46 protein-coding genes and 2 pseudogenes (2 of these 48 running past the window's edge) are annotated in these 57671 nt (G+C 68.8%); 25 read left to right on the top strand and 23 right to left on the bottom strand.

Translation table 11 applies throughout. The features are described from left to right. From D892_RS49380 to D892_RS46640, 3 genes are all read right to left on the bottom strand, one after another. Positions 1-918, bottom strand: partial view of a DUF1707 domain-containing protein gene (locus D892_RS49380; RefSeq protein WP_198036891.1) — the 5' portion only. The gene continues 159 nt to the left of window position 1, outside the view; only the first 918 of its 1077 coding nucleotides appear in the window; its start codon is at positions 916-918; its stop codon lies off the left edge, out of view. A gap of 208 nt (positions 919-1126) precedes the next feature. Further along, complete coding sequence (locus D892_RS0113380) at positions 1127-1786, bottom strand: endonuclease (RefSeq protein ID WP_024801718.1); 660 nt, start codon at positions 1784-1786, stop codon at positions 1127-1129. Between the two features lie 129 nt (positions 1787-1915). After that, positions 1916-2065 (bottom strand): hypothetical protein, encoded by a 150-nt coding sequence (locus D892_RS46640; protein ID WP_156959500.1) that lies wholly within the window; start codon positions 2063-2065, stop codon positions 1916-1918. Here D892_RS46640 and D892_RS0113370 point away from each other — a divergent pair. After that, the gene (locus D892_RS0113370) at positions 2064-3221 is read left to right on the top strand and encodes a zinc-binding dehydrogenase (protein WP_024801717.1); all 1158 of its coding nucleotides are present in this window, start codon (positions 2064-2066) and stop codon (positions 3219-3221) included. The genes D892_RS46640 and D892_RS0113370 overlap by 2 nt on opposite strands. Before the next feature lie 156 nt (positions 3222-3377). Here D892_RS0113370 and D892_RS48495 read toward each other — a convergent pair. Then, positions 3378-3521 (bottom strand): annotated as a pseudogene (locus tag D892_RS48495) (IniB N-terminal domain-containing protein); the annotation flags it as partial. Positions 3522-3946: 425 nt separating this feature from the next. Between D892_RS48495 and D892_RS0113360 the strand changes: the two are divergent. From D892_RS0113360 to D892_RS0113340, 5 genes are all read left to right on the top strand, one after another. Then, the gene (locus D892_RS0113360) at positions 3947-6796 is read left to right on the top strand and encodes a LuxR C-terminal-related transcriptional regulator (RefSeq protein ID WP_024801716.1); all 2850 of its coding nucleotides are present in this window, start codon (positions 3947-3949) and stop codon (positions 6794-6796) included. A 53-nt stretch (positions 6797-6849) separates the two neighbouring features. Beyond that, entirely contained in the window at positions 6850-8001 is a 1152-nt protein-coding gene (locus D892_RS0113355) for a hypothetical protein (RefSeq protein ID WP_024801715.1), read from the top strand. A 168-nt stretch (positions 8002-8169) separates the two neighbouring features. Continuing rightward, complete coding sequence (locus tag D892_RS0113350) at positions 8170-9537, top strand: S1 family peptidase (RefSeq protein ID WP_024801714.1); 1368 nt, start codon at positions 8170-8172, stop codon at positions 9535-9537. A 123-nt stretch (positions 9538-9660) separates the two neighbouring features. Beyond that, positions 9661-11004, top strand: a complete 1344-nt coding sequence (locus D892_RS0113345) for a S1 family peptidase (protein WP_024801713.1) — start codon at positions 9661-9663, stop codon at positions 11002-11004. Between the two features lie 192 nt (positions 11005-11196). After that, entirely contained in the window at positions 11197-12048 is an 852-nt protein-coding gene (locus tag D892_RS0113340; protein ID WP_024801712.1) for an NRDE family protein, read from the top strand. A 182-nt stretch (positions 12049-12230) separates the two neighbouring features. Here the strand turns inward: D892_RS0113340 and D892_RS41105 are convergent, their stop codons facing one another. Then, a complete protein-coding gene (locus tag D892_RS41105) occupies positions 12231-13106 on the bottom strand; it encodes a hypothetical protein (protein WP_198036890.1) in 876 nt (291 codons plus the stop codon). 337 nt (positions 13107-13443) lie between these two features. Then, a complete protein-coding gene (locus D892_RS0113330) occupies positions 13444-14295 on the bottom strand; it encodes a hypothetical protein (RefSeq protein ID WP_024801710.1) in 852 nt (283 codons plus the stop codon). A gap of 462 nt (positions 14296-14757) precedes the next feature. On the opposite strand from D892_RS0113330, the gene D892_RS0113325 reads away from it, so the two are divergent. Both D892_RS0113325 and D892_RS41100 read left to right on the top strand, forming a co-directional pair. Beyond that, positions 14758-17928 (top strand): (Fe-S)-binding protein, encoded by a 3171-nt coding sequence (locus D892_RS0113325; RefSeq protein ID WP_024801709.1) that lies wholly within the window; start codon positions 14758-14760, stop codon positions 17926-17928. A 933-nt stretch (positions 17929-18861) separates the two neighbouring features. Continuing rightward, positions 18862-19569 (top strand): lytic polysaccharide monooxygenase auxiliary activity family 9 protein, encoded by a 708-nt coding sequence (locus tag D892_RS41100; RefSeq protein ID WP_232236078.1) that lies wholly within the window; start codon positions 18862-18864, stop codon positions 19567-19569. A gap of 239 nt (positions 19570-19808) precedes the next feature. Here D892_RS41100 and D892_RS0113315 read toward each other — a convergent pair whose 3' ends face one another. Then, complete coding sequence (locus D892_RS0113315; RefSeq protein WP_024801707.1) at positions 19809-20258, bottom strand: hypothetical protein; 450 nt, start codon at positions 20256-20258, stop codon at positions 19809-19811. A gap of 256 nt (positions 20259-20514) precedes the next feature. Between D892_RS0113315 and D892_RS0113310 the strand changes: the two genes are divergently transcribed. From D892_RS0113310 to D892_RS41095, 3 genes and pseudogenes are all read left to right on the top strand, one after another. Further along, positions 20515-21852 carry a DNA-binding transcriptional regulator gene (locus D892_RS0113310; RefSeq protein ID WP_084161057.1) on the top strand — a complete coding sequence of 446 codons (1338 nt, stop codon included), beginning with the start codon at positions 20515-20517 and terminating at the stop codon, positions 21850-21852. A 47-nt stretch (positions 21853-21899) separates the two neighbouring features. Beyond that, on the top strand, positions 21900-23159 hold the full coding sequence (locus D892_RS0113305; RefSeq protein WP_024801705.1) for a pyridoxal phosphate-dependent aminotransferase: 1260 nt from the start codon (positions 21900-21902) through the stop codon (positions 23157-23159). 382 nt (positions 23160-23541) lie between these two features. Then, positions 23542-24807 (top strand): annotated as a pseudogene (locus D892_RS41095) (YibE/F family protein); the annotation flags it as partial. A 627-nt stretch (positions 24808-25434) separates the two neighbouring features. Here D892_RS41095 and D892_RS0113295 read toward each other — a convergent pair. From D892_RS0113295 to D892_RS0113285, 3 genes are all read right to left on the bottom strand, one after another. Further along, positions 25435-26796 (bottom strand): Hsp70 family protein, encoded by a 1362-nt coding sequence (locus D892_RS0113295; RefSeq protein WP_063629959.1) that lies wholly within the window; start codon positions 26794-26796, stop codon positions 25435-25437. A 201-nt stretch (positions 26797-26997) separates the two neighbouring features. Next, a complete protein-coding gene (locus tag D892_RS0113290) occupies positions 26998-28320 on the bottom strand; it encodes a UDP-glucose/GDP-mannose dehydrogenase family protein (protein WP_024801702.1) in 1323 nt (440 codons plus the stop codon). Positions 28321-28457: 137 nt separating this feature from the next. Continuing rightward, on the bottom strand, positions 28458-28970 hold the full coding sequence (locus tag D892_RS0113285) for a DUF3291 domain-containing protein (RefSeq protein WP_024801701.1): 513 nt from the start codon (positions 28968-28970) through the stop codon (positions 28458-28460). A gap of 117 nt (positions 28971-29087) precedes the next feature. On the opposite strand from D892_RS0113285, the gene D892_RS0113280 reads away from it, so the two are divergent. From D892_RS0113280 to D892_RS0113260, 5 genes are all read left to right on the top strand, one after another. Beyond that, positions 29088-29621 (top strand): YdcF family protein, encoded by a 534-nt coding sequence (locus tag D892_RS0113280; protein WP_036568814.1) that lies wholly within the window; start codon positions 29088-29090, stop codon positions 29619-29621. Positions 29622-29753: 132 nt separating this feature from the next. Next, positions 29754-31397: a cytosine permease gene (locus D892_RS0113275; protein WP_036567009.1), complete on the top strand. Its 1644-nt coding sequence runs from the start codon at positions 29754-29756 to the stop codon at positions 31395-31397. Positions 31398-31719: 322 nt separating this feature from the next. Beyond that, positions 31720-33081, top strand: a complete 1362-nt coding sequence (locus D892_RS0113270) for an SRPBCC family protein (protein ID WP_024801698.1) — start codon at positions 31720-31722, stop codon at positions 33079-33081. Positions 33082-33100: 19 nt separating this feature from the next. After that, positions 33101-33565, top strand: coding sequence for a hypothetical protein (locus D892_RS0113265; protein ID WP_024801697.1), 465 nt, complete (start codon positions 33101-33103; stop codon positions 33563-33565). Continuing rightward, positions 33562-34863, top strand: a complete 1302-nt coding sequence (locus tag D892_RS0113260) for a cytochrome P450 (protein ID WP_024801696.1) — start codon at positions 33562-33564, stop codon at positions 34861-34863. Before D892_RS0113265 ends, D892_RS0113260 begins: the two co-directional genes overlap by 4 nt. Positions 34864-34978: 115 nt before the next feature. Here the strand turns inward: D892_RS0113260 and D892_RS0113250 are convergent, their stop codons facing one another. Then, complete coding sequence (locus tag D892_RS0113250; protein WP_024801695.1) at positions 34979-35629, bottom strand: TetR/AcrR family transcriptional regulator; 651 nt, start codon at positions 35627-35629, stop codon at positions 34979-34981. A gap of 146 nt (positions 35630-35775) precedes the next feature. Between D892_RS0113250 and D892_RS0113245 the strand changes: the two genes are divergently transcribed. Next, the gene (locus tag D892_RS0113245) at positions 35776-36300 is read left to right on the top strand and encodes a hypothetical protein (protein WP_024801694.1); all 525 of its coding nucleotides are present in this window, start codon (positions 35776-35778) and stop codon (positions 36298-36300) included. Positions 36301-36306: 6 nt separating this feature from the next. After that, entirely contained in the window at positions 36307-37548 is a 1242-nt protein-coding gene (locus tag D892_RS0113240) for a cytochrome P450 (protein WP_024801693.1), read from the top strand. 36 nt (positions 37549-37584) lie between these two features. Here D892_RS0113240 and D892_RS0113235 read toward each other — a convergent pair whose 3' ends face one another. Beyond that, positions 37585-38232, bottom strand: coding sequence for a TetR/AcrR family transcriptional regulator (locus tag D892_RS0113235; RefSeq protein ID WP_024801692.1), 648 nt, complete (start codon positions 38230-38232; stop codon positions 37585-37587). Positions 38233-38341: 109 nt separating this feature from the next. Between D892_RS0113235 and D892_RS0113230 the strand changes: the two genes are divergently transcribed. The 3 genes from D892_RS0113230 to D892_RS0113220 all read left to right on the top strand — a co-directional run bounded on the left by D892_RS0113230 (position 38342) and on the right by D892_RS0113220 (position 41218). Then, the gene (locus D892_RS0113230) at positions 38342-39397 is read left to right on the top strand and encodes a medium chain dehydrogenase/reductase family protein (protein ID WP_024801691.1); all 1056 of its coding nucleotides are present in this window, start codon (positions 38342-38344) and stop codon (positions 39395-39397) included. Between the two features lie 778 nt (positions 39398-40175). Beyond that, the gene (locus D892_RS0113225; RefSeq protein WP_024801690.1) at positions 40176-40760 is read left to right on the top strand and encodes a hypothetical protein; all 585 of its coding nucleotides are present in this window, start codon (positions 40176-40178) and stop codon (positions 40758-40760) included. Between the two features lie 47 nt (positions 40761-40807). Beyond that, positions 40808-41218 (top strand): Dabb family protein, encoded by a 411-nt coding sequence (locus D892_RS0113220; protein ID WP_024801689.1) that lies wholly within the window; start codon positions 40808-40810, stop codon positions 41216-41218. A gap of 104 nt (positions 41219-41322) precedes the next feature. On the opposite strand, the gene D892_RS0113215 is transcribed toward D892_RS0113220, so the two are convergent. The 3 genes from D892_RS0113215 to dcd form a co-directional block, all read right to left on the bottom strand. Further along, complete coding sequence (locus tag D892_RS0113215; protein ID WP_156959499.1) at positions 41323-42285, bottom strand: hypothetical protein; 963 nt, start codon at positions 42283-42285, stop codon at positions 41323-41325. A gap of 432 nt (positions 42286-42717) precedes the next feature. Beyond that, complete coding sequence (locus D892_RS49160; protein ID WP_255360220.1) at positions 42718-42846, bottom strand: hypothetical protein; 129 nt, start codon at positions 42844-42846, stop codon at positions 42718-42720. 133 nt (positions 42847-42979) lie between these two features. After that, positions 42980-43558, bottom strand: a complete 579-nt coding sequence (gene dcd / locus D892_RS0113205; protein WP_024801687.1) for a dCTP deaminase — start codon at positions 43556-43558, stop codon at positions 42980-42982. 236 nt (positions 43559-43794) lie between these two features. Here dcd and sigK point away from each other — a divergent pair, with 236 nt between their 5' ends. Further along, positions 43795-44469, top strand: coding sequence for an ECF RNA polymerase sigma factor SigK (gene sigK, locus D892_RS0113200; protein ID WP_024801686.1), 675 nt, complete (start codon positions 43795-43797; stop codon positions 44467-44469). Continuing rightward, the gene (locus tag D892_RS0113195; protein WP_024801685.1) at positions 44462-45202 is read left to right on the top strand and encodes an anti-sigma factor domain-containing protein; all 741 of its coding nucleotides are present in this window, start codon (positions 44462-44464) and stop codon (positions 45200-45202) included. Before sigK ends, D892_RS0113195 begins: the two co-directional genes overlap by 8 nt. 125 nt (positions 45203-45327) lie before the next feature. On the opposite strand, the gene D892_RS0113190 is transcribed toward D892_RS0113195, so the two are convergent. After that, the gene (locus D892_RS0113190; protein ID WP_024801684.1) at positions 45328-46410 is read right to left on the bottom strand and encodes a DUF4185 domain-containing protein; all 1083 of its coding nucleotides are present in this window, start codon (positions 46408-46410) and stop codon (positions 45328-45330) included. Between the two features lie 189 nt (positions 46411-46599). Further along, positions 46600-48426 carry an acyl-CoA dehydrogenase gene (locus D892_RS0113185; RefSeq protein ID WP_024801683.1) on the bottom strand — a complete coding sequence of 609 codons (1827 nt, stop codon included), beginning with the start codon at positions 48424-48426 and terminating at the stop codon, positions 46600-46602. A gap of 192 nt (positions 48427-48618) precedes the next feature. On the opposite strand from D892_RS0113185, the gene D892_RS0113180 reads away from it, so the two are divergent. Further along, on the top strand, positions 48619-49224 hold the full coding sequence (locus D892_RS0113180) for an alpha/beta family hydrolase (RefSeq protein ID WP_024801682.1): 606 nt from the start codon (positions 48619-48621) through the stop codon (positions 49222-49224). A gap of 20 nt (positions 49225-49244) precedes the next feature. Here D892_RS0113180 and D892_RS0113175 read toward each other — a convergent pair whose 3' ends face one another. The 4 genes from D892_RS0113175 to D892_RS0113160 form a co-directional block, all read right to left on the bottom strand. Then, positions 49245-49955: a bifunctional 2-polyprenyl-6-hydroxyphenol methylase/3-demethylubiquinol 3-O-methyltransferase UbiG gene (locus tag D892_RS0113175; RefSeq protein WP_024801681.1), complete on the bottom strand. Its 711-nt coding sequence runs from the start codon at positions 49953-49955 to the stop codon at positions 49245-49247. 28 nt (positions 49956-49983) lie between these two features. Beyond that, on the bottom strand, positions 49984-51090 hold the full coding sequence (locus tag D892_RS0113170) for a DUF4185 domain-containing protein (protein WP_024801680.1): 1107 nt from the start codon (positions 51088-51090) through the stop codon (positions 49984-49986). A 181-nt stretch (positions 51091-51271) separates the two neighbouring features. After that, positions 51272-52033 (bottom strand): crotonase/enoyl-CoA hydratase family protein, encoded by a 762-nt coding sequence (locus tag D892_RS0113165; protein WP_024801679.1) that lies wholly within the window; start codon positions 52031-52033, stop codon positions 51272-51274. Between the two features lie 45 nt (positions 52034-52078). Beyond that, positions 52079-52864: an alpha/beta fold hydrolase gene (locus tag D892_RS0113160; protein WP_036567008.1), complete on the bottom strand. Its 786-nt coding sequence runs from the start codon at positions 52862-52864 to the stop codon at positions 52079-52081. Positions 52865-53056: 192 nt separating this feature from the next. On the opposite strand from D892_RS0113160, the gene D892_RS0113155 reads away from it, so the two are divergent. Beyond that, positions 53057-53377, top strand: a complete 321-nt coding sequence (locus D892_RS0113155) for a hypothetical protein (protein ID WP_024801677.1) — start codon at positions 53057-53059, stop codon at positions 53375-53377. Between the two features lie 411 nt (positions 53378-53788). Here the strand turns inward: D892_RS0113155 and D892_RS0113145 are convergent, their stop codons facing one another. Next, positions 53789-56185 (bottom strand): acetyl-CoA acetyltransferase, encoded by a 2397-nt coding sequence (locus D892_RS0113145; RefSeq protein WP_024801676.1) that lies wholly within the window; start codon positions 56183-56185, stop codon positions 53789-53791. A gap of 69 nt (positions 56186-56254) precedes the next feature. Next, positions 56255-57671, bottom strand: the 3' portion of a protein-coding gene (locus D892_RS0113140) for a DUF3556 domain-containing protein (protein WP_024801675.1). It continues 302 nt past the right edge of the window; 1417 of the gene's 1719 nt are visible here — the last part of the coding sequence; the start codon falls outside the window, past its right edge — the gene reads right to left on this strand; it ends in the stop codon at positions 56255-56257.

Here is a 57671-nt window from a genome sequence, read left to right as displayed (position 1 = left end):
CCGCAGCAGCCCCGGCGCCTCGGCCAGCAGCCTGCCGAGCACCGCCGGGTCCACCGCGGCGAGGTCGAAGGTCGCGGTGCCGACCGGGCGCGTGGTCGGATCGCCGCTCGGCATGAAACCACCCCGGTAGTCCCAGCGGACCACCCGATTCGGCTGACCCGCCGGGGCCGCCTCCACCAGGGCGTAACCCGGGAACAGGGTCAGTTCGTCGACGACGGTGCCGCCGAACTTCGCCCGGTACCGCTCCCGGACCAGCGCGAAGCCGTCGGCGGTGGTGAGTTCGGGCATCGGCACCACCAGCGGCTGGACCTGCGCGGGCTCCGCGCCGAGCGCGACGTCCGGCGTGGCCGCCGATCGATGCGTTGCCGAGAAGCCCGCGACCGCGGCGCACACCACAACCACGGCCGCACCGGCCGCGAACCAGCCCCGCCGCGACCGCGGACGCCGCGGTTCGGCGGGCGCGCCGACCGGACGTTGCAGGTCGCCGGTCAGGTCGGCCAGATCGCCCAGAGTCTTTGCCGCCCCGGCCAATTCGGTCAGGGTGCGATGGTCGTCCACGGACAGCTGACCGTCGCCGAGCGCGGCGTCCAGGATCACGCACGCGGCCGCGCGGTCCTCGTCCCGGGCCCGGACCCCGGCCGGATACTCACCGCGGTGCCGGGTCCGGAGCGACTCCGGCCGCGGCAGCCCGAGATCGGCGGACCCCGGCGACGCTTGCAGGTCGGCCACCAGGGAATGCAACTGCGCCAGCGTCTCCGCGGCCGCGGCGCGGCCGGACCGATCGTGATACTCGTCGGCGCCGAGCTGACCCTCCTCATAGGCGATATCCAGCCGGGCACGCGTATTCACCCGGTCGACATCGCGGGCTCGAATTCGTCCCGCCGAGTACCCCGACGATCCGGACGATTTCGACACCACACCCGGATAGTAATACGCGCAGCGCACAGCGGATCACGCCGTGTCGCACAGCCGCGCCAGGCCACCGGCCGCGTCCCGGATCAGCGGCCGTGACATACCCCGCCGACGACCACCGCGCCACTGGTCATCGAGGCGGCACCGACGCGTTCGGCGGCCGCCCCGCGTACCGGGCCACAGTCCTGTCGGCAGCCCGGTCCGCATCGACGGCTCAGTGCGTGGCCGCGGCGACCTCGTCGGCCAGGTCCGGGTCGAGGCTGATCCGCACCAGGGCCGCGGCCAGCTCGGCGTCGTGGCCTCGGGAGCCGAGGCGATCGAGAGCCTTCGGGTCGGTGGGCAGGTGCAGCTTCTCGGCGCCCTTACGGGCGCGCTCGTCGAAGTGCGGGCGCACCCAGGTCCAGACGTCCTGGACCTCCCGCAGGAAGATGTCGGCGCCGACCGGGCCGATGCCGTTGAACTGTTTCAGCAGTTCGGCGAGGCGGCTCGGATCGTGATCGGCTTCCTCGGCCAGCTTGCGCAGGTCGCCGTGGTATTTGTCCAGCAGCAGCGACGCGTTGACGCCGAGCCGGGTGGCCGTGGACTCGTCGTAGCGCTTGTAGTGGGCGCGGCCGAGAGCATCGACCAGCTCCTGCCAGTCGGCATCGGCGACCTTGCGCGGAGTGGTGTAGCCGGAGCGGATCAACTCCTTCGCCGCCGCCACCGCGATCTCCGCCGAGATCCGCGTGCTCAGCAGCTTGGCCAGCATGAGCAACTGGAACAGCGGGGCGGGCTGATCCGCCAGCTTGATCCCGGCCTCGGAGGCATAGCTGGTCCCCGCGCGTTCGAGCAGCGCACGCACGACGTCGCCATTGTCGCCATCGCCTCGACTCATCTGATCGCCTCGACTCATCTCATTGCCTCGACTCATCTCGCACCGCCTTTCGACAGCTTCGCCGTACCTGGACGACAGATTCGTCGTACCCCGAGCGGCGCGAGCTACACGGAGACCGCACCGCCGCGATCAGCCGACATCTCCCGCACCGAGCGCCGACACCACGTCCGGCATCAGCACGACGGGCCGGACGCCCGCGTGAAACCGGGTGGACGCGGAGCGTTCGGCCGCGCCGAAGTTCCGGACGCGCGGCCGTGGCCAGGGGTATCGTGCGGGCATGAAGGCGGTGGTCTGTTCCGGGGGCGAGCTCGAGGTCGCCGACGTCGCGGCGCCGCGGCCGGGGCGCGGGCAGTTGGTGATCGATGTGCGGCGGTGCGGGATCTGCGGCTCCGACCTGCACGCCCGGGTGCACTGCGACGAACTCGCGGACCTGGCCGCGGCCACGGGGTACGGCAACTTCATGCGGTCGGAGCAGCGGGTCGTGCTCGGGCACGAATTCTGCGGGGAGGTAGCCGAATACGGGCCGGGATGCCGCAAGCGGTGGCGGGGCGGCACGCCCGTGGTGGCGCTGCCGGTCCTGCGCCACGGGCGGCAACCGGAGCTGACGGGTCTGTCGGCGGCGGCGCCCGGCGGGTACGCCGAACAGGTCGTGGTGCAGGAGTCGATGACCTTCCCGGTGCCGAACGGGTTGCCGGCCGAGCACGCCGCGCTCACCGAGCCGATGGCGGTGGCCTGGCACGCGGTACGAAAAGGCCGGATCGGCAAGCGGCAGAACGCGTTCGTGATCGGCTGCGGCCCGATCGGGCTCGCGGTGATCAGCCTGCTGCGGGCCGCCGGGGTGACATCGATTGTGGCCAGTGATCTCTCGCCGCGCCGCCGGGAACTCGCCGCCCGGTGCGGCGCCGACGTCGTCGTCGATCCCGCCGCCGCATCACCGTGGGACGCCGCGCCGCGCAAGAGCCGCGTCACCGGCGCGGCCGACCTGCTGAATCTGGGCTTCGACGCGATGGAACGGCTGCGGCGGCTGCCGAACCTACCGTGGTGGTACCTGTTCCGGCTGGCGCACACACTGAACGCGGCGCCGGGCGGGCCGGTGATCTTCGAATGCGTCGGCGTTCCCGGGATCATCGATCAGATCGTCGCGGCCGCCCCGCCGATGTCTCGCGTCGTGGTGGTCGGCGTCTGCATGGAGGCCGATCGGATCCATCCGGCCATGGCGGTCAACAAGGAGATCGAACTGCGCTTCGCCTTCGGTTACGACCCGGGCGAGTTCCGCGACACCCTGCACATGATCGCCGACGGCAAGATCGACCCCGCCCCGCTGATCACCGGCACGGTCGGCCTGGACGGCGTGCGCGACGCCTTCGCCGCGCTCGGCGACCCGGAGGAGCACGCCAAGATCCTCATCGATCCCGCCGGTACCGGCGGGATCTGATACGCCGAACAGCCGCGAGACATCGATGCGCGACCAGACGGTCGCCGCGCGGAACGTGGCCGGCGCGGCATCCTCCTCGGCGTTGTCCCCGGGACTCGCGGCGAGGAGCGCCCCGAGCCTCCACCCGTCGGTGAACTGCGTGGATTCGGCCACCACCGGCACCAGGGCGGCGACATCCTCCTGGGTCACCGCCAGGCCCGCCGCAGCCAGCGCCCGGGCCGGATCGGCGCAGTACGCCGCGGCGACCTCGTCATCGCGCAGCAGGCCCAGGACGAACTCGGCAATCGCGTTGGGGCTCATCACCATCTCCGGAATCGGCGGGCCTCGCGGTCCGCGGCGGTCGGGTTGCCTGCACGCTAGGAACCCGACCGGAACGCCGTAACGGGGCGAAACCCCCTCCTCTCCACCGCGGCGACGATGGGGAGACGACCGAATTAGGGGAAATTCCCGCAGTTGCGACAAGACGAGTAACGACGAACCCCCAGCAACCGACAGCCCCGTTAGGTCGAGGACAACCGTGCGAACCGGTGCCGACACCGACCTACACGTTCCACCTCGCGTTTCGAACGACAGGGGTTCTCGCATGACTCAGAGCCTGACGCTCGGCACCACCGTCGGGTCGTCCGACGCGATCGCTGTGCCGATGCCGGGTGGACCGGATTCCACTCTCCACCTCACGGACAGCGCGCCGACCGGGCGTCCCGGCACAGAGATGGTCGGGTTCGGTGGCGACTGAAACAGCGATCGCGTACGAATCGCTGCCGGGAATTCGGGAATTGTTCCGTGAGCTGGATTCGGCAGGTCCGGATCCGCTCGTCCAGCTGATCCGGGGCCGCTCCGGGACGGGGAAGTCGACGCTGCTGGCGGCGATCCGGAGCAGGCTGCGCGGGCGCGGCATCGGCACGTCCGGCGGCGTCATCGGCACGTTCGACAGCATCGCGGAGAGCGCCGATCCACGGTCGCCGCTGATCGTCGACGACGCGCACACCCTGCCCCCGGACGAGCTGGCGAAGCTCTGCGCGGCCGTCGAATCCGGTTGCCGCACAGTGATTATCGCCACCCAGCCGCGGCCGCACGTGCCGGCCCTGCGTGCCCTCACCGACGCGGTGGCGCGACACGGCCGGGTCATCGAACAGCGGCCGCTGGGCGTGACCGATATCGCCCCGTTCGCGCGGGAACTGGGCATGATGGTGCCGCGGCCCGTCGCACAGCACATCCACGAGCGCACCGCCGGCATCCACGGCGGCGTGCTGGCCGCGCTGTCGGCGGCCTCCACCACCCGCCTGGACGCGGGCTTCGAGGCGGTCGATGCGGCCGTGACGACGTGGGCGCGGGCCCTGCTCGACGACACCGGGCACGACCTGCTGGACGCGTTCGTCATCGCGGCCACCGGCGCCGGCCTGGACCCCACCGAGCTCACCGAGGTGCTGGACACGACCGACGCCGCCGCCGTCGACCTCATCGATCGAGCCCGCGCGAGCGCCCTGGTGACCGACGCCGACCTGCTGCTCGCCCCGGCGGTGGCCCCGCTGCGCACGCTGGTGGGCGATCGCCGCTTCCTGATGGTGCTGCGGCGGCTGCTGCAATCCCGGCTGGCCGCCGGTCTGCTGCGCGACAACACCGCGCTGCTGCTGGCCGAGTCCGGCGTGCGCGATCCGAGACTGGCCGAATTCCTGTGCGCCGCAGCCGAAAAGGCGGGCGGCGACGCCGTCCGCTACTACCGCGCGGCCGCCGCCGGCGGCACCGGGACGGGATGGCAGCCGGCACCGGCGATGACGGTCCGCTGGGCCGAGGCCGCCGCCCGGCTCGGCGACGGCGACCGGGCCCTGCGCCTGACCGAACCGATCCTGGCCGCCGCCGACAGCCCGGTGCCCGAGCTGGCCGCGGCCGTGCGCGTCTGTGCCGGCGTGTGGACCCGGCGCGGCCTGGTGTCCCGGGCCGCCCAGCTGTATTCGTGGCTCGGCCCGCATCGCGTCGGCGCGGACTGGGCCGTCGGGGCCACCGTGTTCTACCTGGCCGGCGATGTGGAGTCGGCCGCCGCGATGTCCGCGTCGGCGGCGCTGTGGCCCCCGACCGAGACCACCACGCGCGCGAGCGTGATCTCCTCCGCCCTGGCCCGATCCCTCGGCCTCCCGGACCACACGAAGTCCGGCGCGAACGGGTCCCGATCGCCGTCCGCACCGGACGGATCGGCCGCCCACGGCACCGGCGATCCGGCAGCAGTCCGCGATCCGGCGGCACTGCGCGACTCAGCGGCACTGCACGATTCAGCGGCAGTGCGCACCGAGCCCGACGAACTCCCCGTCGCGGACCCGGCGGCACCGGCGTCCGGCGACGATTTCACGCCGGTCCGCACCCCGTCCGAACCGGTTGTCCCCGAACGTAATTCGGTCCTGTCGGCGGCCTCGGAACTGATCCGGGCGTCCCGCGCCGATATCGCGGTGGCCGGCGCCGATCGCTTCCTGCCGTGCGCCGCGGTATCGATCGCCACGCTGCTGTGCCTGAGCATGGGCGAACCGCGCCGCGCCGCCGACGCCCTGCGCTCCTCGGCGCCCCGCCCGGAACCGTCCGGGGCAACGCGCATCACCGCACCGAACCGCGCACCGGCCCAGGCCCACGACCCGCACCTGCTGGTGCTGTCGGCGTGGACCTCGATGCTCGGCGGCGACGAGCAGTCGGCCGCGCAGATCGTCGCGGCGCTGGATTTCGACGCGCTCCCCGTTCGCGACCGGTTGCTCGCGCACGGCGTCCGGGTCGGGCTGGCCCGGCGCGGCGGCGACCGGTCCGCGCTGACGCCGGCCTGGCAGGCGGCCTACCCGCTGTTCGACGAGGTAGGCGCCGACCTGCTGACGCTGCTGCCGATCGGCGAGCTGTGGCTGGCCGGAATCAGGCTGCGCGACGAGAGCCGGGTGACGCCGCTGGTGGATGCCGCCCGAACGCTGCTGCACCGCCTGGGCGATCCACCGGCCTGGGCGAACGCCTTCCACTGGTACGCGGTCCAGGCGGCGATCGCGCGCGAGAGCCCCGACGAATTACTGCTTCCCGCACAGCGATTACGGGCGGCGGCGCGGACCGGCGATGCGCACGCCGCGGCGCTGGCCGACGCGGGACGCACCTGGGTGCTGATCCTGCGCGGCCGGGTCGCCCCGGATGAGGTGTCCGCCGCGGTGCGCCGCCTGGCCGGTATCGGCATGGTCTGGGACGCCGCCCGGCTGGCCGGCGAGGCGGCGCTGGCCATCGACGATTCGGACGCCGCCACCGCCCTGCTGAAGCTGGCCCGCACCATTCGCACCGAGGCCCGGCCGCTCGAACTGCCGATCCGTCCGCCCGAACCCGCACACGCCCCTCGGCCCGATCCGGCGGCCGGCAGCGACATCCTCAGCGAACGCGAACGCGAGGTCGCCGAACTGGTCCTTCTCGGGCTCACCTATCGGGAAATCGGCGCTCGGCTGTACATCTCGGCGAAGACGGTGGAGCATCATGTCGCGCGGATCCGGCGTCGGATCGGAGCCGGGTCGCGCTCGGAGTTATTGTCGATGCTCCGCGCCATGGGCCACGGCTCGCTGCTCGTGTGATACCTCTCGGTGCGGGAGCGGCGCACCGAGACACCGAAGCGAGGTAGAAGAGGATGGCCACAGGGGTCGGCCTGCGCATCGCGGATGACGAGTGCATCGCGGCGGTCGTCGCCGACACCGGTGAGCCGGACAGCGACACGCCCGAACCCCACTTCATCGTCCGCGAGTCGGTCCTGCACATGTCCGACGACGGCGATGCCGCACTGGGCGGCGCCCCGCCCTCGGGCCACTCCCATTCGATCACCGGATTCTTCGCGGCGGTCGGCGACCCGTCCGGCATCTCGGTCGACGACGGCCCGGCCTACCGCGCCGAGGACCTGGTCGCGACCGCGCTGTTCTGCCTGATCAACCTGGCCGCCGACCATCTCGCCGGCCCCGCCGAGTTCTACGCCGCGCACCCGGCGGACTGGCCGGCCGAGCAGGTGAGCGCCCTGCGCGACGCCCTCGACTACCTCGGCCTGCGTTCGGTGGCGCTGGTCGGCGAGGACGAACTGGCCGACGGGTCCGACGGTCGCGGCTACGCCCGGCACGCCGCGAACGCCGCACTGGCGGCCGTGCTCGCCACCCCGGCCGGCGCCACCCCGCCGGATCCCAGCCACACCGAGAACGCGCTGATCGTCACTGACGTCCTGCCCGCCCTGCCGACCAGCGAACCGACGGCGCAGGCCTACTCCGAGGCGATGCCGGTGGCCTACTCGACGGCCGCGGCCGCGGTCACGCCGGCCGCCGAACCGGCGACCCCCACCACGGTCGCGCCCACCCCGGTGCCGGCCCCCGAACCCGCCCGCGCCCGGCGCACGCCGCTGCTGATCGCCGCGGCCGCCGTGCTCGGCCTGATATTCGGCGGCGTCATCGTGGCGCTGATGCTGCGCGACGACGAGGCCACACCGGCCCCACCGCTACCCAACGCGCGATCCGAACCGGCACCGACGTCCGCCGCTCCGCCGCCGGCGCCGGTCTTCGTGGCCCCGGAACCGACGATCGTCGAACCGGAACCCGTACCCGACACCGAGATTCCCGAAACGACTCCCCCGCCGCCCCCGGCCACCACCGCGGCGCCGCCGCCTCCGCCGCCGTCGTCGACCACCACGACGCCGCGCCGGACACCACGGACCACGCCCCGCCGGACCCCCACGACCGTCGTTCCCTACCTGCCGTTCCCGGAGTGGTTGCCGACTCCGTCGATGGGCTACGGGATTCCGTGATCATTTCGTAGCGAATTCGGCGCATTTGTGCCCTAAAGTGAAGCGCTGACCCGAGTCACCCGGTCTCCGACCGGGCGGCCGGTATGCTGCCGAACGAGGGCCGTTGCCGCACAACGGTTTAACGCCCACTGATTCACCTGGCACAACGGTGCCTGACGAAGGGACTTCATGCGCAAGTTGCCGGCGCGGCGCGCCACGGTCAAAGCTGCCGCGATCGCGTTCGTCTCGACCGTCCTCGTTACGCCCTGGCTGGGTTCGGCGCCCGCGCTGGCCGACCCGGCTCCGGATACCGTGCAGCTCAACGCCGATCAACTGCCGCCGCAGATGGCCGAGGCCATCACCCGCGACCTGAAGATGAGCCCGGCCGAATACCTCGACCGCGCCGCCCGCGCCCAGCAGCTGCGCGACTACGCGCGCGAATTCCGTTCCGAGCGCCCCGACGAATTCGCCGGCGCCTGGATGAATCCCGACGGCAAGCCGATCATGGCGGTCACCTCGCCGGAAGCCGCGAACGCCGTCACCTCCGCCGGCTACCAGACCCGCCTGGCGCCGATCTCCGCGAACAACCTGGAGACCTCCCTCGACCAGCTCATCGGCTGGATCAACGGCCTGCCGCGCGAGATCGCCACGGCCATCAACTCGGTCGCCGTCGACGCCCTGAACAACCAGCTGGTGCTCAACGTCGCCAACACCCCGGCCGGCCACCTGCTGAACCTGCCGACGCTGATCGCCAACATCAAGGTGGTGCTGTCCCCCAACGGCGGCGGACCGGTCGAGCGCCGGCCGATGGGCGGCGACACCTACATCAGCGCGGCGACCGCGCTCGACGACGCCGAATTGAAGACCGTGGACGTCTGCTCGTTCGGCTTCAACAGCACCGACGCCGCCGGCAACGCGTTGAATATCAGTGCGGGACATTGCGATCCGAACCTGGACAAGGGCGACGGCAAGGCCGACGTGTACCTGCCCGACGTGCGCAACCTCAAGGCCAGCCCGAAGCTCGGCACGTTCGTGCGCGCCAATGTCGGCGGCAACAGCGGCCTGGACTACTCGGTGATCCAGCTGAGCGATCAGGCGGTCCGGGCCGGCATGGACCAGCCGTCGGTGCGCGGCGCCAACGGCACCACCCTCAACCTGACCGGCACCGCCGAACCGGTGGTGGGCGCGCCGATCTGCAAGTCCGGCCAATCCTCCACGTTCACCTGCGGTTTCGTCGTCGCCGACCGGGTCGAGACGCAGTTGTTCACCGCAGAGGGCGAATCCAAGACCGTCCGCGGCTTCGCCAGCTCGGCCTGCACACTGGGCGGCGACAGCGGCGGCGCGATCGTGTCCGGCACGCTGGCCCTCGGGATCACCAGCGGATCGAATGCGGCCGACGCACCGAACTGCGGCGAGGCCAACGTCGGGCTCGCCGGCTACGGCGGCACCGCGACGCTCGGCATTCCGATCCGAGCGATCCTCGACGACATCAACGCCGACTCCGGCGGCGGAGTCGGCTCCGGAATCTCGGTGCGCACCCGCCCGAATGCCGGGTGAACGCCGCCACCCCGAATCCACCTGTCGCGTAACACCCGGACGCCGTGGGGGTATGTCCGGGTGACCGCGAAACCGACCCAGAGATGAGTAGGCATAACCGTCGTGAACCCATATAGTCGGCACATGCTCCTGCCACGCACCCGCCCGTCGTCGTCCGCCGTGGGACGAAATCCGCGTACCCGTCTCCGCAAGGCCGCCGTCGTAGCCTCGGCGGCCGCCCTGGTCCTGGGACCGATGGCGGCGACGGCCTCCGCGGAGCCGGCCCCGGCGCCGAACCTGCCGGCCGATCTGGCCACGGCCGTAGCCCGGGATCTGAAGATCTCCCCCGACGAGTACCTGCACCGCGCCGATGTCGCGCAGCAGGTCGGCACGTTCGCCACCACCGCGCAGCGGCAGTTCCCCCAGGCCTTCGCGGGAGCCTGGCTGGACGACGCCGGCAAGGGTGTGGTGGCGCTGGCACCGGGGCAGGGCTCCGACGCCGCCCGCACGGCCGCGCAGGATGCCGGCTTCCAGGTCAAGGACGTGGCCAAGAGCGAGACGGTGCTGCGCGGCGAGAAGAACGCCTTCCAGCAGTGGCTGTCGACCCAGCCGGAGCCGGTCGCCGCGGCGGTGCGCGGCGTGGTCGTCGACACGGTCAACAACAGCATCGCGGTGCGGGTGGACAAGCCCGGCCTGCCGCTGCCCGGCTTCGTCGACCCGGCGCACGTGATCGTGATGGCCGCGCCGCCGGTGGGCCCCGAGCAGTCCGAGACGGCGGCCACCCCGATCGCCGGCGAGCAGGGCCCCGGCCCGTACGCGGCCGGTGACGGCTACGCGTCGGTCGCGGGCCGGATGAAGCTGGTCTGCTCGTCCGGGTTCAACGGCACGGACCGCAACGACAACGTCGTGAACATCACCGCCGGCCACTGCGACCCGAATATCCCGGCGGCCGGTACCGCCAACGCACCGGGCATGTTCGAGCTGCTGCCGGGCAACAAGACCGGCGCGCAGCTGGGCACGTTCGAGAAGTCGGTACTCGGTGCGCAGGACTACTCGATCGTGTCGATCAACGACGATGCGCGGGATCGGTTCTCCAACAACACGGTTCGCGTCCCGGGCCAGGCCCCGATCGCGATCACCGGCGTGGCGGCCCCGGTGGTCGGCGCCCCGGTCTGCAAGTCGGGTTCGCGCACCGGCTTCTCCTGCGGCGTGGTGAACGCCGTCGACCAGACGGTGGACGTCGACGAGCGTCAGCTCACCCAGGCGTTCTCGGCCAACATCTGCGCCCTGCCGGGTGACAGCGGCGGCCCGATCGTGACGGGCACCCAGGCGCTCGGCATCTCCAGCGCCTCCTCGGTGGCCGACTTCCCGATCTGCGAGATCCCGAACCTGATCGGCGCCCTGACCGGCGACGCCCCCCAGTTGTTCGCGCAGCCGTTGACCACGGTGCTGTCCGACAACCCGGGCCTGCGGGTGCGCACCAGCTGAACCCCGGAGTCAGCGGCGAGGGGCCGGCGGCGATCATGCCGCCGGCCCCTCGTGCGTTTCGCGGAGGATCGGCCCGTGGTCGCCCGGGCCGGGGCGGCGGCCGCACTGTAGGCCCACTGTCCGGTGAAACGGCGGTCGACCGGCAGCGAAGGGCAGTATCTCGGCGCGTGCCCGGTCGGGCATCCTGGATACATGTGTCTGATTCTGGTGGGCTGGCGGGCCCACCCGGAGTACCGGTTGATCGTGGCCGCCAACCGGGACGAGTTCTACACGCGGCCAACCGAATCCATGCGGGTGTGGCCCGAGGTTCCGGGACTGCTGGCGGGGCGGGATCTGGGCGCCCGCAATGCGGTCCCGAGCACCTGGCTGGGGCTGATGCGGCCGCAGCACCGGTTCGCCGCGGTCACCAACGTGCGCGGGCCGGCCGAGGGGCGCATCGACGCCCGCTCGCGGGGTGCGCTGCTGATGGACTACCTGCGCGGCGAGGTGGGCCCGGAGAAGTTCGTCCGCGGCGTCGCTGCCGCGGCGGACGACTACAACGGTTACAACCTGGTGGTATCCGACCTGGAAACGCTGTGGTGGCACAGCAATCGCAGCGCCCACACGCCGCACGAACTGGTACCGGGCCTGCACGGCCTGTCCAACGGCGCGCTGCTCGGCTCGGCGGCGGCCGGACCGGACGGCATCCCCGCGGTCGTGCACACCGACAACGGCGCCGCGGCATGGCCGAAGGTCCGCGACGGACTCACGGCCCTGCATGCGGCGATCGACGCGAATCCGGGCGATCCAGCGGGCTATTTCGACGTCCTGGCCGACCGCACGACCGCGCCCGATGACGAGCTGCCGCACACGGGCCTGCCACACCGCCGCGAACGGGCCGTCTCGGCCCGTTTCGTCGCCGACACGATGCACGGAACGCGGTGCAGCACAGTGCTACTGGTCCGGGAGGACGGCGCCTACACGGTGGCCGAGCGATCGTTCGGCCGACGCGGCCACCCCCAGGGCGAGGTGTCGTTCACCGGCAGCCTGAAACTACCCACCTGAACCTGAACCGCCGCCACAACCGGCGCACCGGTGTTACCCCAGCCCGGACAACACAAAGCACCGCCACCGGCTTACCTGTACTCGGGAAAGCCGGTGGCGGAGTTGGTGGTCGGTGATCTTCGGGCGCGACCCTGCCGTTGTTCGGCAACGGGCCGGGGTTCCGGTCCGGTTCAGCGAGACGGTCAGCTCGGCTGGACCTCGCCCGCGGCCGGAGCGACCGGTGCGGGGGCGGGCGCCGGTGCCGGGGCAGGTGCCGGAGCCGGCGGCTTGACGTTCGGCGAACCCTGGAGATCCGTCCACGGCGTCGTGCCGGGCGCTGCCTGCAACGTGTTGAGCATCTCGACACCGGCGGTGGTCACCGTCGGGCCGCTGCCGATGGCCGCACCGACGAGCCCGAGACCGGCCGCACCCACGACGGCTCCTGCGACGGTGCCGACGAGGGCACCGACGACGAGCCCGGGGATGCAAGCGGTGACGGCATCGGCCACGCAACCGACCGCCGCACCGGTCGCCAGGCCGAGCACGGCACCGACCCCGATGCCCAGCACGCCACCGATGACGGCGCCGATCACGGTGCCACCACCGGCACCGAGGCTGAGCTTGGTCGCGAAGTCGTTGATCGCGCGCTGATTCTCGAGATCCGACGCGATCGGCTGGACGACCGCGGTCAGCGGACGGCTGGTGTCGAGACCGGCAGGCTTCTCCGGCGTCAGCTCCAGGACGGTGTTGTCTTCCTTCACCGCCGCCGCGACCGGGACCGGCATCCCGGACAGGCGGAAGCTCAAGGGCATCTCCAGCGCGACATGGCCCGTCTGGTTCTTCACCTCGAGCACCTGCTGCCGCTGGTCGGGCGTGGCGCCCGGCTTGTCGACCAGCTCGAAGGTTCCTCCCTTGAGCTTGGTGACAACCGTCTTGTCCACCACCTGGCTGGCGTAGTCGATGTACTCGGCATCGGGTTGGGCGGGCGCCGGTGCGGGATCCCCGTACGCGGTGCCCGCGGCTACGGTCATCGCACCGATGACCAGCGCGCCGGCCGCAGTGACTGCGCGGAACTTCATTCGGTCTTCCATTCCCTCATCAGGTCGCACCGCACACCGCCGTCTCACGAACGCGCTCCGACAGTGCACGAACCACGTGAGGGTGTGCAAAGTGCACACGACGACGCGAGCCTAGTCGAACCCGGGCCGGAATGAGATCTTTAGTTCGCAGTCGATGGCGTTCGTCACGCAGTGGCAACACCGGCACGATTGCCCGAGCGAGACTCGGCTCGAACGACTACGGGAGGACCGCCTCGAATGTCGACGAGCGGATCCGGTCCCTCTCGCCCGAGAGGAGCCGGATCACCCACCGCGAATTCTGTTCGTCTACCGCGAAACTCAGTTCGGCTTACGAAATTCAGTTCGGCTGCTGCGGCGCGGCCGGCTGTTGCTGGGCGGCCGGCTGTTGCGGCATCGGCTGCTGCTGGACCACCTGCTGTTGCTCAATGGCCGAGTCGGTCCACTTGGTGGTGCCGGCCGGCGCCTGCAGCGTACTGACCAGATCGGTGCCCGCGAGCACCAGCGTCGGTCCGCCGACCACGACGGTCCCGAGAATTCCGCCGATGGTCGCGCCGGTCGGCAGGCCGACGAGACATCCGACGATCACCCCGAGCAGTCCGAGCGCGCAGCCGACGACCGCGCCGATGGCGGTGCCGACGAAACCGCCGATGGCGGTCGAGAGCCCGAAGTAGGTGGAGAAATCACCCAGCGCCCGCTGATTCTCGATCGGGGACGCCACCGGCTTGGCGACGGGCTTCACGTTCAGGGGCTGATCGGCCGGCAGTCCCGCGGGCCGCTCCGGCGTGACGACCAAGGTCTTGGCGTCGTCCCGCAATTCCGACCGCACCGGAATCGCCTGATCGGCTATCCGGTATTCCAGCGGAAAGCTCAGAACCGCATTGCCCTTACCGTCCTTCAAGGTCACCATGGTCGGCGACTCGGGCTTACCGGAGATATCGGCCGGCGCACCGCCGCTTTCCGTCGGTAGGCCGGAGATTTCGGAGGCCGAAGGCGAAACCGGATCGGCCTTGGTCAGCTCGAAGGTCCCTCCGTCACCCAGCCGGGCGACGACCGCCTTGTCCTCCTGTTTGACCGAGTACCCGATGGTCTGCTCGGTCGATGCCGCGGGTTCGGCGTGGGCGGTACCAAACCCGACGGTCAGGGCGCCGATGGCCAGGGCGCCCACCGCAGTAGTGCTGCGGAAATTCATTCGGTTATCCAATCCATATTCAAGTGTCGCTGCGCACCTCCACACCGCGAGAGCCCACGCATCCCTCAAGTCGCCACTAGGTCCGAGCGACCTGCGAGAGACCCTCCCCGAGCGGCGCGAAGAAAGCACAGCAGGCAGGACGAAGTGAGCCTAGTTCAACGACCGACCAGAAGCGAGATCCGTTTTCCGCCAGTCGAACTAAGCCTGTCCTGCGTAAATGGACCGGAATGACCCGGTTATACGGTGTTATCCGAATCGCATCGTCACAAAACCGTAAGGCCAGTGATTTGGGACACATCACGGCCCGGTCCAGGCCCGGCCGAATCGGCTCACCCACCGGCGCGGCGTGCAGGATGGACAGCTAAGTTACCGGCGGGTAACTTAACTGAAGTTAGGATGCGTGCAACGCCGACGGCAACAGCCCTGCCGCCGGTGCTCGTTGAACCGAAGGAAGGTCGCGACATGAATGCCCTGACAGTGACGCTGGGCGTGATAGGAGTGTCGTTCAGCCTGGTGGCTTGGGCGTCATTCTTCGGCGGGGTCGGCAAGATGGTCCGCGCCATCATGATCGGACAACCCGCCCCGGACCGCTGGCGGCCGTTCTTCCCGCGCCTGAAGCAGATGCTCGTCGAGTTCCTGGCGCATACGCGGATGAACAAGTTCCGCACCGTCGGCTGGGCGCACTGGCTGGTGATGATCGGCTTCCTCGGCGGGTTCATCCTGTATTTCGAGGCGTACCCGCAGACTTTCGATCCCGAGTTCCATTGGCCGATCTTCGGCGACTGGGGGATCTACCACCTGTGGGACGAACTGCTCGGCATCGGCACCATCATCGGCATCCTGGTGCTGATCGTGATCCGCCAGCTCAACCACCCGCGGGTGCCGCAGCGGCTGTCGCGGTTCAGCGGCTCGAAGTTCGGCCCGGCGTACACGATCGAGCTGATCGTGCTGATCGAGGGCCTCGGCATGACGATGGTCAAGGCCGGCAAGATCGCCACCTACGGGCACGCAACCATGTGGAGCGACTTCTTCACCATGCAGGTCGCCAAGTTGCTGCCGTCCAGCGTCGCGATGGTGTCGGTGTTCGCGTTCGTCAAGATGGTCTCGGGCAGCACGTTCCTGCTGCTGGTCGGCCGCAATATCAACTGGGGTGTCGCGTGGCACCGGTTCGCGGCGTTCTTCAACATCTACTTCAAGCGCGAGGACGACGGCGGCGTCGCCCTGGGTGCGGCGAAGCCGATGACGTCCAAGGGTCAGCCGCTGGTCGACATGGAGGCGATCGACCCGGACGAGGACACGCTCGGCGTCGGCAAGGTGGAGGAGTTCTCCTGGAAGGGATGGCTGGACTTCACCACCTGCACCGAATGCGGCCGCTGCCAGAGCCAGTGCCCGGCATGGAATACCGGTAAGCCGCTGTCGCCGAAGCTGCTGATCATGTCGCTGCGCGACCACGGCGTGGCGAAGGCGCCGTACCTGCTGGCCGGTGGCCGGAAGGATATGGGCGGCGACGAGATCGGCCTGGTGGACGGCGAGGGCAAGCCGAGCGAGTCGGCGCTGGCGAAGATTTCGGAGGCGGCGAAGGCCGAGGCGGAGCGCCCGCTGGTGGGCGGCGAGGACGTCGGCGGCATTATCGATCCGGAGGTGCTGTGGTCGTGCACCACCTGCGGTGCGTGCGTGGAGCAGTGCCCGGTGGATATCGAGCACGTCGACCACATCATCGATATGCGCCGCTACCAGGTGCTGATCGAGTCGGAGTTCCCCTCCGAGCTGGCCGGCCTGTTCAAGAATCTGGAGAACAAGGGCAACCCCTGGGGCCAGAACGCCAAGGACCGGCTGAACTGGATGTCGGAGCTGGACTTCGACATTCCGGTGTACGGACAGGACGCCGAATCCTTCGAGGGCTACGAATACCTGTTCTGGGTGGGCTGCGCGGGCGCGTACGAGGACCGCGCGAAGAAGACCACCAAGGCCGTCGCCGAACTGCTGGCCACCGCCGGCGTGAAGTTCATGGTGCTGGGTCAGGACGAGACCTGCACCGGCGATTCGGCGCGGCGCGCGGGCAACGAATTCCTGTTCCAGCAATTGGCCATGCAGAACATCGAGACGCTGAACTCGGTGTTCGAGGGTGTCGAGGATGCGAAGAAGAAGATCGTCGTCACCTGCGCGCACTGCTTCAACGCGCTGAACAACGAGTACCCGCAGGTGGGCGGCGACTACGAGGTCGTGCACCACACCCAGCTGCTGAATCGCCTGGTGCGGCAGAAGAAGCTGGTCCAGGTGAAGCCGGTGTCGGAGAAGGTCACCTACCACGACCCGTGTTATCTGGGGCGGCACAACAAGATCTACAACGCGCCGCGGGAGCTGATGGGCGCCTCCGGTGCGAAGGTCACCGAAATGCCGCGGCACGGTGAGCGTTCCATGTGCTGCGGCGCCGGCGGTGCCCGCATGTGGATGGAGGAGCAGCTCGGCAAGCGCGTCAACCTGGACCGCACCGACGAGGCACTGTCGGCCCTCGGCGGCGGCAATGAACCGTCGATGATCGCCACCGGCTGCCCGTTCTGCCGCGTGATGCTCACCGACGGCGTCACCGCCCGCAAGGATTCCGGTGAGGTCGGCCAGGGCGTCGAGGTCGTCGACGTGGCGCAGCTGATGCTCCAGTCGATCGACCGGGTCGAGCCGGGCGCGCTGTCGGAGAACCTGAAGGTGGTCCAGGAGCCGAAGAAGGCGCCGGAACCCGTTGAGCCGGAACCCGTTTCGGAGGTCGAACCCGCGGCCGAGGCAGCCGAGGCGGCCGAGACCAAGGCCGCGCCCGCAGGTAAGGGCCTGGCCATGAAGGGCGGCGGCAAGGCGCCCGGCGGTGGCGGATTGGCGATGAAGGGCGCCGCGAAGGCACCCGGAGCCAAGGCGCCCGCGGCCGAGGAATCCGGCGATGCTCCCGCCGCGCCCGCGAAGGGCCTGGGCATGAAGGGCGGGGCGAAAGCACCCGGCGGCAAGGGTCTCGCGATGAAGGGTGCGGCAAAAGCACCCGGAGCCAAGGCCGCTCCGGAGACGACCCCGGACGAGGCATCCGCGGAGACTCCTTCGGCTCCTACCGCCAAGCCCGGCGGGCTCGCGATGAAAGGCGCCGCGAAGGCGCCCGGGGCGAAGGCACCGGGCGCGAAAGCGCCTGCCGCCGAGCCCGATTCGGAGGAGAAGCCGGCCTCGGCTCCCACGGCCAAGCCCGGCGGGCTGGCCATGAAGGGCGCCGCCAAGGCACCCGGCAGCAAGGGGGCCAAGGCACCCGGGCCGAAGCCCGCGGCGGCGGACGAGCCCGCGACCACGGCGGAAACCCCGGCCGAACAAGCCGATTCGGGTGCGACCGAGACCAAGCCGACGGTGGCGCCGAAGGGACTCGCTATGAAGTCCGGGTTCAAACGCCCCGGACCGAAGGCACCCGGCGCACCGAAGCCGGCACCGGCCGAGCCCGCCTCCGAACCGGCCGCCGAATCCGCACCGGAAACCGAGCCGGAACAGCCTGCGGCCGAGGAAGGTTCGGCGGACAAGGGCAACGGCACGGCGGCGCAGCCGCCGACCGCCAAGCCCGGCGGCCTCGGTTTCAAGTCCGGCGCCAAGGCGCCCGGCCGCAAGAGCTGATACCGCGGCAGCCCGTCATCCCGGTGCGCTTGTGGCCGGAGTCCACACGCACCGGTGACGGGGCCCGGCGAGAGCATGCCGGGATGCCACCGCCCGGCCTATAAGCGACTGCCCGGGTTCTACGTCCCTCGACTGGGCGTAGGACCCGGGCAGAAGTTCATCGGCGACCTCATCACGCGGATCCCAGCGTGAGCGCCACCGGTAGCCCGACCGTGGCTCAGCGCATGGTCGGGTGGGCCTGCGCGAAGGTCCGTCGGTTGTCCTCGAGGTCCTCCGCGACGTAGACGGACAGGCACAGGGGCTGTCGAGTTCGTGGACGATCGTCGCCCGGTCCGCCACGGCATTGCGGAAGTGCTCGTCCGCATCGCCCACGTACACCCGGGCCATGTGGTTCGGCGGGGGGTCGGATCGCTCGCCGTCCAGCTTGCCGATCCTGCACCCCACGACACAGCCCGCACCGGGAGCTCGAACCGGCCGGCGTCCCGGCCCCCGGCAGGCACGCCGAAGAATCCCGCGGCCGGGACGCCGAAGAAGTGAGCAACTGTAGCTTTGAACAAGATATACCCCGCTGCACAGATTTGTTTCATGTCCATCAGACAACTACGGAGATCCGTGGCGGAACGCGTGTCCCATATTTGCCGACCAGCAAACGATATCGACGCAACGAGGACTGCAGCAATCCACTCTCAGTTATCCACAGGAGCTATTTCCGCAGCTAGTTGAGGCAGTCTTGAGTCAGACAGCGGCCCATCTGTGACTTGCGCCCTAGTTGGAGTTTGACTGAACGATTGCCGAGATCTAGGTTTCTCCCTGCCTAGGTTTTAAAGCAAAACTTTCACCGAAAACCGGTCCGGAACCATCACGGCGCTATCACGTATCAATCACGGGCGGCGCGCCGGTCGCGCTGCCCGAAATCCCCCACAAGGAGCATCAGTGAGCAGAAGAATGCTGTCCCTCGTCGGTGCGGCCGCCGGAATCGCGCCGATCATCGTCGCCGTCCTCCCCGCCGCGGCCGCGAGCGCGCACGGCTACGTCTCCTCGCCACCGAGCCGTCAGGCCCAGTGCGCCGCCGGCACGGTGTCCTGCGGTGACATCAGCTACGAACCGCAGAGCGTGGAGGGCCCGCAGGGCCTGAAGAGCTGCGGCGCCGACAAGTACCCCGAACTGGACGACGACTCCAAGGGCTGGAAGGTCACCGACGTCGGCAACAAGGTCGATTTCACCTGGGCCAACACGGCCCAGCACAAGACCGCCAACTGGGAGTACTACATCGGCGACACCCAGGTGGCGAAGGTGGACGGCAAGAACGAGATGCCGGGCGACACCGTCACCCACAGCATCGATCTCAGCAAGTTCACCGGCAAGCAGAAGCTGCTCGCCGTCTGGAACATCGGCGACACCTCGAACGCCTTCTACTCCTGTGTCGACCTGAACGTCGGCGGCGGCGAGGGCTCCGGCACCACGGCGCCGACCACATCGTCCCAGCCGAGTTCGTCCCAGCCGGCCACCAGCGCCCCGGCGACCACCACCCCCGGCGGCTCGACCTCCTCGCAGCCGACGTCCTCACAACCGACGTCCGCGCAGCCGGCCCAGCCCACGACGAGCGCTCCGGCGACGTCGACCCCGTCCGGTGCCAACTGAGTCGGGAGGGCACCGGATCACGGGCCGGACCCCCTCGGCCGGGCCCGTAGGCAGCAGGCATGAACGATTCGGCGGCATGATTCCGGCTGCCGAACGGACGACCGGCTGCCGATGAGAAGCGAATTCGGCTGCGGCACTGGCTCCGCAGCCGAATTCGTTCATCCCCATACCCCAGGTCCGCCCCGTCGACTGCCAAGTGGGGCGGACCCGGGTGCGGGATGGCGAGGACCGGTCTGCGGTCAGTCCTCGCCCCCGCCTCCCACCGCCAGAGCCGTCGTGATGACCACCGACAAGGGTGGGAGTGCGCTGTCGCGGCTCGGCGGGCGGACCCAGTGGCACCCTTCTCGGGTCCAGCGGCCGAGACCGGTCGGCAACATCACGGCGCTTCCGACGGCGGGAATTCCGATGTCCAGGCGGTTGAGCACGTCCAGCACCTGGGTGCCGGGGCGGCTGTCGGGAACCACCAGGAAACTCCAGCGGATCTGCCGGGCCAGCATCGGTCCGGCCAGGTCCTGCTCGGCGAGGGAGCCCCGGACCCGTTCGGCCCGGACCGTGGGCAGGTGCACGATGCCGATGCGGCTGGTGATCGGAAGCATCACGAAGCCGCCGCGCTCGTAGACCGGCAGGTCGTACTCGTGCCGATAGAACGCCACCCAATCCTCGACGGTCCTGAGTTTCTCCACGTTCACGGCGAGCTCCCTCGATCCTTTCCCAGGATCCCGCCCCCCGCGACGAATCTGAAACGCCCGCACACCCTCCTTGCGCTGCCCTTCCGCTGCCCCTGCCGGAAATGCCGGGAAAAGGGTTGATACCAGCTCGGTTTCGGCTGTGGCCGTGATCACCACACGCTCGTATTCTGGGTTACGGAGTTCGTGCGGAAGGGATGACATCGTGGTCCGGCACTGGTCAGGTAAGGAGGCCCGCGCCCTTCGCGATGCCAAGCGGATGAGTATTCGGGAGTTCGCGGCGCATCTCGGCGTGCACGAACGTCTGGTGTCGAAATGGGAGGCGGGGGGCCTCCGGGTGCACCCCCGTCCGGTCAATCAGGCCGCGCTGGACACATCCCTGGCCAGGTCCGACGAGGTAGTGCGGGCACGGTTCGCGGCGTTGATCGATCAGCCGTTGATCGATCGAACCGAACCTGATTTCGAAGTGCGCCTGGATAATTCGGCGCCTGCCAACTATTCGAGCGACGCGGAACTTTTGGCACTGGTCGACACCGGTGCGATGAGAAGTGATGTGTTGGCCGAGATTTCGGAGAGGGATCTGATCATGGCGGCTGCCCATGAAGCTAGCGAGCACGCCGGTCGGGCCGAGACCACCAATGTGGGTGCCACCGCTCTGGAGCAACTCGACGCCGATGTCTCGCGCATTGCCAATGATTACGTCCACGTACCTCCGGTTCCGATGATGGTGGAAATGCTGCGGGTGCGCAGACGGGTTTATCGGCTCCTGGAGGGACAGCAGAAGCCCTCGGACACAACGCATCTGTACCTACTGGCCGGTATGTTGTCGGGGCTGCTGGCCAACGCCAGCACCGACCTCGGCTATCACGACGCCGCCGGCGAACAGGCAAGGGCCGCCTGGGCCTACGCGGAACTGTGCGAGCACAACGGCTTGCGCGCCTGGACCCGCGGCATGCAGGCGCTGATCGAATACGGCGCGCAACGGCCGCGACGCGGGGTGGTGCTGGCGCAGAACGGCCAGCAATACGCCGAATCGGTGACGGCCCGGGTTCGGCTGCACAACATCGAGGCCCGCATCTGGGCGAAACTGGGCAGCCCCACCGATACCGAGCGCTGCATCGGCAACGCCGACACCGCCCGCGACGGCTCCACCACCGACAACCTGCACGACGAGGTCGGCGGCGTCTTCGGATTCAACGAGCCGAAGAGCCAGTACTACGCCGGCGCCACGTATATCCACCTGGGGCAGGCCGAGCCGGCGCTGCGCGCGACCCAGCGCGCCATCGAGCTGTATACGACCGGCCCCGAGGAGCGGCGCTCCTACGGCGCGGAGTCGCTGGCCCGCGTGGACAACGCCACGGCGCACCTGATCAACGGCAGCCTCGACGGCGCCGCCGACGCGCTGCACCCGGTGCTGACACTGTCCGAGGACAAGCGCATCGCCCAGCTGGAGGAGCGGCTGAGCGGGGTGCGCCGGCGCATCGCCGGCCCGGAGTTCCGCGATGCGGTCGAGGCCCGCCAGCTGGACGAACGCATCGAGGAGTTCTGCGGGGCCGGCGTCGTGCGCGGAATGATCCCGGTGAATTCGACATCCTGAGCCGTGTGTTCCGGCATGCGAATAACGGCTTGCCGGCGACTGGCACCATAGGACGGGTGAGCCCTACCAGTCATTCCCCGCATCAGCCCCCGCGCGTCCTGGAGCAGTCCACCAAGCTCCAGAACGTCGTCTACGAGATCCGGGGTCCGGTGCACGCACATGCGGCACGACTGGAGGCCGAGGGCCACCGCATCCTCAAGCTCAATATCGGCAACCCCGCGCCGTTCGGGTTCGAGGCGCCCGACGTCATCATGCGCGACATGATCGCGGCGCTGCCGAATGCGCAGGGGTATTCGGAGTCGAAGGGCATCCTGTCCGCCCGGCGCGCGATCTTCACCCGCTACGAGCTGGTGCCCGGCTTCCCGGAGTTCGACGTGGACGACGTCTATCTGGGCAACGGCGTGTCCGAGCTGATCACCGTCACCATGCAGGCGCTGCTGAACAACGGCGACGAGGTGCTGATCCCGGCCCCGGACTACCCGCTGTGGACGGCGATGACCAGCCTGGCCGGCGGCACACCGGTGCACTACCTGTGCGACGAGTCCATCGGCTGGCAGCCCGATATCGCCGATATCGAATCGAAGATCACCGACCGGACCAAGGCGCTGCTGGTGATCAACCCCAACAATCCGACGGGCGCGGTGTATTCGGCGGAGGTGTTGCAGCAGCTGGTCGACCTGGCGCGCAAGCACCGCCTGCTGCTGCTGGCCGACGAGATCTACGACAAGATCCTCTACGACGACGCCAAGCACATCTCGCTGGCAACTTTGGCGCCCGACCTGCTCTGTTTGACTTTCAATGGCCTGTCCAAGGCCTACCGGGTGGCGGGTTACCGCTCCGGATGGCTGGTGATCACCGGGCCGAAGGAGCATGCGGCCGGCTTCCTGGAGGGCATCGATCTGCTGGCCTCCTCGCGACTGTGCCCGAATGTCCCCGCGCAGCACGCTATTCAGGTGGCCCTCGGCGGGTATCAGAGCATCGAGGATCTCATCCTGCCGGGCGGGCGGCTGCTCGAGCAGCGGGATGTGGCCTGGGAGAGGCTCAATATGATTCCCGGCGTCTCGTGCGTGAAGCCGAGGGGCGCGCTCTACGCCTTCCCGCGGCTGGATCCGGAGGTACACGAGATCCACGACGACTCCAAGCTGATCCTGGATCTGCTGCTGCAGGAGAAGATCCTGATGGTGCAGGGCACCGGGTTCAACTGGCCGCAACACGATCATCTGCGGATCGTGACGCTGCCGTGGGCGCGGGATCTGGCGGTGGCGATCGAGCGGTTCGGCAACTTCCTGGCCAGCTATCGGCAGTGAACCCGGACCGGCCGCAGCACGGCAACCAACTGGGCAGTCGACCCTGGAGTAACAGACCGTAAGTATGGAAACATAGGTTTTTAGAGACTTAGCTAGCACAAAGAATGGCCGTTTGTGTACAGTAGTCCTCGGCACCGAGAGTGCCCCGGCCGAGCCGCCTACCCCCCTGGGCCGCTCGGTCCCGGGTTCGACCGCCTACCCCCCTGGGCGTCGGATCCCCGGGCGGCGGAGACATCCCCCTGCTCTCCGCCGCCCCTCCCCCGATTCCGTGCCTCCGGTGAATCCCCAGCGCCCGTTCGGCTTTCGCATCCGGCCGGAGGCATCCACGATCGGCCACCCACCGTGACGTTATCGAGAATCGGAACCAATTAGGCTCGCAGCGGTGAGCGACCATCACCATCATCACGACCACTCCGGACCGATCGCGATCGGCGCCACCGCGGCGAAGGTCGTCGTCGGGCTGCTCACCGGCATCGGCGTGCTCGTAGTGATCGGCGCCGCCCTGCTGTGGCCGAGCGACCAGCACGTCGACATCCCGCTGCCCATGCAGAACGCCGGCGGCGGGGCGGTGCACACCGAGGCCGGCACCGTCACCATGCAGGACATCGGCCCCTGCGGCAGCCTGTCCAACGGACGGGTGTTCGACGACACCCCGCAGGCGCCGCACAGCGGCGCCTACACCTGCCAGCGCAGCCTGATCTCCATCGACTCCGGGCCGGACGCGGGCAAGCACACGCTGATGGAAATCGCCCCCGGCCCGGGCCAACCCGATCTGCGCGCCGGGGACGAACTCCGGATCGTGCGGCAGGCCGACCCGAGCGGCGAAACGCTCTACTCCTTCGACGACTACGCCCGCGGGTTCCCGCTGACGGTGATCGCGCTGGCATTCGTGGTGGTGATCGTCGTGGTCGCCCGCTGGCGCGGGTTGCGGGCCATCCTCGGGCTCGGGTTCGCGTTCCTGGTGCTGGTGCTGTTCCTGCTGCCGGCGCTGCTCGACGGGAAACCGGCCGTGCCGGTCGCACTGGTGGCGGGGTCGCTGATCCTGTATGCCGTGCTGTATCTGGCGCACGGGGTGAACCTGCGCACCAGTTCCGCGCTGCTGGGCACGCTGAGCGCGATGGTGCTGGCGGCGGTGCTGTCCTGGGTGGTGTTGGAGGTCACCCACGTCACCGGATTGTCGGAGGAGCAGAACACCAACGTCGCCACCTATCTGGAGCATGTGAGCATCACCGGACTGCTGCTCGCCGGATTCATCATCGGCTCGCTCGGTGTGCTCAACGACGTCACCATCACTCAGGCGGCCGCCGCGTTCGAACTGGCCGCCCTGGACGAGAAGGCCACGCGCCGTGAGATTTTCGCGGCGGCCATGCGGGTGGGCCGGGACCATATCGCCAGCACCGTGTACACGCTGGTGCTCGCCTACGCCGGTGGCGCGCTGCCGCTGCTGCTGCTGTTCTCGGTGGCGGGGCGCTCGTTCCGCGACGTGCTCACCGGCGACGCGGTGGCGATCGAGATCACCCGCTCCGCGGTCGGCGGCATCTGCCTGGCGCTGTCGGTGCCGCTGACCACCGCGATCGCGGTGCTCCTGGCCAGGCCCTTCGGTCAGCGACCGGCTCCCGCTCCGCCGCGGCGAGCGCGCCACTCCAGGCCCGCGGAACCCGCGGCGCGCTCCGCACGCCGCTCGTCTCCCGACGCCGCGGCTCCGGGCACCGGCCCGCGCCGCGCTGTCTCGGAGCGCGCCGTCCCGGACCACCCGCGCAGGGCCGCCGCCGGCCGCCCGAATCCCGCGAGCCCCAACCGCGCGCATCGCCGCCCGCCCGAGGACGTGTCGCCGCCCCGCACCGACGAGCCCGACGACGACGCGACCCCACCCACCGGCTGGCCGGCCTTCCGCCCGGGTGACACCGCACCACCCGGACCCGGATCTCCCGGCTCCCCGTACCCCGACCCGGGCCACCCGCCACGCCGTCCCCCCGGGCGCGGATGGTCACCGGACAACGGCCCGGACACCTACTGATCCGACGCGAATCACCAACGAGCCCAAGGCCGCTCGCCACCCCCGGCACACCCCGGTCAGCACGACGTCTTTCGGCCGGATCCACGCCGTGATCACTACACCGGGCCGGCTCGGACCGCGGACACGGGCCCGACGCGCTGCTGACCCATGACCTGACCGCCGCGTCGTCGGAGCCGAGCGGTGGCAACGGAACCGTCGTGGCCGGGTGATCGAGCACCGGTGCTGCCCGGCTTCCCCCAGGGGCCAGGCGAATACGCATCAGCGTTGGTGCTGTGGTCCCGGTGGGAGCTGCGGGAGCAGCGGGGGGATCGTCGGGACGACTATCGGGGGCAGGCCCGGGACGACGATCGTGTTCTGGTTGGGCGGTGGGGCTTCCGCCTCCGTGGGGGCCTGCCGACGCTGCGAGGGCGGCGGCGGGGCGACCGCCTCGTTGGTGGTGTCGCTGGGGGCCGCGGGGACCGAGGGCTCCAGCGCGGCCGGGCGTGGGGACGTGCTGGGCACCGAGCTGGGAGCGGAATTCTCGTGCGAATCCCCTTGCAGCACTTGCGGCCCCCAGCCCATGCCCAGGCCCAGCGCCGAGACCACCACCAGGGTGGCCACCGCGATACCCGCCACGCTCAATTCGCGCCGACGACCGTGCGAGTCCCGCCCGAGCGTCGCGCGCCGCCGCTCGGCCCGCGTCGAGGCACCCGCCGACCAGGGCAGAGACAGCTGCTCGGTCCGATCGTCGAACGTCGCGGCCGAATGCGGCTGCGCCATCGGCGGAGTCGGTCGGCCCAGCAGCGCCGCACCGCGCACCACCACCGACTCGGGATCCGGCGGCACCGTCACCGGCATGCCCAGCCAGCGCTCCAGAACCCGTGCCACGAGCGGAATCCGGGCGCAGCCGCCGATCACCACCACCGCCTGCACGGCCTGCTCCGAACGGGTGATCACGTCCCTGGTCATCCGGGCCGAGGACTCCACGGCCAGCATGATCAACGCCTCGAAGCTCTCCTGCGAGATCAGCACCAGGCCGTGCTCGGACGGCAGCGCGACCGCCGTGGTCGTCGACAGCTGCTCCTTCGCCTGCCGGCACAGCTGATCCAGCTCCGCCAGCCCCGCCGGGTCGGCCGGGTGGGCGATCCGGCCGGCGGTGATCTGCTGTTCCCGGATCAGCGAATCCAGATAGTCACCGCTGATATCGCTGGTGCGCTCGCTGTAGTGGACCTGGCGGCCGGCGACATCGACCACGCTCACCGACAGACCCGAACTACCCAGGTCGTACAGCGCGATGGTGCGCAGGCCGGGCAGCTCGCCGGCGGCCTGCAGAAACTCCAGGGCCGCCACGACTTCCGGCACCAGCTCGTAATTGGTGAGCTGGCGGCGGGCCAGCGCACCGCGCACGGAGCGGGCATGCTGCTCGGAACGGTAGGCGACGGACGTGGCGGTGATATCGGGCGCCGCCGCGAGCGCGGCGCCGACCGCCTCGGCGGCCACCTCCGCCACCCGCTGCTCGCGCACCTGCGCCGCTTGGAGATCGAAACGGTCGGGGGCGAAATGTCCGGCAGGATTCCCGGGGTGCGGCCGCGCGACGCGAATGACGCCGGCCCCCACCGAGACTCCCAGTACCGAACTCATCTGCTGCCCATCTCGTCTCACTCCAGGACATGCGCGAGGCTGCCGCCCCTCACCTTCGAAACACCGATGGCCGGCGTTGCTCCGCACTGCGCCCGCCGCTGCGCTCGCGAGGCCGTTCGTAGTCGGTTAGGCTGTTTTCCTCCGGCCCTCCTCCGGCTCCTTCGCCGCCACGGGGTGCAGCCACTCTACCTGCCCGACACCCTACGATGTGCCGAGCCCTGCGTACACCCATCCGCCCTCCCGCCAGCGGGCGCGTTCGAGACAGTTGCGGCCGTCGATGATGGACCTGCCGCGCACCACCGGATCCAGGTCCCGCGGATGCAGGGCGGTGAATTCGGCCCACTCGGTGAGCACCAGCACCACATCGGCACGGTCGCACGCCTCGGTGACGGAGGTGGCGTAGTTCAGGGTCGGGAAGACCTTGCGGGAGTTCTCCAGCGCCTTGGGGTCGTACACGGTGACGACGGCTCCGTGCAGCTGGATCATGCCGGCCACGTTGAGCGCGGGCGAATCGCGCACATCGTCCGACTCGGGCTTGAACGCCGCACCGAGCACCGCCACATTGGCGCCCAGCAGCGATCCGCCGCAGGCCCGCGCGGCCATGTCGACCACCTTGGTCCGGCGCCGCATGTTGATGTTGTCGACCTCGCGCAGGAACGCCAGCGCGTGGTCGGCGCCGAGTTCGCCGGCCCGGGCCATGAAGGCGCGGATGTCCTTGGGCAGGCAGCCACCGCCGAAACCCAGTCCCGCATTGAGGAATCGGCGGCCGATGCGGGCGTCGTGGCCGAGCGCGTCGGCCAGCACGGTGACGTCGGCGCCGGTCGCCTCGCAGACCTCCGAGACCGCGTTGATGAACGAGATCTTCGTCGCCAGAAAGGCATTCGCGGAGACCTTCACCAATTCCGCGGTGGCCAGGTCGGTCAGCAGGAACGGCACCTCGGCCGCGAGCAGGTCGGCGTAGATCTCGCGGACGAGATCCTCCACCCAGGCCGCGTTGTCGCGGTCCCGGTCGACGCCGAGCACCAGCCGGTCGGGGCGGACGGTGTCGCGCACCGCGAAACCCTCGCGCAGGAACTCCGGATTCCAGGCCACCTCGACGTCGACGCTCGCCGCGGCCCGGGCCCGGCGGCCCAGCTCGACGGCGGTACCGACCGGAACGGTGGACTTGCCGATGATCGCCGACGGGCGCTCCAGCATCGGCGCCAGCGAATCCACCACGGCGTGCACGTATTTCAGGTCGGCCGCGTACTCGCCCTTCTTCTGCGGCGTGCCCACGCCGAGGAAGTGCGCGTCGGCGTGCGCCGCGGCCTCCTCGTAGGAGGTGGTGAACCGCAACCGGCCGGCATCCAGGTTCCGGCGCAGCACGTCCTCGAGCCCGGGCTCGTAGAACGGCACCACGCCGTCGGACAGCTTCGCGACCTTCCCGGGGTCGATATCCACCCCCACGACCTCGTGCCCGAGCTCCGCCATGCACGCGGCATGAGTGGCTCCCAGATACCCCGTCCCGAAAACTGTGAGGCGCATGATCGATTGGTAAGCGCCGGCGATGGCCGCACCGCATCATCGAGGCAAGAGTCCGGGCAACAGCTGGTGTACATGTGGAAACCCGCAGCTCGGAGGGGTTCCGGCGGCCCGTGCCGTTCAGCCGGGCACACGAATCGTCATGCCGGGCAGAGCCAGTCGCCGGCGCCGGGCCTCGGTTCGGATCCGCCCGGCGAGGGCGGGGGGAAATGCTGCTGCAGGGTGAAGGCGAACGGCGTGGGCCCGTGGTCGCGCAGACGGCGCAAACGGTCCTCGGCCTCGGCGGTGGTCGGCCGGTGTCCCGCGGGCACCCACCAGCACACGTGCGTGGCCTCGCGCATGCGCTGGAACCACTCCCGGCGGCGCTTCAGGATCACGCGGTGCATCTCGCCGTAGGTGAACGCGGCCAAGTGCTCGACGTCGCACCACACCGACATGTTCACGATCACGCCCACGCTGTCGGCGGTGTCCCACTCGAAGGCGCGGATCGCGGTCGCGTCGCCGTCCTCGGTCTGCAACCGCCAGAGAAAGCCCGGCGCGACATCGGCCGCCGCGTTGACCGGCTCGAGCGCGGCCACGAAATCGGCGAGCCGCGGATCTTCGAGGGAGGCGAGCAACCGGGCGATGTTCACCTGGGCAAGTTCGAACGACATGAATACCACTGTGCCAGCGGTCACCTCCGGTCCGAAGGTATTCGCATCGGTATCGACCACTGTGCGCGTTCCCCGGCCACCCCGGTGACCGGACACGGTGGCGATAGCATCGAGCGGGTGTGGAGGCGGTGGGGGAAGGTAGCCGGGGCACTGGGGGTGGTCCTCGTCGTGCTGATAATCGCGCTGTGGCCGGTGTATGTGCGGCCGCGGGTGGATCAGCCGGCGCGTGCGGACGCCATCCTCGTGCTCGGCGGGGCGCACGACGGTCGCGAGGAGATGGGGCTGCGGCTGGCGCGCGACGGGTACGCCCCGGCGGTGGTGTTCTCCGATCCGTACGGCAACAGCGCCCTGATGAATCGGATCTGCCACGGCGGGTACAGCTTTCGCGTCGAATGCTTCGCTCCGGACCCGCCCACCACCCGCGGCGAGGGCCGGGAGCTGGCGGCGCTGGCGCGCGAGCGGGGCTGGCAACGGGTCATCGTGGTGACGTGGACCCCGCACATCTCGCGGTCGCGATACATCCTCGGAAAGTGCTGGGGCGGTGAGATTCTCCTGGTGGATCCGCGCCCGCACCTCTCGATCACGCGGTGGGCGTACCAATTCGGATATCAGTCCGCCGGTTACGCCAAGGCGCTGTTCGAGGATTGCTGATCGGTAGCGCCCCTTTCTCATCCCATCATGTGACGTAACAAGTACGTAACTGGCCGGAAAAGTGGACTCTACATTCACCCGAGACCCTCACTCTTCGAGCCTGCTCTCATCGAGCCGGATTGAGGAGTTTTTGTGGTCGACGTAGACACCCGCCGGGCGAATTCGGTCGCGGCGACGAAGGAAACGCTGGAGGATTACACGCTGCGCTTCGCGCCGCGCAGCTACCGCAAGTGGAGCCCGGCGGTGGTCGGCGTCTCGGCTCTCGGCGGCATCGCCTACCTGGCGGATTTCTCCATCGGCGCCAATATCGGCATCGCCAACGGCACCGGCAACGCGCTGCTGGGAATCGGTATCTTCGCCGTGATCATCATGATCACCGGATTCCCGCTGGCCTATTATGCCGCCCGCTACAACATCGATCTGGACCTGATCACCCGCGGCAGCGGCTTCGGATATTACGGCTCGGTCGTCACCAATCTGGTGTTCGCGTCGTTCACCTTCATCTTCTTCGCCACCGAGGGCTCGATCATGGCGCAGGGCCTGGAATTGGGCCTGCACATTCCGCTGTGGATCGGCTATCTGGTGTCGACGCTGATCATCTTCCCGCTGGTCATCTACGGCATGAACACACTGGCCAAGCTACAGGTCTGGACGACGCCGCTGTGGCTGCTGCTGATGGTGGCGCCATTCCTGTTCCTGCTTGTGCGCCACCCGGATTCGGTCGGCACGTTCTTCGCCTACGGCGGTAAGGACGGCGCCGGCGTGAGCATCACCGGCGCGCTGCTGGCGGCCGGAGTCTGCCTGTCGCTGATCGCGCAGATCGCCGAGCAGATCGATTACCTGCGCTTCATGCCGCCGAAAACGCCGGAGAACTCCCGTAAATGGTGGAGCTGGATGCTGCTGGCCGGGCCCGGCTGGGTGATCTTCGGTGCGATCAAGCAGGTGCTCGGTCTGTTCCTGGCGGTCTATCTGATCGCGAATATCCCGGGCGCGCAGGACATCGCGAACCAGCCGGTGCACCAGTTCCTGGAGATCTACCGCGATATGATGCCGGGCTGGCTGGCGATGACGCTGGCGGTGGTCCTGGTGGTGATCAGCCAGATCAAAATCAATGTGACCAACGCGTATTCGGGCTCGCTGGCGTGGACGAACTCGTTCACCCGCGTCACCAAGACCTATCCGGGCCGGCTGGTGTTCCTCGGCCTGAACCTGGTGATCGCGCTGGTTCTGATGGAAGCCAACATGTTCGACTTCCTGAACGACATCCTCGGCTTCTACGCCAACTGCGGCATCGCCTGGATCGTCACCATCGCAACGGATATCGCGATCAACAAGTACCTGCTGAAGATCTCGCCGAAGCAGCCGGAATTCCGCCGCGGCATGCTGTACAACGTCAACCCGGTCGGCCTGGTCGGCTTCGGGGCGTCGGCGGTGCTGTCGATCATGGCGTTCTTCGGCCTGCTCGGCGAGACCCTGAAGCCGTACTCGCCGATCCTGGCGGTGGTGATCTCGTTCGTCCTCACCCCGCTGATGGCCGTGGCCACCAAGGGCAAGTACTATCTGCGGCGCACCGACGACGGCATCGACCTCCCGATGTTCGACGAATACGGCAACCCGTCGGGCGAAACCCTCCCCTGCGCCGTCACCGGAATCGAATTCGAACGCCCCGACATGATCGCCTCGGCCGTCCCGGGGCCCGAGGGCGAGATCCAGTACATCAGCTCGCTGGCACTGTCCACGGACAAGTCCGGGAGCCACGTGCTGCCGGAGCGGTAGCGAACCAGCACTCCCGAACGCGCGCCGCGTCCCGACGGATCGTCCGTCCGGGCGCGGCGTTTCGCCTGTCTGCGGGGGTTCGCCTCGCCGTATCGCCCGGCACCGCGCAGGCGCGAGAGCTGCGGCGGGACCCGCACACCCACTTTACATACGCCCTTGTATCTCAGATACGGATCCGTATAGTTGTGTTCGCGGTCACTCGCGCCCTGCGGGATGGCGTCGGAGCGTCGCTCCGCTGCGGGTGATCACGAGCCGAGATGGGTTGTCGGGCCGAGGGCGGCTTCGCCCCGGGTCGGGCCGACGAGCGCCGAGGAGGACAGACATGCCGTCGACGAAACCGGGCGAGTGGGTCGACGCGGGCACGAGGCTCGCCGACATCGATTTCGATCAGTTCCGGATGAACATCCCGACCGACCGCTACACCAGCCGCGCATACGCCGAGCGGGAAGGCGAGCAGATCTGGATGCGGGTCTGGCGCGTGGCCGGCCGGGTGAGCGAACTCCCCGAGGCCGGCGATTGGAAGGAGTACCGGATCCGCGATCAGTCCTTCCTCGTCGTGCGCGGCAAGGACGGTGTGATCCGCGGCTTCGTCAACGCCTGCCGGCATCGCGGCAACCGGCTGTGCCAGGGCAGCGGGAATGCCAAGCGCGGCTTGCTGTGCCAGTATCACCTGTGGTCCTACGACCTGGAGGGCCGGCTGCGCGGCGTGCTGCGCGAGCAGGAGAACGTGCTGTCCGCGCTGGACAAGCAGGGCCTGTCGCTGCTGCCGGTCTCGGTGGACACCTTCGCCGGATTCATCTTCCTCAACCCCGATCCCCACGCCGCGCCCCTGGCCGAGTACCTGGGCGGCGAGGTGGCCGAGCTACTCGAGCCCTATCACCTCGACGAGATGGTCACCGTGCTCGATGTGCGGGAAGCCTTGGACTGCAACTGGAAAGTCGTCATGGACGCCTTCGAGGAGGGCTATCACATCTCCGGCATCCATCCGCAGTTGCTCCGGGTGATCATGATCGACCCGGCGAAGAGCCGCTACAAATTCTTCGACAGGCACAGCGTGTCGATGGCACCGTTCGAGGTCGCCAACGCCGACAAGTACGGCCCCCAGGAACAGGTCGAGGGCATCCTCGAGCTGCCCGAGACCTTCCCCTCGGTGCAGGCGGTGCTGCCGCGCTTCCAGGAGCTCGTCGACGAATACCGGGACGGCGACGCGGAATTGAGCTTTCCCGAGGGCGTCACCGCCCGCACGCTGCTACAGCGCGCCACCCGCGAGACGCTCACCGGAATGGGCCTGGACGTCAGCTGCCTGACCGATGCCCAGATGAGCGACAACCACGGCTGGATGCTGTTTCCCAACTTCTTCATGACCATACGTGCGGGAGAGGCCACGGTGATCATGGCCGAACCGCATTCCGACGGCGACCCCAACCGCTGCTACTGGCACATCATGAGCTTCATGTGGCTGCCCGACGAATACAAGGACGCCTTCAAGGCCGAGCACATCGAGGTCGAAGAGCCCGGTAGCTACAAGTATTTCCTTGCCCTGCAACAGGATTACGAGCAGATGCCGCGCCAGCAGATCGGGCTGCGCAACGACCGGCTCGAATTCATGTCGCTGGTCAAGGAGGAGGTCGTGATCGCCCACTACCACTCGGTGGTCGACCGGTATCTGGCCGGCGCGAGCTGAACTTTCGAGGAGACAGGCTATGAGCGACATCGGCGCTGTTATCGGCGACCATTCCGGGCGCGCGCACACCGTGCTGCGCTACGCCCAGGTGGTCGAGCAATTGGTCACCGCCGCGAAACAACCCGGCTTCGGCGCGGACGGCTGGGCACCGCTCGCCGAACTGGTCGACACCGGAAACTTCGTGCGGGTCGGCAATTTCAAGGAGGTGATGACCTGGGCGGAGTACACCGCATTCCTGACCGGCTGGGCTCCCTCGGCGCAGTGGGACTGCACGTTCAAGCGGATCACCGAACACGGCGACGTGGTGTTCCTCGAACTCGAAGAACGCAGCGCCATAGGCGATTTCACCAGCGTGGTGAACTCGATGAGCGTCTACGAGTTCGACGCCGCGGGCAAGATCACGCACATCGACGTCTACCTGCAGATGGAACTGCCCAAGCCCGAAATGCTGGCCGCCTACGACGGAGCGGACATCGCGCAATGACCGACACCGGCCCCGCCCCCACCGACGTCGATGCGGTGGATTTCTTCCTCGACAACGATCTGCTGGGCGACCCGTACGACTACCTGGCGGCGCTGCGCGACCAGTGCCCGGTGCGCCGCGAAATTCACCACGGCGTCGTGATGGTGACCGGTCACCCCGAGGCGCTGGAGATCTACAACGACACCGGCAGTTTCTCCTCCTGCCTCTCGGTCACCGGACCGTTTCCGGGATTCCCGGTTCCGCTGGAGGGCGACGATGTCTCGGCCACGATCGCCGCGCACCGCGACGAGTTGCCCTTCAACGATCAGCTGCCCACCTTCGACCCGCCGGTGCACACGGCGCACCGTGCCCTGTTGTCGCGGATGATCACCCCGAAGCGCCTCAAGGAGAACGAGGACTTCATGTGGCGGCTGGCCGATCGCCGGTACGACACGGCCTTGTCCGGGGAGACCTGCGAATTCATCGCCGATTTCGCCTCACCGTTCGCGATGCTGGTGATCGCCGACCTGCTCGGGGTTCCCGAGGAGGACCACGCCGAGTTCGGCCGCGCGCTACTGACCGAGACGGGCACCATCGGCAGCAGCGACGGTGGCTCCCTGCATCATTCGCCGCTGAAATACCTGTATCAGAAGTTCGCCGCCTACATCGAGGACCGCCGCGCTCATCCGCGCGGCGACGTGTTGTCCGGGGTCGCCGCGGCCACATTCCCCGACGGGTCCACACCGGAGGTCATCGATGCCGTCCGGGTGGCGGCCAATCTGTTCGCCGCCGGGCAGGAGACCACGGTGCGGTTGCTGAGCGCGGCGGTGATGATGCTCGCCGAAGACCGAGACCTACAGACCCGCCTGCGCGCGGACCGATCGCTGATCCCGAACTTCATCGAGGAAACGCTGCGCTACGAGAGTCCGGTGCGCGGCGACTTCCGGCTCAGCAAGGTTCCGGTCGAGATCGGGGGCGTCGACATCGCGGCGGGCACCACCGTCATGCTCGTCAACGCCGCGATCAACCGCGACCCGCGCCGATTCGCCGACCCGGACGTCTTCGACGTCGACCGCGCCAACGCCCGCAGCCACGTCGCCTTCGGCCGCGGCCCGCACACCTGTCCGGGCGCACCGCTGGCGCGCACCGAGGCGAGAGTGAGCCTGGAGCGGCTGTTCGACCGCACGGCCGATTTCTGGATCGACGAAGATTTCCACGGTCCCGCCGGCGCCCGCCGCTACCGCTATCTGCCCACGTTCATCCTGCGCGGGCTGACCAGGCTGCACCTGAGATATCAACCGGCGGACAGTGTCTCGTGAATACGCTCGGTCTCGGGAATGCGCTCGGTCTCGGGAATACGCCCGGTCTCGGGAATACGCCCGCCGGTACCGGTCGGCGCGGTCCGCGGCGCCACCGGGCTCGAGCACCGGCCGGTTACCGCGCCCGCGGAGCCCGGGAGGTCTTCTTCCGCGCCGCCTCACCGGACGCCGCCGGGGCCACATTCGCCATCACCATCCGCAGATACGGCTCGTACAGGTCCTCATCGTCGATATGCCCGCTGATCGTGACGCCCTCGTTAGCCGCGAGCAACAGCCGCGCCAGATCGCGTGCGGGCATCAGCAGCCTGCCACCCAGCCGCTCCACGTGCGTGGTGATGTAGTCGGCGAGCGAATCGATCGTCTGCTCACGCTGATCGGCAAGCTTGGCCCGCGCCTCGGGATTGCGCAGCAGATACAGCGCGAACTCGTACCCCAGGGCGGCGCTGTCGGGGCCCGCGATCGTCAAATCACGCCATCGATCGGCGAACTTGCCGACATCGAGTTCCTCCACCCCGGCGAACGAGGCGATGACGACGTCGAAGCTTTCCAGGAGCCGCTGCCGATGACGCTCCAGGACCGCCAGGAACAGTTCCTCCTTACCCCCGAAATGCGAGTAGATCGCCCCGCGGGTGTACCCGGCGACCTCGGCGATGTCGTCGAGTGCCGCCCCACCGAAGCCCTGTTTGGCAAAGACCTCCTCGGCGGCGTCGAGCAGCACCGCACGGGTGTGCTCCAATCGCCGCTGCCGCGTCCATCGTTCCGCCATGACAGTCATTTTCGCAGGTCGCCGTTTCCGCGACAGTTCTACACCCGCCTCTTCTACACCTCCCCATCAAATATACACTCTTGTATCTCACATACGAACTTGTATAGTTACCGGTGGAGGGACGATCTCGAGTGAGGACACCCGCAATGAAGCTGGAAGACCGCATCGCCAAGCACCGCCGGATGGCCGAGAGCTACCGAGACAAATACGTCCTGCAGAAGGTCCAGCAGGGCGAGACCTACGACGAGTGGGAGTTCACCGACGACGCGGTCTACACCTCGCCGTACTTCGTCGCCGGGCAGGAGCTGGTCCTCAAAGATGTGGCCACGCACTGGGATACGGCCGCGACCATCGAGGCGAAGGCCTACGGGATCGTCTTCCCGGATTGGAAGCCGGTGGAATTCAAGGTCTGGCCGGCCGAGAACGGTTTCGTCCAGCGCTACCGCTGGGAGGGCACCAACGTGCACACCGGCAAGACGATGGGTTTCTATTCGATCAGCTTCGTCGAGACCAACGAGGACGCCCAGATCGTGCACTGGTCGACCTATGTGAACGACGACGAGTACGGCCCGTTCCTGGAGGCGGCCATCGGCGCCCGCGGCCCCTTCCACGGCGACGACTACATGCAGGCCCTGGCCCGCCACTTCGAAAAGCACGGCCTGTCGTTCTGAGACGCCATGACGGTCACCGACGAGTTGTACTACGACCCTTGGCATGCCGAGCTGAATGCCGACCCCTACCCGATGTTCGAGCGGTTACGCGAGCAGGCACCGCTGTACTACAACCCGGTGCACGACTTCTACGCCCTGAGCCGCTTCGAGGACGTCAACCGCGTCCTCCTCGATCACCGGAGCTTCAGTTCGGCGCGCGGCGCGGTCCTCGAAATCATCAAGTCCGGGATGGAGATCCCCTCGGGCCTGGTGGTTTTCGAGGATCCCCCGATCCACGACATCCACCGCAAGCTGCTCTCGCGGGCGTTCACCCCACGGACGATCCGGGCGCTCGAGCCGAGGATCCGAGAGTTCACCGCCCGCTGCCTGGATCCGCTCGTCGGCGCCGGGCGCTTCGATTTCGTCACCCAGCTGGGAGCGGTGATGCCGCTGCGCGTGGTCGGCATGCTGTTCGGCATCCCGGAGGACCATCAGCGCCGCGTACAGGAAGACGGCGACCGCTACGTCCGCACCGAGCGCGGCGGCCAGATGACCGACAACCCCGAGGGCACGCTCACCGACGGCCGGATCTTCGCCGATTTCATCGATTGGCGCGCCGGCCACCCCGCCGACGACCTGACCACCGAACTGCTCGACGCCGAATTCGAGGACGAGACGGGCACCGTCCGCAAGCTGCGCCGCGATGAGCTACTGATGTTCATGAACCTGGTGGCCGTCGCCGGCGCGGAAACCACCACCCGGCTCATCGGCTGGACCGGAAAGCTGTTGTCGGAGCATCCCGATCAGCGCCGCGCCCTGCACGCCGACCGATCGCTGCTTCCCGGCGCCATCGAGGAGATCCTGCGGTTCGAGCCGCCCGCGCTCCAGGCCGCGCGCCACGTCACTCGCGATGTCGAATTCCACGGCCACACCGTCCCGAGCGGTAGCGCACTCCTCACCCTGATCGGCGCGGCCAACCGCGACGAGCGCCGCTTCGGCCCCGACGCCGAAACCTTCGACACCACCCGCGAGCCCCGGCAAAATCTCACCTTCGGCATCGGGGCCCACTACTGCCTCGGAAATGCGCTGGCCCGCATGGAAGGCCGCATCGCCCTCGACGAAATCCTGAACCGCTTCCCCGACTGGGAGATCGACCTCGACGCGGCCGTCTTCTCGTCGTCCTCGACCGTGCGCGGATGGGACAGCATGCCCGCCCGTATCCCCTCCCGCGAGACCACTCCGGTGGGCGAGGGACGGAGCCGCCCGTAGCCCGGCGACCGGCTCCGGCAGGCTGTCGGATGCGAGTTACGTTGTGGCACTGGTGAAGTGCGCGAGCGGCAGGATGATTCGTTCGGCGATATCCGGCGGCCAGCGGAAATTGGGGGCGGCCAGCCGCTGGTGCGCGAGCCCGTGCAGGCCGATCCACAGCGCTACCGCGTCGGAGAAAGGATCGGTACTGGTTGCGCAGCCGGCGGCGACGCAGCTCGCGAGGGCTTCGGCGAGCCGCCGCATACTGTCCTGTCCGAGCGTTGCCACATCCTCCGCGGCCACGGAACTCGTGTTCACATCGGGTGTCCAGAGTCCGCCGAACATGGTGCGGTAGCGGCCCGGGTGGGCTTGCGCGTAATCGAGGTAACCGTGACACACGGCCATCAGCCGTGCGCGGGGCGCATCGCCGGCGGCATCCATGGCGGTGCGCAATTGCTCGTCCAGTTCCGTGAAGGCGTTGCGCACCACGGCCAGCATGATGGCGGGCTGGTCGGGGAAGTGGCGGTAGATCGACGGTGCGGCGATCCCGACGCGGCGGGCGACCGAACGCAGGGTGATGGCGTTCTCGTCACCGGCCTCGTCGAGCATGTCGGCCGCCGTCGTCACGATCTCCTCCCGCAGGCGACCACCCTGTCCGCGGCGATTGCGAACGCGGGTCTGCATCGTTGACGTGTCGTCTCCCATGCCCTCACCTTACGCCTCAAAACTTACAGGCGTTAGCTCTTGCATCAAACGGGTAACAGTCGTAACCTTACGGCCGTAAGTTGAGCTTGATCGAGCGATCGGAACCACCATGGACAACAACATCGTCACGACCGGCGTCACCGAGATCGTCCTGCCGGACAAGGTCGAACCGGACGGTCTACAGGTCGCCGTCCGCGACCTCCCGGCACCGGTCGCGGGCCAGGTCGTGCTGCGCATGGAGGCGACCGGCGTGTCGTTCGCCGAACAGCAGATGCGCCGCGGCAAGTACTTCGACCAGCCGCCGTTTCCCTTCGTGCCCGGCTACGACCTTGTCGGCACCGTGACCGCCGTCGGCCCCGGCGCCGACACCGCGCTCATCGGCCGCCGGTTCGCCGCGATCACCAAGACGGGCGCCTGGGCCGACCACGTACTCGTCGACGCCGCCGACCTGTTGCCCGTGCCGGACGGCTTGGATCCGGCGGCCGTCGCGACCGTGCTGATCAACGGGATCACCGCGTGGCAGATGCTGCACCGCACGGCCGAGGCCCGCCCCGGCGGAACCGTCGTCGTGCTGGGCGCCAACGGTGGTGTCGGATCGACACTCGTGCAGCTGGCGCGGCATGCCGGGATGACGGTCATCGGCACCGCGGCGGCGCGCCACCACGACACGGTGCGCGAGCTGGGCGCCACCCCGGTCGACTACCGCGCCCCGGACATGTACGACCGGATCCGGAAGATCGCACCGGACGGCGTGGATGCGGTGTTCGACCACATCGGTGGCCCCGGCGTGGCGCAGTCGTGGCGGCTGCTGCGCCGCGGCGGCACGCTGGTGTCCTACGGCACGGCCGCGACCAAGGACGAGGACGGCAACTCGCAACTGCCGGTACTGAAGCTGTTCGCACAGCTCGCGGCATGGAACTCCCTGCCCAACGGCAAGTCCGCCCACTTCTACAGCTTCTGGGCGGGTCGGCGCTGCCAGGAAACCTTCCAGCGCCGGCTGCGCGAGGACCTCACCCGGGTACTGCGGTTGGTCGCCGACGGCGCCCTCACACCGCAGATCGCCGCGCGGTTCCCCCTATCGGAAGCCGCCTCGGCGCTGAAGCTCGCCGAATCCCGAACCGTCACCGGCAAAGTCGTCATCGTCCCGGACACACGCCGGCCCTGAACACGGCCGCCGCACCGCGCCCACACCCTCGCCGACCTCGGCCGGACACACACCCTCATCGGCGAACCCATGGATGACCATACCTACCCGGCCACGACACCGGAAGGCCGGCTGCGCCGCAGATACCGGACCGACCGACCCACGCCAACTCCCGTCCAGCACGACTTCCGATAAGCCGACCGCACCAACTTTCCCTGCCCACAATGCTTTTCATCGGCTGTCGCCTGACATCCCAGCCCACAAGGCTTTGCGCATCGGCCTGCCGCGCCAGCTCTCCCCACCTGCAAGGCGTTCCATCAGCCGTCACCCAACCTTTCCTACCCACCAGGCTTTTTCGCATCAGCCAACTGAGCCAACCCTCGCCGCCGACAAGGTTTCGCATCAGCCGCCCGGCCCGGCTCCCTGCCTGCAAGGTTTCGCATAGGAAGCCCAAACCATTGGCCAACAAAGCTTTTCGCATAGGCAACTGAGCCGACCCTCGCCGTCCGCAAGGTTCGCATTGGCCGACGCCCCGCTCTTCCGCCTCCACGCCTTCCCCCTCAGCCGACCCTCGCAAATTCCCCTGACCTGCACAGGGTCTCACCGAAACACAATCCGCTCTGTACTCCCACATCCCCCACGACCGACCGGCATCGTCCAGCCGATATCCGCCCTACTTCGCGTGAGTTCGCATCCCACCCGGCCCGCCTGCGAGCTCCTTCCCTCACTGCCCCAACCGATATCGCCCCGACTCTCTGTCCATCACCCACGTGCACACGCATCCCCAGGAGAATCCACAATGACCACCACCCTCGCCGTCCCCCCCGAAGCCCCCACCACCCGGATCGACAACCGCGCCACCTACATCGGCTTCGGACTCGCCTACGTCGTCGGGCACGGCAGCGCGGCACTCTCCCGAGGCACCGACCCCCTGGTCGACCTGCCTCAGTGGCTGCCGACAGCTCTGCTGTTCATCGGCCTCGCGGCCGGCACCGTGTGCGCCACCGTCGCCGCCCTCCGCGCCCAGCGCGACGCCGAGGGGGGCGAACTCCTCAGCGCCAGACTCCTCGGCTTCGCCTGGATCGTGGGCTTCGGCGCCCTGTTCCTGGCCATCACCGGCCTCACCTCCACCGTCGACGCCCCCGACCTGGCCAACCTGCTCTGGCCCGCCGGTTCCGGCCTCATCGTCGGCCTGATCTACGTCGCCGAGGGAGCCCACCGCCGCAACGTCCTGCACTACAGCCTCGGCACCTGGCTCGCGCTGATCTCCACCTCCGCGTTCTTCTTCAGCGCCCCTGTCTTCTTCTGGATCCTGGCCGTCCTCGGCGGTGGCGGGTACGCCGTCGCCACCGTCCTCGAACGCCGCCGCCTCGCCTGCGCCTGATTCACCCCGAAGACCGCTCCCACACACACCCGAAAAGGAGAAAAACCATGATCCACCACGGCATTCGCATGAAGCTCCGGAAAGATGTCACCCCCGAACAGTTCGACGAGGCTCTGGAATGCCTCAGGGAACAGGGGTCCATCCCAGCAGTGTCGTCGTTCGTCTTCGGCCCCGAGTACAACAGCGACTTCGACTGGAGCGCCATCTTCGCCCTGGAAGACCTGGACGCGTACTGGGATTACCTCGTCCACCCACTGCACGTGAAGTCGGAGCGGCTCGGCTTCCCCCTGATGGAGAAGTTCGAGAGCTTCGACATCTCCGACACCTCCGATCCCGCACTGGGCGCCGAGATCGCGGAGTTGCAGAAGCGGAACTACGACACCGACCCCGAACTCGCCGAACTCGTCTCGCGCCTGCCCTCCCACACCGGCAGCAGCGCCCTGCCGCACGCCGGTTGACGGGGCGGCGGGCAGGTGGTTCGAGCCGACAGGAACCGGGCGCGGCAGCCGATCTCATCGATCGGCGGCCGCGCCCCGGCTCGTGGCGTGCGGGGAAGTGACCGCTACGGCCGAGGTTCCTGTCGGCCGAATGCCGTGCGGCGGACCGTGATTCCGAAGGCGAGGCCGGCGAGTAGCAGGTCGAAGGCCAGTCCGGCAGGCCAGATCGGTGGACCCGGATACCAGGACATGTCCCGTCCGGGCGAGTCGGGCAGCTTGGGCCGAAAGTCGTCCTCGGTCAACGGGTACCGCGCCGAGCGGATCCATCGGGAGACGCTGCCGAGCGGGTCGGTCGGATACCGTCCGGACACGGCCGGTGACCGAGCGGCGTCGGACAAGACAACCACCGGATTGGGCGCCATCACCCACCAGATCCGATCCGTACTGTCCGCGCAGAAGGTGACGTCGTGCGACATCCGGCAGCCCGGCTCCGCCGGCTCGGGGCAGGGCCGTGAATCGCCGCTCACGGTGACCCAGTGGAAGGTGGCCAGCGCGGTACCGAAGAACACCACGGCCGTGCCCACCGTCAGCACGGAGGCCGACACGTACGTCCACACCCCGGCCCGCCTCGGACTGCGACAGACAGCCGAAAAGCATTGCGCTACAGCACAAACAACTCCGGCTATCGTCGCCACGACCACCATCGCCAGCGCGGCCCGAGCGACGGTGACCTCTCCGCTCAGCAGGCAGACGACCACCAAAGGCAACGCGGTGGACAGCAGAACCAGGCAATACCCGTAACCCGCCAGCAGCCGCCCGGCCGCGACGGCAAACCCCGGCAGGTCCGCATCCCCGGCCTCGCCGAGCCGGAAACGCACCACCAGGGCGGGCACCACCACCAACACCAGGCCCAGCTCCGTCAGCATCAGCCCGCCGAACAGCGCAACCTCCGGCGGCTTCTCCTTCTGCGCCACCAACAGTCGCCACAGCACGACCATGACCACCAGCGACACCGTGAACCACCCCAGCGGCAGCCGCCACCCGACCACCCGCCGGAACTCCCGGGCAGCGACCGATCCAATACCCATCGACCCCAACATTTCCCCCACACAGATTCGCTCGGATTGAAGCCCCCCGCACCCTACGACCGCACCATCAATGAACCCAGTTCGGCCACCAGTCGATTCGGCACAACCCAACGGGCACACCAGCACAGACACACACGAGTGACGGTGCAGCACGGCGACCGCTGCGGACAGACATTCTCGTCGTCAACGCAAGAGAGCGGCGAGCACATCGGGCACGCTGAAACGCCGATCGTTCTTACGCGGATCAGATCCCTCAGCTACGTAGCCGAGAGTGCGGCATCTTGCGCGAAGGACGCCTGGTCCGCCCCCGAGCTGGTGCACAGCCGACCAGCGACCGCGGCAATCAGCTGCGCAGGTACCCTCGCCTGGACCGCCTCGGCATCGAAGCGCAGGACGAAACCCGGCGCACACGACCGTATTCGGGCACAGTCGTCAGCGCAGCAGAATGGCGAGCACCTCGGGCGCGCCGAAGCGGCGATCGTAGGAGCTGTCTCCGTGCTGCCCGAGGACACCGGCGTCCACGAGCTGCCCGACGAGCCGGTTGGCTCGGGTGTACGTCACCCCGAGGTGCCGGCCGACCTGCAAATCTGTGCGGCCACCCACCTCGACCGCATCGAGGAATGGCTGAACTCCTGGAGGACCGATGCCGGATGCCGCGAGGCCGATCGAATGAGCACCCTTGCTCGCGTCACCCCTACGACCCGCTCGGCGACGCGAAGTTCAGGTACGCCCGCGACGGTGTCGGCCCGCGCTGACCCTGATACTTCGATCCCACCGCACCGCTGCCGTACGGATTCTCCGCCGGGCTGGTCAACCGGAACAGGCACAGCTGACCTATCTTCATGCCCGGCCACAGAGTTATCGGGAGGTTCGCGACGTTCGACAGCTCCAGCGTGATGTGGCCGCTGAAGCCCGGATCGATGAAACCGGCCGTGGAGTGCGTGAGCAGCCCCAGCCGGCCCAGGCTCGACTTGCCCTCCAGCCGACCGGCCAGATCGTCGGGCAGGGTGCACACCTCGAGCGTCGACCCGAGCACGAACTCGCCCGGATGGAGGACGAACGGCTCCCCGTCGGCGGGCTCGACCAGGGTGGTCAGCTCGTCCTGCCGCTGCGCCGGATCTATGTGGGTGTAGCGAGTGTTGTTGAACACCCGGAACATCCGGTCCAGCCGGACATCGACGCTCGACGGCTGGACCAGCTTCTCCTCGAACGGTTCCAGCGCGAGACGCCCCGTGGCCAGCTCGGCACGAATGTCGCGATCGGAAAGCAGCACGTACTGAGCCTACTGACCCGGTCGGCCCAGGGCGGCTCGGGCCGGTTGCCGGCACTCCGGTGCGGCCGCCGCCACCGAAACGGACGTCACAGTCGGCCCGGCTCGCCGGGCATTCGGCCGGTCCGTGGTGCGGCCGAATCGATCACCGGCGCAAAACTTTGTGAGATTCTCGGCCGAATCACCAATCCGCGCGCGGGAGCATGTCGAAGACCTTGCCATGGAGGCAGGAGGAGCCCATGACCGATGATCCGGGAATCGTCTCGCTACGGCTCCACGATGGCGCCCCGCCGGATACCGCCGACCCGGCCCCGTCATGTCCGGTTCCCGGTCCCGACGGCGACGGGAACGAGGGTGGACAGCGGGAATTGCGCCTCCTGCTGGACGCGACCGGAACCGGAGACCGGGACGCGTTCACGCGGTTCTACCGAGCCACCAATCCCCGGGTGTTCGGTCTGGCGCTGCGGATAGTGCGCAACCGCACCGCCGCGGAGGAGATCACCCAGGAGGTGTATCTACAGGTCTGGTCGACGGCCTACCGCTTCGACCCGAAACGCGCGACACCGATCGGCTGGCTGATGATGATCGCCCACCGGCGCGCGGTCGACCGGGTCCGCACCGAGAAGACCGCCTTCCACCGAGACACGGTCTACGGCCATACCCATCTGGGCCGCGACCACGACGTGGTCGAGGAGACGGTCGGCCAGCAGTTGGAGGAGCAGGCCGTGGTGCACTGTTTGGACACCTTGACCAGCACCCAGCGCGAGGCGGTCGCGCTGGCCTATTACAGCGGCCGGACCTACCGCGAGGTCTCCCAGCACCTGGATGTCCCGTTGGCGACGATCAAGAGCCGCATCCGGGACGCACTCAAACGGCTGCACACTTGCCTGTCGGGAGCGGTCTCCCATGCCTGACACCACACGTCCCGATGATGCACTGCTGGAACTGGCCTATCCGTACGCGCTCGACGCCGTCACCGATCCGGAACGCCGCACGATCGAACGACGCCTCGCCACCTCCGATCCCGAGACGAGCCACGACTTCGACGAGATCGTGCACGATGTGCGCGAGGCGATGGGCTCGCTGGCGATCCTCGACGCCCAGGCCGCACCGCCGGAGGTGGAGGCGCGGATTCTGGCCCGCCTCGACGACAGCCCGGCTCGGGGCGACCGGTCCGGCCCGATTCCCCTCGCCCGGCGATATCGACGGCTCCGCTGGGTGGCCGCGGCGGCAGCGGCCGTGGCCGCGGTGGCCGTCTGTGTCGGCGTGCTCACCGACCGGGCCGGCGAGCATCCGCCGAACCCGACCGCCGCGGAAAACATCCTGCGCCAACCGGACACCCGCGCGACGACCGCAGCCCTGAGCACCGGGGGGAACATGACCGTGCATGCCTCGCCCGGCCTGGGAGCCGCCCTGGTGTCCTTCGAGACCGTCCCGGGCCCACCGGCGGGCCGCGTCTACCAGCTCTGGCTGGTGCCGCCGGAGGGACAGCCGCAGTCGGCCGGGGTACTCACCCGGTTACCCACGCCGACAACACCTTTGGTGACGAAGATCGCGACCACCGGCAAACTCGCGGTCACGATCGAGCCGGACGGGGGTTCGACGGCCCCGACCACGGAGCCCCTCGGTGCCGTAGCGCTCGGCTGACGGCGAATCCCCGGATCCCGCGAACACAGGCGCTGCGTCGCAGAATGACAGCACAGGGTCGGCAGGGCCGTTCAGCCTGTGCCGCAATACTGTTCAGTCCGTCGGCAGTGCAGAAGCCGCAGGGCCTACAGCCGGGTCCGCATCAGCACCACGTTGTACTGCTGGTGCTGGGTGACCAGGAAATACAGATCGCTTCCGGTCTGGTACGGGTAGATCATCGGCGCGTAGGCGCTGGGCAGCTCGCGGGTGTCGATGAGCACGCGCGGCGGGGTCCACGGGCCCTCCGGCGCCGGCGCCGTGCGCATCACCACGGAGTTCTGGGCGTCGGTGGTCGTCATGATGTATTGGCCGAGGTAGTCGTTCCACATCACCGACAGCTCGCCGGCGTCGCCGACGATCGGCTTGGCGGCGTTCACGTCCTTCGGCTTCCAGGCGCCGCCGTCCCAGTACTCGTAGGCGTCCATATTGGCGATGTCGGCTTCCTTGACGCGCGAGACGAAGCCGTCGTTGTTGCGCCCGGCCGGGGTGCCGTAGCGGTAGACATAACCGTCGGCCTTCATGAACGCGGTCTGCTGGAAGTTGTGGTCGCCGCCCTCGTCGGCGCGGCGGGTGTTGGGCAGCTGCGCCCAGGTCTGACCGCCGTCACCGGATACCGCCAGGGTGGAGAAGTTGGTGTCCCAGTGCCCGTTCGGGCCCCAGTCGCGCACCGACATCATGCTCATGTACTGCACGCCGCCCACCGAGATGCCGGCGGTCGGGATGAAACTGATCTCGATGCCCGGGATCTTCGGGCTGGGCAGCGGATTGTCGACGAAGCTCGTGTACTGGATGCCGCCACCGGGATTGGCACCGGCGGGGCTGCGGAACAGGACGTTGGACCGCCACGCCCATACGCTGCCCGCCAACAGGTTGGGCATGCCCAGGCCCGCGGTGTCGCCGTAGGCGGTCATCATCTGGCCGCGCCCGTCGTCCCACATGATGCCCAGATCGGTGCCGAGCACGTTGCTGTCCTGCGTGCGGTTGGGCGAGGCCATGCCCGTCATCTGGTAGACGGCCTGGGTCGCACCGTGCAGCTGCGGCAGCCCGTTCACGCCGTTGAGCCCCGGGAACGGATTGATGTTGTTGGGGTCTGCCCCGGCCGGCGATGCCGCCAGCGCTAGCAGCGCGACCGCCGCGCATGCTCCGGCAAGTGCAGGCAGTCGTTTCATGCTCCCGTTCCCCTTCCGATCGGTGACGCCGTGGGTATTGTGCCCCTTTCGCCCCCGCCAATGGGCGGTATGCGCCGGCAACATTAATCACATCGCTGTCACAGGTGTGGATCGTTACGACAACGAAGGCCCCGCAACCGGTGAATCCGATTGCGGGGCCTCGCGTTCGACGGCCGGATCAGCGCGGGATCAGAACGCCGCCTCGTCCAGCTCCATGATGTCGTTGTCGAGGTTCGACAGCACGGCGCGTGTCGCGGTCAGCTCCGGCAGCACGTTGCGGGCGAAGAACTGCGCGGTTGCCACCTTGCCCTGGTAGAAGGGCTCGGTGGAGCCGTTGTCCAGCGCCGCGATGGCGACCTCGGCCTGGTGCAGCAGCTGCCAGCCGATCAGCAGGTCGCCGACCGACAGCAGGAAGCGCACCGAACCCAGGCCGACCTTGTACAGCTCCTTCGTGTCCTCCTGGGCGGCCATCAGGTGGCCGGTCAGGGTGGCGGCCATGCCCTGCACGTCCTCCAGCGCGGTGGCCAGCAGCTTGCGCTCGGCCTTCAGCCGGCCGTTGCCGCCCTCGCGGTCGATGAACTTCTGGATCTCGCCGGCCACGTGGCCCAGGGCGACGCCCCGGTCGCGGGCGATCTTGCGGAAGAAGAAGTCCTGCGCCTGGATGGCCGTGGTGCCCTCGTACAGCGAATCGATCTTCGAATCGCGGATGTACTGCTCGATCGGGTAGTCCTGCAGGAAGCCCGAACCGCCCAGGGTCTGCAGCGACTCGGTCAGGTACTGGTAGGCCCGCTCGGAACCGACGCCCTTGACGATCGGCAGCAGCAGGTCGTTCACCCGAGCGGCCAGATCGGCGTCGGCGCCCGAAACCTGCTCGGCCACAACGGCATCCTGGTGTGCCGCGGTGTACAGGTACACCGCGCGCAGGCCCTCCGAGTACGCCTTCTGCAGGGCCAGGCTGCGGCGCACGTCCGGGTGGTGGGTGATGGTGACGCGCGGCGCGGACTTGTCGGTCATCTGGGTCAGGTCGGCGCCCTGCACGCGCTGCTTGGCGTACTCCAGCGCGTTCAGGTACCCGGTCGACAGGGTCGAAATGGCCTTGGTGCCCACCATCATTCGCGCGTGCTCGATCACCTCGAACATCTGCGCGATGCCGTCGTGCACCTCGCCGACCAGCCAGCCCTTGGCCGGGACGCCGTGGCCGCCGAAGGTGACCTCACAGGTGGCCGAGACCTTCAGGCCCATCTTGTGCTCGACGTTGGTGACGAATACGCCGTTGCGGTCGCCGAGCTCGCCCGTCTCGGGGTCGAAGTGGAACTTCGGCACGAAGAACAGCGACAGACCCTTGGTGCCCGGCTTCGCGCCCTCGGGGCGGGCCAGCACCAGGTGCATGATGTTCGGGAACAGGTCGTCGGAGTCGGCCGAGGTGATGAACCGCTTGACGCCCTCGATGTGCCAGGAGCCGTCCTCCTGCCGGACCGCCTTGGTGCGGCCGGCGCCGACGTCCGAGCCGGCATCCGGCTCGGTCAGCACCATGGTCGAACCCCAGCCCTGCTCGACGGCGATCTTCGCCCACTTCTTCTGCTCGTCGGTGGCGTTGTTGAAGAAGATGTTGGCGAAGCCCGGGCCGGCGGCGTACATGAACGCGGCCGGGTTGGCGCCGAGGACCAGCTCGGAGATGGCCCAATACGCGGAGCGCGGGAACCGGATGCCGCCCAGCTCCTCGGCCACGGCGTAGGAATCCCAGCCACCTTCCTGCAAGGTGCGGTAGCTCTTCTTGAACGACTCCGGCAGCGTGACGCTGTGGGTGTCGGGGTGGAACACCGGCGGGTTGCGGTCGGCGTCGGCGAACGACTCGCCCAGGGGACCCTCGGCGAGGCGGTTGACCTCGCTGATCATCTCCTTGACGGTGTCGGCGTCCAGGTCGCCGAACGCGCCGCTGTCCAGGATGGAACCCAGGCCCAGGACCTCGAAGAGGTTGAACTCCAGGTCGCGGACGTTGCTCTTGTAGTGACCCATTTTTCTCTCCGTTGAGGGTTGGTGCGGTCCGGTTGCGCCGTTCCCGCCCGTTGTCTCCACCCGGTAGCCGCCAGCCCGCTACTCACGGGTAACTTACACCGTATATTACCGGCGGGTAATGGCGCTTCCAAGGGCTGACCGACCTATGTGACGCGATGAACAGCCGGGCCGGGTGCCGGGTTACCGTTGGGCGTGCGCATCGACACGACTGCCGGGCCCGCGGACGTCGAATGGGACAAGCCCGCCGGCGCGACGTTCCTCCTGCTGCTGACCCACGGCTCGGGCGGCGGGGTCGACGCGAAGGACCTGCTGGCGGTGCGCGATTGCGCGGTCGGCCTGGGCGGCGCGGTGGCCCGGGTGACGCAGCCCTACCGGGTGGCCGGAAAGCGCGCGCCGGGCTCGGCGACCACGCAGGACGCGGCGTGGCTGGAGATCGTGACCGCATTGCGCAAGAAGGTCCGCGGTGTGCCGCTGATCCAGGGCGGACGCAGCAACGGCGCCCGCGTCGCCTGCCGCACGGCACTCGAGGCGAAGACGGAAGGCGTTGTGGCACTTTCCTTCCCGCTGCATCCACCGGGAAAGCCGGAGAAGACCCGCCGCGACGAACTACTCGCCGCCCGGCCCACCGATGTGCTGGTGATCAACGGCGCCCGCGACCCGTTCGGCATCCCCGACCCGTCCGACGCCGCCGAGGTGAAGGTAATCCCCAACCAACCCCACTCGTTCCGCAGCGGCTTCGACCTGATCACCGAAGCCGTCGAGCCCTGGCTACGCCGCTGGAGCACACCGGCGAACTGATCGGTCCGCCACCAACGCCCTCACGGCTCGGGAGTCTCCGGGGTGGTGGCCTGTTGTTCCAGGTCGGGGACGGTGCGGGTGGCCACGACCAGGGCGTCTACGGCGTTGCCCTGTTCGGTGGGGCGGAGGATTCGGTCGGCTACGCGGATGCGGACGTGGTCGCCGGCCTCGCCCAGGTCGGCCATGACGTCGTTCGGGGTGAACAGGATCGACGGGTCTCGGGGGCCGCCGTGGCCCTCGGTGAGGTTGGTGCTGTCGTGTCCGAGGACCAGCAGGGTGCCGCCGGGGGAGAGCAGGCCGGCCAGGCGCAGGAGGAGGGTGCGGCGCTGCTCGGCCGGGAGGTGCAGGTAGGCCAGCAGGATCAGCTCGAACGGGCCGGTGATGCCCGCCGCGTCCGGATCGGTGACGTCGGCGCACTGCCAGGTGAGGCGGCCGCGCACCGAGCGGGACAGGCGGGACGCGACCGTGCGGCCCTTGTCGATGCCGACCTGCGAGAAGTCCACCGCGTGCACCTGCCAGCCGTGCGTCGCCAGCCACAGCGCGTTGCGGCCCTCGCCGCAGGCGAGATCCAGCGCTCGCGGCAGGGCCGGGGGCTCCTCACCGGGCGCGTCGGGCTGTAGCGGGATCCGCCGCTCCAGCCCGAACACGTGCTCGACCACGGTGCCGTTCGGCGGTGCGCCCCACACCAATTCGCTCTGCGCGTAGCGCGCATCCCAGTCCGCCGCGTCCATGAGCCGAGTGTATGGGGAACCCGGCTTGCTACAGCCGGGTACGCATCAGCACCACGTTGTACTGGGTGTGCACGGTTGTGAGGAAGTACAGGTCGCGACCGGTCTGGTACGGGAAGATCGACGGCGCGTACGCGGTGGGCAACTCGCGGGTGTCGATCAGCACCTCGGGATCGCTCCACGGCCCCTCGGGCGCCGGGGCCTTCCGCAGCACCACGGAATTCGCCGGGTCGGTGGTCAGCATGACGTATTGCCCGAGGTAGTCGTTCCACATCACCGACAGTTCGCCGACCCCGCCCGCGATCGGCGCGGCCGCGTTCACGTCGCCCTCAACCCAGCGCCCGCCGTCCCAGTACTCGTATTCGCCGAGATTCTGGATGTCGTTGTCCCGCACCCGGGCGACGAACGCCTGCTGGTCGCGCCCCGACGGCGTGCCGTATTCGTAGACCCAGCCGCCGTCCTTCGCGAAGGCGTTCATCTGGAACTTCGCGTCGCCACCCTCGTTCGGACGCCGGGTGAAGCCGAGATCCGCCCACGTCTCGCCGTTGTCGGCGGAGGCCGCGAGGCCGGAGAAATTGGTCGTCCACTGGCCCGGCTCGTCCCAGCTCTGCACCGACATCAGGCTCATGTACTGCACGCCGCCCACCGAGATGCCCGCCGTGGGAATGCGGCTGATCTCGACGAACGGGATCTTCGGGCTGGGAATCAGATCGCGCGCCTGACCGAAGACGTCGCGCACCACGCTGTCGAAGAAGATGCCACCGGCCGGATCCTGGGTGTGGCTGCGCATCAGAATGTTGCTGCGCCAGGCCCAGTTGCTGCCCGACAGCAGGTTCGGCAGGCCGAGTCCGGCGGTGTCGCCGAAGGCGGTGAGCATCTCGCCCTTCTCGTTGTCCCACATGATGCCCAGATCGGTGCCGAGCACGTTGTAGTTCCCGGTGCCGTTCGGGCTGGCCAGGCCCGTCATCTGGAATACCGCGTGGGTGCGGCCCGGCAGCTGCGGCAGGCCGTTGGTGCCGTTCAGCACCGGAATCGGATTGATCGCATTCGGATTTGCCGCGGCCGGCGAGGTGACGGTGAGAAGCAAGGCCGAAGCACCCGCTATCGCGGACAGCAGGCTGGAGACGGTCCTGATCAAATCGGTGAGCCCTCCGGATTCGTGCCGAAGCGGGTGCGGCCCACCGGTTGTAGAGATTGTGATGCCGCACTCGATCATTCGACTGGCTGGCATAAGCGAGCAAATGCTAGCAGCGAATCTCGCCCGAACCGGTTTAGTTCACCTTGTTTCGGGGTAATTCATACGGCCTCGGTTCGAATTGTTATTTCTTCGACAGTGCCTGGCGCACGATCAACGGCAGCTGGGTCGCCCGCTCGATACCCAGCGTACGGCGCACGCCCGCATGCCAGCTGCGGTCGAACAGCCGCTTCGCGGCGGCCACGGCATGCGGCGGGCGGGCCGAGATCCGGTCGGCCAGCTTCTCCGCCGCCGCCACGGGATCGGCCGTCACCTCGGTGATCAGGCCGATCCGTTCGGCATAGCCGGCGTCCACCGGATCGGCGGTCATGGCCAGCAGCAGGGCCTTGTCGACGCCGATCAGGCGGGACAGCGTCGCGGCGCCGGTCATATCCGGGATCAGGCCGTGCTTGACCTCCATCACCGAGAAGTCGGCGTCGGGGGTGGCGAACCGAATGTCGGCGGCCAGTGCCAATTGCAGTGCGCCGCCGTAACAATGGCCGTGCACGGCCGCGATCACCGGCTGCGGCAACCGCCGCCACGCCCAGCACGCCTCCTGGAAGGTATTCGTGCCCAGCCACGGAATCGGCGCGAAATTGCGCACGACGGTCAGCGGATCGCCCAGGGCCTTCGCGATATCCAGGCCGCTGGAGAAGCTCGGGCCGTTGCCGGACAGGATCACCGCGCGGATGTCGTCGCGCCGGCCGATCGTCCGGGCGACCCGGACCAGATCGCTCAGCATGTCGACGGTCAGGCCGTTGTGTTTGCCGGGGCGGTCGAGGGCGACGTAGGCACGGTCGCCATCGATCGTCAGGGAAACGTTGACGGTCCGGGAAACGTTGCTCATCGCCGACCTCCTGTGGTCGTGATCGGCCGCCCACGAGGACGGGCCTCACTGCGGGCGCGCGCCCAGCTGGTCGCGGACGACCTGGGCACAGCGATCGGGATCATCGTAGAACGGGATGTGGCCGCTGCCCGGCAGCGTGATGTGGCGGGCGCCCGGGAGCCGGTCCCGGGCGCGGCGGCTCTGCGTGGCGTAGGTGAGCAGGATGTCGCGGCTACCCCAGGCGACCGTGACCGGGATGCGGTCGAGCCGGCCGCCGGCCGGCATCCGCGCACCGGCGAAAGAGGCCAGCGCGGAATCGAATCCGGGCGAGTCCATGGCACCGTCGGCCGTATCGAGGGCGACCGTGGCGTCGACCGCCCAGGGCTTGCCGAACACCAGGCCCAGCAACGCCGTTCGCCCCGCGGGCGTGCCGAGCAGCGCGGGCACCGCGGGACGCAGCAGCCGGCCCAGCGTCCTGGACCGCCCCAGCGCCTGCCGGCACCACACCCGGCCGGCGCCGGACCAGAATCCGATCGGCGAGAACGCGGTGACCGAGCCGGCCAGGCCCCGCGCGCCGAGCGCCAGCACGATCAGCCCGCCCATGGAGTTGCCCGCCAGATGCGGCCTCTCCAAGCCCTGCTCGGTGAGGAAGGCGGCGAGCGCGTCGGTCAGGGTGTCGACGGTGGTGTGCGCGAGCGGTTCGGAGTCGCCGAAACCGGGCAGGTCGACGGCGAATACCTCGAACGACCGCGCCAGCGTGTCGATGATCGGCTCCCACACCTGCCACCGGCTGCCGATGCCGTGCACCAGGACCAGCGGCTCGCCCGCACCGACTCGGTGATGGTTCAGCATGCTCTCAACTCCCGCGCCGGTGGTGGACGCGCCCACCCTAGCAATGATTGGCGTCGCGCCAACAGTTCCGCGAAACCCGCACGACCCTGGACCTTTGCGCCGCCGACTGTCCTCGAACCGCGCGATACGGCAGGATCACCACGGCGGTTGCGCCGCCGATAGACACACCGGATTGCGAGAATCGAGGAACCAGTGAGGATTTCGCTGATTGCCGCCGCGCTCGTCGCGCTGCCGTTGCTGGCGGGATGCGGCTCGGACGAGCCGAAGATCACCCAGGCGGACCTGTCCAAGGCCCTGCAGGACAGCGGACTCAAGGATGCCAAGATGGCCGACTGCGCGGCCAAGCACTATGTCGACCAGGGCATTTCGCAGGAGGGCCTGGAGATCATGACCAAGCCGGGCACCAACGCGCAGGCCGCCGATCCGGGCACGATGGGTATGAGCCAGGACGATGCCACCAAGGCCCATGCGGCGACCGAAGGGATCATGAAGGACTGCCTGAGCCCGAACTAGGAACCGGCGACTCCCCCTGTCGCACTTGTCCGGATATTTCCGGCCGAAAATGGCGTGAAGTTAGCTGGACACTCGCTAAGCTGGGCTCGTCTCGAGCGTGAGACACCACTGCAGAGGGCCGCGATTGCCCCCGCGGCCCGCTGCGGCACATATCCGGTGATTCCCCCGGGGGAGGACGATGCCTGGACTGATCGCTCCGAGGTCGCCTGCGGAGCAATTGCTTTCGGATATCCGCGCAGCTGGATACACCGTGGAGGAGTTCATCGCGATGCTCCGGGTGGATCCGATGGAGGACACCCGACCGATGGCGCCACTACCGGAGAGCGAATTCTGGGTAATCCCGCCGCGCCGGGCGAGCTGAGGGGCGACCGGGCGTTTTCCCGCCGGTTGCCAGGGCTCCGGTTGCCAGAGCTAGGGACTCCGCCACTGCGGCTCCCGCCCTTCCCGCAGTGCGGCGGGGCCCTCGACCGGGTCGCGATGGGCGATGAGCTTGTCGAGCAGATCGGCCGGGCGCCCGGCGGCGGCGACGGGGTCGGCGGCGTGGTCGGTGCGTGCCATGAACGACAGCGCGGCGCGAATCGCGACGGGTGAGCGGGCGACGATATCGGCGGCCATCTGCCGGGCGACGGCGACCGCCTTGCCGGTCGGGGCCGTCCGCGCCACCAGCCCCGCGGCGAGGGCCTCGGCCGCGTCGATCCGCCGGCCGGTGACGATCATGTCGTAGGCCAGCGCCCGGCCGACGGCTCGGGGCAGCCGCACCAGCACGCCCGGCCCCGGTGACTGCCCGATTCCGGTGTCGGGCAATGCGAACGACGCCGCATCGTCGGCGACGACGAGATGACAGGCCAGGACGAGTTCGAGCCCGCCGCTCTCCGCGCGGCCGTTGACCGCCGCGATCACCGGTTTCGTCAGATCGCGGGCCACCAGGCCGCCGAAGCCGTTGCGCGGCTGGGACAGCAGTTGCAGTATCGAGGCGGCGCCGTCCGGATCGGTTCCGGCGCAGAACGCCTCCTCGCCCGCACCGCAGACGATCGCCACCCACAGCTCGCGGTCGTGCTGGAACGCGGTGAAGATCTCGTCGAGTTCGCGCTGCGCCTGCGGGGTCAGCATGTTGCCCGACCCGGGCCGGTTGATCATCACCTCGAGCACGTGATCCGACCGCGTGACGAGCAGGTGCTCGTAGGCATCCCGGATCATCGGTGTCGGTTGGCGGAGCTGCTCATCCATCCGCTCGCGGGTGCATGCGACGCGGTTGCCGGCATCGGTCGAGCGGACGAAGACGCGTGCCCCGATCGGCTCGGTATCGCCGGTCAGCACGTCCAGCAGCTCGCTGTCGTGGTCGAGGGTGTTGGCGATGAACCGGCCGCCGGCGTCGAGCCTGCCGAGCACGGCGGCGACGCGGGATCCATCCCGCTCGAAGCGGACGGCGTAGCTTTCGAGGGTGCCCCAGCCGTCGGCGTGGACCACGACCGGCACGTCGGGCGCGTCGTTCAGCTCGGCCTGCACCGTGGCCGTGCGGGCCCTCCGCCAAGGCGTGGGGGTGGTCGTGTAGATGCCGACCGAATGCTTGCTGAGGATGCCGCCGTTGGCAACCACCATGCCGTGGCTGTCCGGCCGGTCCCGCAGTCGCGCAACGATTTCGGCGATGGCGTGGGTCGAGTAGTTGTTTCCCGGGCCGCCGAAGTAGGGCAGGCCGCCGGTGACCGTGAGGCGGCGCGGATCGTCCGGGCGCAGGCCGAGACCGTCGCAGAGGTTGAACACCGCGATCGGGAAGCAGCTGTACAGGTCCAGCAGCGCCAGCTGGTCGAGGTCGAGGCCGGCCAGGTCCAGGGCACACCGGACGGCGGCGACGGCCGCGGGGCTGCGGCTCAGATCCGGCCGGGCGAGCAGTTCGCGTTCGGTCAGATCGGCGTGGCCGCGCAGAAACACCATGCGCCCCTGCGGAATACCGAGCCGCTGCGCCGTGCCGAGAGACATGACGACCACCGCGGCGGCCTGGTTCACCTGCTCGCGCGCGACCAGGAGGCGGGTGTACGCGTCGGTGATGTGCCGGTTGCGGTCGGTCTCCGTGACCAGTTCCTCGGCACCGTACTCCACCGGCGCCGAGGAGTGCGGATTATCGGCGGCGACGGCACTGAACCGGCTGAACAACTCGCCCATCGACCGCGCGTACTCCGAGCGCGAGACGCCGAGGCGGGCCCGCCGGGCGTTCTCCAGCACCGTGTACGAGACCACCGGCTCGACCATCCGGTGCGCCATGGCCTGCGCCGGGGTCATGCCTTCGATGCCGTATCCCCGGTCGTCCAGGGAGCCTTCGACGTGCTCGGTGAAATCCGGACGTTCCGAGTCCGGGCGGGCCGACAGGTTCCGGACGGTGGATATCGCCTCCGCCCCGAACAGGACCGCCGCCTCGCAGGCACCGTCGGCGATGGCGCCGCACAGCTCGGTGATCAGTTGTTGCGGCCCCTGGCCTCCGGTCGGGCCGAGGATCGCCCGGCGCGGCCGGGCGCCGACGCGGCCCGCCACGGCGCGCGGCACGTTGTCCGGTGCGCCCAGTGCGGCGCGGGAGAAGGCGCTCGAATCGTCGAACGCGCGGATCGCGGCGAAGGTATCCAGCGCCGCGAGCACCGCCTCGGCGTCGCCGCCGGTATCGGCCGCCGCGGCTCGCACGGCCTCCGCGGCCAGGTCGGCCGCGGACAGCGCCCGGTAGCCGGGCTCGTCGATCCGCTCGGATACCTGGGCCACCCCGACGATCACCGGCGTGTGCGCGGGCAATCCCGTCTCGAACGACGGCCCGTCCCGACTCATCGAAGACACCTCACTGGACATATGTCCGAACATTATAGGGATTCGTTAGGCGAACAACAGATCTTCGGCCTACTGCTCGACATGCACCGGGACGGTGTCGTCCCACGGCTGCCGGGTCACCATGTCGTCCACCCGCACCACGCCCCGCTCGAACTCACCCGTGGCTGCGTCGACGAGGCGATACTCCTGCTCCTGCCGGTGGATCGGCTGGCCGTCGAGCAGGACGACCCGCACCTCGCCCGGCTCGAACCGGCACCGCTTCTGCAGGGCGGCGATCAGCTGTTCGTTGTGCATGTGACCGTCGCCGAAGTTCCAGCCGATCGCGGTGCTGCAGATCCGTTCGCCGTCGGTGATCGTGTAGTCCTCCTCGCGGCCGTCGGCCATGGCGCGGTGGGCGAGGGTGAACAGCGCGCGGCCGTGCGTGTTCATGGAGCGGAAGGCGTATCCGAGATAGAGGGGGATCTGCGCGCGGTCCTTGCCGTAGTACCGCTCCAGTTGCGCCTGGGGCATGCCGGCGATCGCCACGACGCCCGCGCCGATCTTCTGCGACGCCGACGGTCTGACGCACCACAGCGTGGTGTCCCAGTTGCCGGCGTAGTACCGCATGCCGGGCAGGAAGGAAACCTTGCGCGGCATCAGGTTTCCGGTGATCACGGTGCCGACGAGGACCAGGAACAGCGCGGCCACCGGCACCGGATGGTTCAGGTCGCCGAGCCCGAGGTCGGCGTGCCCGACGAACAGCGTCGCCATGCCGAAGATCATGAAGACGTTCCACTCCAGGGGCACGCCCATCGGGATGGCGGTCAGGATCCCCAGGTGGAAGATCACCATCACGACGGCGGCGACCGTCGTGAGCCACCCGCCGCCGGAGAAGAACAGCACCAGCGGGACGAGCATCTCGATCGCCGTGCTGGTATGCGCCACGACCCGCGACCATCGTCCCGGACGCAGGTCGTCGGGGAACTTCTCGAAGAACCGGCGCTTGATCGCCCGCGGCCGGACCAGCGGGCTGTTGGACATCATGGTGGATATCACGAACGGGAAGTGCCGGTTCAGCTTCGACGTGGCCGCGCCCACCCAGATGACGAGGAAGACGAGCTTCGCCCCGACCACCACGTCGGCGCCGGCGAACAGGAAGGCGACCGCCAGCGACCCGTAGACCTCGCCGCGGGCGGCCAGGAAGATCACCTTGTCGCGCAGCCCCAGCACCGCCAGCACGCCGAGGATCGCGGCGATCTGCCACACCGGCAGCAGGCCGACGGTGGTGTCCAGTTCCGGGACCGGGCCGGTGCCGTCGGACAGCAGGGCCCACACGAGCAGGACGAGCAGCGCCGCATAGAGCGCGATGTCCACCGGGGACCGGTTGTCGCCGCGGGTCAGGGGTATGCGGCCCGGCCACGGCGGCAGTCGAATCGTGTGGGGCCGCAACCAATACAGGATCGAGCCCATCGGCGGGAAGAACCGGTTGTTCAGCGGGCCGAACCCG

The sequence above is a fragment of the Nocardia sp. BMG51109 genome (genome assembly GCF_000526215.1).
Lineage (GTDB): Bacteria > Actinomycetota > Actinomycetes > Mycobacteriales > Mycobacteriaceae > Nocardia.
Note: the sequence above shows the minus strand (reverse complement) of the source record. Positions and strands in the feature narration are given on the sequence as shown.

What these genes read in the sequence shown, in the direction of transcription:
- D892_RS0113355 (WP_024801715.1), top strand. Translation starts at nt 6,850, where the DNA reads ATGGCCACAGGGGTCGGCCTGCGCATCGCGGATGACGAGTGCATCGCG.
- D892_RS0113240 (WP_024801693.1), top strand. Translation starts at nt 36,307, where the DNA reads ATGACGGTCACCGACGAGTTGTACTACGACCCTTGGCATGCCGAGCTG.
- D892_RS0113235 (WP_024801692.1), bottom strand. Translation starts at nt 38,232, where the DNA reads ATGGGAGACGACACGTCAACGATGCAGACCCGCGTTCGCAATCGCCGC.
- D892_RS0113380 (WP_024801718.1), bottom strand. Translation starts at nt 1,786, where the DNA reads ATGAGTCGAGGCGATGGCGACAATGGCGACGTCGTGCGTGCGCTGCTC.
- D892_RS0113290 (WP_024801702.1), bottom strand. Translation starts at nt 28,320, where the DNA reads ATGCGCCTCACAGTTTTCGGGACGGGGTATCTGGGAGCCACTCATGCC.
- D892_RS0113285 (WP_024801701.1), bottom strand. Translation starts at nt 28,970, where the DNA reads ATGTCGTTCGAACTTGCCCAGGTGAACATCGCCCGGTTGCTCGCCTCC.
- D892_RS0113165 (WP_024801679.1), bottom strand. Translation starts at nt 52,033, where the DNA reads ATGAGCAACGTTTCCCGGACCGTCAACGTTTCCCTGACGATCGATGGC.
- D892_RS0113215 (WP_156959499.1), bottom strand. Translation starts at nt 42,285, where the DNA reads ATGGGTATTGGATCGGTCGCTGCCCGGGAGTTCCGGCGGGTGGTCGGG.
- sigK (WP_024801686.1), top strand. Translation starts at nt 43,795, where the DNA reads ATGACCGATGATCCGGGAATCGTCTCGCTACGGCTCCACGATGGCGCC.
- D892_RS0113260 (WP_024801696.1), top strand. Translation starts at nt 33,562, where the DNA reads ATGACCGACACCGGCCCCGCCCCCACCGACGTCGATGCGGTGGATTTC.
- D892_RS0113370 (WP_024801717.1), top strand. Translation starts at nt 2,064, where the DNA reads ATGAAGGCGGTGGTCTGTTCCGGGGGCGAGCTCGAGGTCGCCGACGTC.
- D892_RS0113175 (WP_024801681.1), bottom strand. Translation starts at nt 49,955, where the DNA reads ATGGACGCGGCGGACTGGGATGCGCGCTACGCGCAGAGCGAATTGGTG.
- D892_RS0113185 (WP_024801683.1), bottom strand. Translation starts at nt 48,426, where the DNA reads ATGGGTCACTACAAGAGCAACGTCCGCGACCTGGAGTTCAACCTCTTC.
- D892_RS0113190 (WP_024801684.1), bottom strand. Translation starts at nt 46,410, where the DNA reads ATGAAACGACTGCCTGCACTTGCCGGAGCATGCGCGGCGGTCGCGCTG.
- D892_RS0113225 (WP_024801690.1), top strand. Translation starts at nt 40,176, where the DNA reads ATGACCACCACCCTCGCCGTCCCCCCCGAAGCCCCCACCACCCGGATC.
- D892_RS41105 (WP_198036890.1), bottom strand. Translation starts at nt 13,106, where the DNA reads ATGAAGTTCCGCGCAGTCACTGCGGCCGGCGCGCTGGTCATCGGTGCG.
- D892_RS46640 (WP_156959500.1), bottom strand. Translation starts at nt 2,065, where the DNA reads ATGCCCGCACGATACCCCTGGCCACGGCCGCGCGTCCGGAACTTCGGC.
- D892_RS0113160 (WP_036567008.1), bottom strand. Translation starts at nt 52,864, where the DNA reads ATGCTGAACCATCACCGAGTCGGTGCGGGCGAGCCGCTGGTCCTGGTG.
- D892_RS0113145 (WP_024801676.1), bottom strand. Translation starts at nt 56,185, where the DNA reads ATGAGTCGGGACGGGCCGTCGTTCGAGACGGGATTGCCCGCGCACACG.
- D892_RS0113340 (WP_024801712.1), top strand. Translation starts at nt 11,197, where the DNA reads ATGTGTCTGATTCTGGTGGGCTGGCGGGCCCACCCGGAGTACCGGTTG.
- D892_RS0113325 (WP_024801709.1), top strand. Translation starts at nt 14,758, where the DNA reads ATGAATGCCCTGACAGTGACGCTGGGCGTGATAGGAGTGTCGTTCAGC.
- D892_RS0113250 (WP_024801695.1), bottom strand. Translation starts at nt 35,629, where the DNA reads ATGGCGGAACGATGGACGCGGCAGCGGCGATTGGAGCACACCCGTGCG.
- D892_RS0113220 (WP_024801689.1), top strand. Translation starts at nt 40,808, where the DNA reads ATGATCCACCACGGCATTCGCATGAAGCTCCGGAAAGATGTCACCCCC.
- D892_RS0113295 (WP_063629959.1), bottom strand. Translation starts at nt 26,796, where the DNA reads ATGAGTTCGGTACTGGGAGTCTCGGTGGGGGCCGGCGTCATTCGCGTC.
- D892_RS0113230 (WP_024801691.1), top strand. Translation starts at nt 38,342, where the DNA reads ATGGACAACAACATCGTCACGACCGGCGTCACCGAGATCGTCCTGCCG.
- D892_RS0113270 (WP_024801698.1), top strand. Translation starts at nt 31,720, where the DNA reads ATGCCGTCGACGAAACCGGGCGAGTGGGTCGACGCGGGCACGAGGCTC.
- D892_RS0113265 (WP_024801697.1), top strand. Translation starts at nt 33,101, where the DNA reads ATGAGCGACATCGGCGCTGTTATCGGCGACCATTCCGGGCGCGCGCAC.
- D892_RS0113245 (WP_024801694.1), top strand. Translation starts at nt 35,776, where the DNA reads ATGAAGCTGGAAGACCGCATCGCCAAGCACCGCCGGATGGCCGAGAGC.
- D892_RS0113310 (WP_084161057.1), top strand. Translation starts at nt 20,515, where the DNA reads ATGAGTATTCGGGAGTTCGCGGCGCATCTCGGCGTGCACGAACGTCTG.
- D892_RS0113350 (WP_024801714.1), top strand. Translation starts at nt 8,170, where the DNA reads ATGCGCAAGTTGCCGGCGCGGCGCGCCACGGTCAAAGCTGCCGCGATC.
- D892_RS0113345 (WP_024801713.1), top strand. Translation starts at nt 9,661, where the DNA reads ATGCTCCTGCCACGCACCCGCCCGTCGTCGTCCGCCGTGGGACGAAAT.
- D892_RS0113195 (WP_024801685.1), top strand. Translation starts at nt 44,462, where the DNA reads ATGCCTGACACCACACGTCCCGATGATGCACTGCTGGAACTGGCCTAT.
- D892_RS0113330 (WP_024801710.1), bottom strand. Translation starts at nt 14,295, where the DNA reads ATGAATTTCCGCAGCACTACTGCGGTGGGCGCCCTGGCCATCGGCGCC.